Genomic DNA, 56,064 nt, shown 5'->3' on the forward strand with positions numbered 1-56,064 from the left:
TCTTTTCCTGGAACTGGGCGATGCGCACGTAGGCCACGCCGTTGTCCAGCATCTTGCTGCGCACGCTGCGCACCTTGATGATGTCGCGCACGATCTTGAGCACGATCGGCTGCGGCCGGTCGGCGCGCATGATGGTCAGCGTGATGGGCGACTTGGGCGCGCCGCGCATGAGCTTGACGGCGTCGTTCAGCGACATGCCCTTGGTGGGCGTGTCGTCGATCTTGATGATGAGGTCGCCGGCCATGACGCCCGCGCGCGCGGCGGGGGTGTCTTCGATGGGCGAAATGACCTTGACGAAGCCGTCTTCGGCGCCGACTTCGATGCCCAGGCCGCCGAACTCGCCCTGCGTGGCCGTCTGCATTTCGCGGAACGCGTCGGCATCCAGGTAGGCGGAGTGCGGGTCCAGGTTCGACACCATGCCGGAGATGGCGTTGTCGATCAGCGTCTTGTCGTCCACCGACTCGACGTAGTTGTTCTTGATGGCGGCGAAGACGTTGCTCAGTTGCCTGAGTTCATCCAGCGGCAAGGGGCTGCCGCGCTGGGCGACAGCCGTCACGCCCACGCTGAGCAAGACACCTGCCACCGCACCGATGGCAATCAGACCGAAACCGCGAAACTTGCGAGTGCTCATGCACACTTCCCGAATGGTTTTCGCCCTTGAGGGTTTTTGGCTTTACTGGGCCAGCCACTGGGCTGGATCCACAGGAGCGCCGCGATGGCGAATTTCAAAGTATAGGCCGGATTCCACTTGGCCGCCGGTTGCGCCTACCGTAGCAATAGTATCTCCCGTCGCGACGGAATCGCCCACCCGTTTGAGCAGACTTTGGTTGTAAGCATAGACGGTCAAATATTGCTGGCCATGATCCACAATGATGAGATTGCCAAAACCCCTCAGCCAATCGGCATAGACCACCGTGCCAGGGGCCACCACCTTCACCGGCGTGCCTTCGGCCGCGCGCAGCACCACGCCGCGCCAGACGCCGCCATCCGGGCGGTCGACCCCGAAGCGTCCCTGCACCTGGCCCCGCACCGGCGCGGCCAGGCCGTGACGCAGGCCGTTGCCGCCGCCCACCGGGGCGGCGCGCGGAGTCTGCTGGGTCGACGCACTACGGGTTGGAGCGGCTTCTTCCTCGACAGGTTCCGTCTTTTTGGGGGGATCCGCGGGTTTTGTCGCGGGCGGCGTCTCGGCCGGGCCGGTCAGGCGCGGATGGCGCGTGTCGGCCGGGCGCAGGCCGGCGGCGTCCGGATCGGCCACGACCACCGGGCCGCGGCCCTGGCGCGACGCGGCCTCGACCTGTTCGCGCGCCTCGGCGGCCTCGCGGGCCTCGCGCGCGTTGCGGTCGCGGCGGGCGTTGTCGGCCGTGGCCTTGTCGGCGGCCGCCTTGCGGTCGGCCTCGGCTTTCTTGCGGGCTTCCTCGGCGCGGCGATCGGCTTCGGCCTTCTTGCGCGCCTCTTCGGCGCGCCGGGCTTCCTCGGCCTTGCGCGCTTCCTCGGCGCGACGCCGCGCTTCCTCGGCCTTGCGGGCCTCTTCGGCCTGCTTGACGATGGCCGCGTCCAGGTCGGTGATCAGGCGCGACAGGCGCTGGTCGTCCCGCCCCAGTTTGTTGGCTTCGGCGCGCTGGGCGGCGATCTGGCCTTCCAGCTGCGCCAGCAGGGTGCCGCGCTCTTTCTGCTGGGCGACCAGGGCAGTCTTCTGCTCGGAGGTTTCGGCCACCAGCTTCTCGATCTCGGCGCGGCGGGCGTCGGCGCGGCCCTGCAGGGCCGCCAGGCGGTCGATGTCGGCGCGCAGCGCCTCGACGGCGCGGGCGCGGGCCTGGGACACGTAGTCGAGGTAGCCCAGGTTGCGGCCCAGCACCTGGGGATCGTCGCCGGACAGCAGCGCGGTCCAGGGCGACAGGCCGCTGGTGTACTGGGTGCGCAGCTGGTCGGCCAGCTCGACCCGGCGCTTGGCCAGCACGGCCTGCTGGGCCGTGATCTGCTTTTCCAGGCCGGACAGGTCGGTGGTCGCCTGACGGCTGGACTCGGCCAGTTCCTTCAGGCGCAGGTTGATTCGGGAAATCGCCGATTCCGACTGCTTCAAGGCGTCGGCGGCTTCCTTGCGGGCGGCCTCGCGCGTATCGATGTCCTTTTGCAGATTCTCGATACGGTCGCGCAGCTGCGCCTGCTGTTTCTCGGCTTCGGACTGGCGGCCGGCGAGATCGTTGGGCGCGGCGCCCGCCGGCAGCGCCCCGCCGGCCAGCATGACCGCCAACAACCACCCCGCCATGCGCACCATGGATATCAGTCCTTCTTAGCCTTGCCCTGGGCCGCGACCGCGGCCATGGCCGCCTCGATCTCGGCGGCATCGCCGAGATAATAGTGGCGGATCGGACGCAGGTCATCATCCAATTCATACACCAGCGGCTGGCCGGTGGGGATGTTCAGGTTGACGATGTCGTCGTCGGAGACGTTGTCCAGGTGCTTGATGAGGGCGCGCAGGCTGTTGCCGTGGGCGGCGATCAGCACCTTGCGGCCGGCGCGGATGGCCGGGGCGATGGACTCGTTCCAGAACGGCAGCACGCGCGCCACGGTGTCCTTCAGGCACTCGGTGGCCGGCAGCTGGTCGGCCGGGATCTTGGCGTAGCGGCTGTCGAAGCGCGGGTGACGCTCGTCGTCCAGCGCCAGGGGTTCCGGCGCGATGGCGTAGGCGCGGCGCCAGACCAGCACCTGCTCGTCGCCGTACTTGGCGGCGGTCTCGGCCTTGTTCAGGCCCTGCAGGGCGCCATAGTGGCGCTCGTTCAGGCGCCAGTTCACGCCCACCGGGGTGTACATGGCATCCATGGCGTCCAGGGCGATCCACAGGGTGCGGATGGCGCGCTTGAGCACCGACGAGTAGGCCAGATCGAAGGTGTAGCCTTCTTTCTTGAGCAATTCGCCCGCCTTGCGGGCCTGTTCACGGCCGGTTTCGGTCAGGTCGACGTCAGTCCAGCCGGTGAAACGGTTTTCCAGATTCCACTGGCTTTCGCCGTGGCGCATCAGAACGAGTTTATGCATGGTTTGGCACGCTTGTAACGCGGGTTAAAGTTGCGGAATGCGCTCATTTTATAATTGAGCGATTTTGCCCTTGATTTTGCCCCGGCGCACCCGTGAATTTGGCGGCGCGGCGCTTCAGGGTTCGCCCTTACCAGGCTAGACGCCGCCCTTCAGGATGCCCCGTGGACCTTCTGCAATTCTTGCTCGATAAAAACAACATCTTCATTGTCGCCGTAACCGTCGTTTCCGGCGTCATGCTGGCCATTCCCGCCCTGCGCAAGGGCCGCACCGGCTCGGCCGTCAGCACCACGGAAGCCATCCAGATGGTCAACCAGCGCCAGGCCGTGTGGGTCGACGTGCGCCCCGCCGAACAGTTCCAGGCCGGCCACATCGCCCAGGCCCGCAGCGTCCCGGCCGCCGACCTGGAGCAGAAGGCCGCCTCGCTGCCCAAGAACAAGCCGCTGGTCGTGGTTTGCGACAATGGCCGTGATTCCGCCCGCGCCGCCGCCAAGCTGCGCGCGCAGGGCTTCGCCGACGTCGTGCCGCTCGATGGCGGCATGCGCGCCTGGCTGGCCGCCAGCCTGCCGGTCACCCAGAAGGGTTGAACGCGGGCGACGCGCCCCCATCTTATCGACAGAATCCGCCTGGAGCGCCTATGAATAAAGTTGTCATGTACAGCAAGGACTATTGTCCCTATTGCGCCCGCGCCAAGGCGCTGCTGGAGCAGCGCGGCGTGACCGACCTGGAGATCATCCAGATCGACCGCGAGCCCGGCCAGCGCGATCGCATGATCGAACGCACCGGCCGGCGCACGGTACCGCAGATCTTCATCGGCGATACCCACGTCGGCGGTTGCGACGACCTGATGGCGCTGGACCGCTCGGGCGGCCTGACCCCATTGCTCAACGGCTAACGCCCCTTTTTGCCCCTCCCACCAACGGAAACACTCATGGCTGATCAAGACCAAAACACCCAGCAAGAAGGCGGCAACGACGCGCCCTCGTTCAATCTGCAGCGCGTCTACCTGAAAGACCTTTCGCTGGAAATGCCGAACGCGCCCCACGTCTTCCTGGAGCAAGAAGCGCCCCAGGTTGAAGTGAGCATCACCGTGGGCGGCCAGCGCCTGGCCGAAACCGTGTTCGAGACCACGGTCACCGTCACCGTCACCACCCGCATCAACGACAAGGTCGTGTACCTGGTCGAGGGCACCCAGGCCGGCATCTTCGAAGCCGCCAACATCCCCGAAGAGCAGCTCGATCCGCTGCTGGGCATTGTCTGCCCGACGATGCTGTACCCGTACCTGCGCGCCAACATCGCCGACGCGATCACCCGCACCTCGATGCCGCCGCTGCACCTGACGGAAGTCAACTTCCAGGCCCTGTACGAACAGCGCCTGGCGGAACTGCAACAACAGCAAAGCAACGCCAATGGCAACGGCAGCGACTCGGGCATCATCCTGCCCGCCAGCGCCACCCGCCAATAAGGCAGACCGCGGCGCCCCATGAACCAGCCCACTCCGCCCAGCCTGCGCGTCGCCGTCCTGGGCGCGGGCAGCTGGGGCACCGCGCTGGCGGCGGCCGCGAGCCGCCGCCACCCCACCGTACTCTGGGCGCGCGATCCGGCGCAGGCCGCCGACATGGCCGCCCGCCACGAAAACGCGCGCTACCTGCCTGGCATCGCCCTGCCCCAGGCATTGACGATTACTCCTGATCTCGACGCCACGCTGCGCAGCCTGCTACAGGACGGCGCGGCGGGGCTGATCATCCTGGGCGTCCCGGTGGCCGGCCTGGCCGCCACCTGCGCGGAGCTCGCGCGCCGCCTGCCCGCCCTGGGCCTGCAGGACACGCCCATCGTCTGGACCTGCAAGGGCTTTGAGGCCGACACCGCAAGGCTGCCCCACGAAATCGTGCGCGAGGCCCTGCCCGGCGCCGTCGGCGGCGTCCTGTCGGGTCCGTCCTTCGCCCGCGAAGTCGCCCAGGGCCTGCCCGTGGCCCTGACCGTCGCCAGCGACAACGCCGCCCTGCGCGCCGCCACCACCCAGGCCCTGCATGGCGCCGCGCTGCGCGTCTACGCCAGCGGCGACCTGGTCGGCGTGGAAATGGGCGGCGCCCTCAAGAACGTCATCGCCGTGGCCTGCGGCATCGGCGACGGCCTGGCGCTGGGCACCAATGCCCGCGCCGCGCTGATCACCCGCGGCCTGGCCGAAATGACGCGCTTCGGCGTCGCGCTGGGCGCGCAGCCCGAGACCTTCGCCGGCCTGACCGGCCTGGGCGACCTGGTCCTGACCGCCACCGGCGACCTGTCGCGCAACCGCCGCGTCGGCCTGGAAATCGGCGCCGGCCGCAAGCTGGCCGACATCCTGGCCAGCGGCATCACCGCCGAAGGCGTGCGCTGCGCGCGCGCCGCGCTGGAACGCGCCCGCGCCATCGGCGTCGAACTGCCCATCACCGAAGCCGTGTGCGCCGTGCTGTTCGACGGCGTCGCGCCCATGACGGCCGTATCCGCCCTGCTGGCGCGCAACGCCCGCGACGAACACGGCAACGCGGGCTGACACCGCCCGCGCCCCCGGACCCCATCCCCGTCCTCATAACAACACGACGCACGACACCCAGGAGACATCCTTCATGACGCAAACCCGCACGTTCCGGGTCGGCCCCCTGCTGCGCGGCCTCTGCCTGAGCCTGGCGGCCATCCTGCCCGCCGCCGCCCACGCCGATTGGCCCGACCGCCCCATCCACATGGTGGTGCCGTTCCCGCCCGGCTCGTCGCCCGACATCCTGGCGCGCACCATCTCGGAACCGCTGGCGCAGGCGCTGGGACAACCCATCGTCATCGACAACAAGCCCGGCGCCGGCGGCAACATCGGCACCCGCATCGTCGCCCAGGCCAAGCCCGACGGCTACACCCTGCTCTACACGATCAATGGCCCGCTGGTCACCGCGCCCACGCTCTACAAGAAGACGCTGGGCTACGACCCGCTGCAGGACCTGGCGCCCGTGACGCTGGTCGGCACCAGCCCCAACGTGCTGACCGTGCCCGGCAACCTGAAGAACGTCAATTCCGTGCAGGACTTCGTGCGCATGGTGAAGGAACACGGCAGCTCGCTGAACTACGGCTCCGTTGGCCCCGGCAGCTCGGCCCACCTGGCCATGGAAATGTTCAAGGAACGCGCCGGCATCGACATGGCGCACATCCCCTACGCCGGCTTCCCGCAGGTCATCAGCGCCATCATCGGCGGCGACATCCAGGCCGGCTTCATGGTCCCCGCCATCGCCGTGCCCCAGACCCGCGACGGCAAGGTCAAGATCCTCGCCGTCACCAGCCTGCAGCCCAGCGACACCCTGCCCGGCATCCCCACCATGGCCTCGCAGGGCTACCCCGACTTCGAAGCCATCTCCTGGAACGCCATCCTGGTCCCCGCCGAAACGCCGATGCCCATCATCGAGCGCCTGAACAGCGAACTGAACCGCATCATCAACAGCGACGCGGTCCGCAAGCAGATGGCCCTGCAATACTTCACCCCCGCCGCCTCCACCCCCGAGGCCCTGACCGTCCGCATCCAGGACGAAAAGGCCCGCTGGGACCAAGTCATCCAGAAGCTGAACCTGTCACTGGACTAAGCCCGCAAGCCCTCTCCCCCAAAGATTGCCGGCAAAAACGCCAAGCAAACAACTCGCCCCACCACCCGCGGTCAAGTCACGACGCGAGCGAGTGACGGGGCAGGCGGGGGATGGCGGGGCGTGTAGATGCGCCCGAGGGAATCTGAAGGAACAGCCGAAGGCTGTGACGAAGATGACGAAGGGGGGGGGCCGCCTAGGCAAGTCCGGAGCGAAGGCTCCGGACCGCAATCGTAGCCCCGCCATCCCCCGCCTGCCCCGTCACTCGCGCCTAAAGAACCTAAGTCCCCCCCTCATACCCCAACTGCCGCCAAGCCTCAAACACCGTAACCGCCACGGCATTGGACAAATTCAAGCTCCGCTGCCCCGCCCGCATCGGCAACCGCAACCGCTGCTGCGGCGCGAACATCGCATGATGCTCCGCCGACAACCCGGCGCTCTCCCGCCCGAACACGAACACATCCCCCTCCTCGAACCGCACATCCCCCACGCTGCGTTGCGCCTGCGTGGTCAAGGCATAGATGTGGGAAGCCGCCGCCCCCGTATCCGCCAGCGCCTCCTGCAGCGTGTCGTGCACGCGCACCGGCTGCCACTCGTGATAGTCCAGCCCCGCCCGCCGCATGCGCGCATCGTCCAGTTCGAAACCAAGCGGGCGCACCAGGTGCAATTGCGCGCCGGTATTGGCGCACAGGCGGATCGCATTGCCCGTGTTGGGCGGAATCTCGGGGCAGACGAGGATGACGTGGAACATGGCGGACGGATGCAAAGACGTTGAATGACGGGCGGCCGGCCTTGGCCGCGCAGCAGCGATTGTCGCCGATTTGGACGGCCGCCCCGGCCCGCGAGGCCGCATGGCGCGCAGCCCCCGCGCCGGCGCCGGGCCTCAGCCCGTGCGCGGCGTGCGCGCCGCGACCAGCACCGTCACGCTGGCCGCGCCCGCGGCCAGCAACGCGCGAGCAGCCGCATCCGCGGTACTGCCCGTGGTCATGACGTCATCCACCAAGCCGACATGGCGGCCTGAAAGGTCGCGCGGGCAATGGAACACGCCCCGGGCGCCGCTCAGCCTGGCGCGGCGCCCCAGGGCGGTCTGCCGGGGCGTTTCACGCCGCCGCCGCAAGGCCCCGCGCAGCAGCGGCCAGCCCAGCAGCGCCGCCAGGCCGCGGGCGATCTCGGCCGCCGGATTCATGCCGCGCCGACGCAGCGACGCGCGGCTGGACGGCACCGGCGCCAGCAGCAAGGCGTGCGGCGGCGGCTCGGACCACACCGCATGCGCCAGCAGCCGCGCCAATACCGGCGCCGCGCTGAGCCGCAGCTGGGTCTTGAGCTGGCGGATCAACACCTCGGCGGGCGGCTCGTAGTCGAAGGCGGCGATCGTGCCGGTGAAAGCCGGCGGCCGCGCCAGGCAGTCGGCACAATGCAGCGCGTCCGGCGCCAGCCGCTGGGCGCACCGCGGACAGCGCGGCGCCAGCGACGCTTCGGCCAGGTCGGTTTCGCAGCCCTCGCACAGGCGGGCGCCACCGACCCGCGCCCCGCACAGCGGGCAGTCGCAGGGCACCCGGGCCAGCAACCGCCGCCCCATGGCCTGTAGGGACAATCGGCCGCCGCGGCCGGGATGGGCAATAATGTGAGCCATCCCCCATGAAATCATGATCCGCCCGCGGCGCCGCCCCGGGCGCGACCAAAATGTCCCTGCCCGCACCCGCCACCCCGCCCTCGCTCCCGCTCGTCGCCGCCGACGTGCCGCGCCAATTCGCCCGCCGTGGCGACCTGTCGGACGCCCAGTTCCTGTACGGCGAAGTCGCCCGCCGCATGCTCGGCAGGCTGCAGTACATCCGCGTGCAGCCCCAGGCCATGCTCGACGCCGGCTGCGGCGCCGGCGACAACCTGGCGCTGCTGCGCGAACGCTATGCCGAAGCCGCCTACACCGGCCTGGACAACTGCGAGCCGCTGCTGGAGATCGCCCGCAAGCGCCACGCCCCGGCCGGCCTGTCGGCCTGGATCGGCAAGCTGGCGCGGCGCGGTCCGGCCAATGGCTTCGTCAACGCCGACCTGGCCGCCACCGGCCTGGCGCCGGAATCGCTGGAACTGGTGTGGTCCAACCTGGCCCTGCACTGGCACCGCGAACCGCATGCCGTGCTGGCCGAATGGCGCCGCATCCTCAAGGTCGGCGGGCTGGCGATGTTTTCCTGTCTGGGGCCGGCCACGCTGCGCGAATTGCGCCAGGCGCTGGACGACGCCGGACTGCGCACCGCCACCCCGGCCTTCGTCGACATGCATGACTTCGGCGACCTGCTGGTGGAAAACGGCTTCGCCGATCCGGTCATGGACCAGGAGATTCTGACGCTGACCTACCGCACCCCGGAAAAGCTGCTGCAGGACGTGCGCGCCCTGGGCGGCAACCCCGCCGCCGGCCGCCGCGGCGGCCTGGTCGGGCGCGACTGGCGGGCGCGCCTGTGCGCCGCGCTGGAGGCCCAGCGCCGCCCGGACGGCGTCGTCGCCCTGAGCATCGAAGTGGCCTACGGCCACGCCTGGCGCGCCGCCACCCACCGCGGCACCGCCGGCGAGACCCGGCTGTCGGTCAGCGCCATCGGCGGCCGCCAGCGCGGCACGCCCTGAAACAAGACGCCCCGGCGTGCCGCCCCCGAAACGGGACGGCCAGCCGGGGCGGATGGGCCCGGAAAGGCCTGGCGCCTAGTGCAGGCGTTCGGGCAGCGGCGCGGTGACGCCCGGTTCCGCCGGCGAGAGGGGCTGCATCGGCTCGGACGTGGCGCGGATCCGCCGCCGCAACACCGCGGTCGGCTCGGCCGGCGCGGCCTGGGCGGACTCGCCGCGCCAGGCCTGCGACATCGATTCCACCACCAGCGGCAGGTCGCGCAGGCGATGGAACTGGCTGCGCAGCCAGCGCGAATCATTGCCGCTGCGCATGGCCTCGTCGCGCAGCGACGCGATCATGTCGCCGGTCCCCAGCTCTTCGGCCACCGGCATCAGCCGCTGGAACAGCGCGCGCAGGTGATCCATCAGGCGCAGGCGCTGGCCGTCCGGCGTCACGTAGCTGCCCTGCAGGCCGAAACGGCAGGCCTGGAAGTGGTTGCTGCGGTAGGACAGCCAGGCCTTGTCGCTGGGATCGTCCTCCCGCATCAGCAGCACCGCCAGCGCCTGGGCGAAGGCCGCCATCTGGCAGGCGCGCTCGACGGTCAGCGGCGTATCGCAGACGCGGATTTCCACCGTGCCGAATTCGGGCTTGGGGCGGATGTCCCAGTACAGGTCCTTGATGCTCTCGGCCAGGCCATAGGCGCGCAGTTGCGCAATGTGGGCCTCGAACTGGTACCAGTCCTTGACCTCGGCCGGCATGTGGCCGGCCAGCGGGAAGCTGTTGACCGCGTTCAGGCGCGAACACGAGAACAGGGTATCGACGCCCTCGCAGTACGGCGACGAGGCCGACAGCGCGATAAAGTGCGGCACATAGGGCGACAGCCGGCGCAGCAGCTTGATGGCTTCGTCGCCGCTTTTCACGCCCAGGTGGATGTGCTGGCCGAACACCGTGAATTGACGCGCCAGGTAACCATACATTTCGGCCAGGTACTGGAAGCGCGGGGTATCCGAGATGGAGCGTTCCTGCCAGCGCATGAATGGGTGAGCGCCGCCGCCGGCCACCGAAACGCCCACGGCGTCGGCCGCTTCGACCAGGGCATCGCGCATTTCGCGCATTTCCGCCAGCAGGCCCATGGGGTGCTCGTGCACCGAGGAATTCAGTTCGATCATGGAGCGCGTGATTTCCGGTTTCACGCGATCGGCGATGGGGTGGTTGGCCATTTGGGCCAGCAGCTCGTCAGAGGCTGCGGTCAGGTCGAAACTGCGGGGGTCGATCAGTTGCAGCTCGAGTTCGATGCCCAGGGTGTTGGGGGCCGACGAAATGAACGGGATCTGTTCCATCTCGGACTCCTTCGGATGTTTGATGAGGGGGTGCGCCGTTCGACCTTGAAGCCCGGCAACTTCCCGGGGGGCGCTAGACGGCGGCTTGTGAACGCATAATAGCCGCATGTTTGTGGCAAAACGATTGAAAATCGTGACATTTGTGTGCAACATCACGATGCATTCGGTTTTGCCCTCTAGAACAAAGTGAGCGAGCACTCACAACGTAATGACGGCGCGGCTCGCCGGACCGGGCGGCCCGCGAGCGCAGTCTGGGCGCGGCTTTTCAGTGTGGGCGGGATAACCCGAATCAGGGTTATCCCTTATGAATTGGATCCGTCCCCGAGGGCCTGCGGCTCGACGTCCAAGGCCCCGGACATCCGGGCGACGCCGCCTACTTGCGCCAGAAGATCGGCGTGAACAGCACCAGCACGGTCAGCAGCTCCAGGCGGCCGATCAGCATGGCGAAGGTGCAGACCCAGATCTGGAAGTCCGACAGCACCGCGAAATTCCCCATGGGCCCGACCGGTCCCAGGCCGGGGCCGGTGTTGTTGACGCTGGCGAACACGGCCGAGAAGGCCGTGATCGGGTCCAGCCCGGACAGCAGCAGCAGGCTGGTGAAGACAGCGATGGACAGGCCGTAGAACAGCATGAAAGCCAGCACCGACGACATGGTGCGGGCCTCGACCGCGCGGCCGTTGACCCGCACGGGGCTGACGGCATGCGGATGCAACATGGTGACCAGCTCGTTGCGCGCCTGCTTGACCAGCAGGATGGCCCGGATCATCTTGATCCCGCCCCCCCCGTGGACCCCGCCGAGGTGGCGAACCCGGACAGCAGCAGCATGGTCAGGGGCGCGAACAGCGGCCACTGGGCGAAATCGGTATTGGCGTAGCCCGTGGTGGTGGCCATCGAAATGGTGTTGAACATGCCGTAGCGCAGGGCCTCCAGCGGCTCCTGGTAGACGCCCTTGACGTACAGGAACACCGAAATCACCAGCCCCACGCCCAGCACCACGACCAGGTACGGAATCGCCTCCGGGCAGCGCAGGTAGGCACGCCCGCTGCGCTGGCGGAAGGCATTGAAGTGCGTGGCGAAGTTGATGCCGGCGATCAGCATGAACACCATGGCCACCATCTCGACCGCCACCGAATCGAAGTGCGCGAAGCCGTCGTCCCAGGTCGAGAACCCGCCCAGCCCCATGGTCGTGGCCATGTGGCACCAGGCTTCGAACCAGGACAGGCCGACCGCGCGGTAGGCCAGAAAGCACAGGATGGAAAAGGCGAAGTACACCGCGTACAGCGCCTTGGCGGTGCTGGCGATGCGCGGCGTCAGGCGCTCGTCCTTCATCGGGCCGGGCGTCTCGGCCCGCACCACCTGGTGCCCGCCCACGCCCAGCAGCGGCAGGATCGCCACCGCCAGCACCAGGATCCCCATGCCGCCGACCCAGACCAGGGTGGCGCGCCACAGGTTGATCGACGGCGGCAAGGCATCCAGATTGGTCAGCACGGTCGCGCCGGTGGTCGTCAGTCCCGACATGGCCTCGAAATAGGCCCCGGTGAACGACAGCGGCAGGCCGGCGCGGTGGAAGTAGATCAGCAGCGGGATCGCCGCCAGCAGCGGCAGGCCGGCCCACACCGCCGACACCAGCACGAAGCCGTCGCGGGCGCGCAGCTCGCTGCGGGCCCGCCGCGTCAGCGCCGCCAGCGCGACGCCGATGCCGACGGAAATCAGGAAGCCATGCAGGAAGGCGTCGCGCGCCGCGTCGCCGCCGATGTAGGCCACCCCCAGCGGGATCAGCATGGTCAGGGCGAACATCACCATGGTCAGGCCGAGGATGTGCAGGGTCGCCAGGACGCGCCTCATGCGGCCTCCCCGGCCGCCGCCGGTCCGTCGGGAAACGGGACGCGCGGGCTCATCAGAAGAACGACGCCGAGACTTGGAACAGCTTTTCCACGCGCGGCATCTGCTTGCGCGAGGGCACGAAGACGATGACGTGGTCGTCGGTCTCGATCACGGTATCGGCATCCGGCAGGATGATCTCGTCCTCGCGCACCAGCGCGCCGATGCTGGCGCCCTTGGGCAGGCTGATCTCGCCCACCTTCCGCCCCACCACCTTGGAATTGGAGCGGTCGCCGTGGGCGATGGCTTCCAGCGCCTCGGCCACGCCCTGGCGCAGCCGATGGACCGCCGCCACGTCGCCGCGGCGCACGTGGCGCAGCAGCTCGCTCATGGTGGCCTGCGACGGCGACACGGCGATGTCGATATGGCTGCCCTGCATCAGCTCGCCATAGGCCTGGCGGTTGATCAGCGCGATCACCTTGCGCGCGCCCAGCCGCTTGGCCAGCAGCGACGACATGATGTTGTCCTCGTCGTCGCTGGTCAGCGCCAGCCAGGTGTCCATGTCCTCGATGTTCTCGCGCTCCAGCAGCGCCTCGTCGGTGCCGCTGCCGTGCAGCACCAGCACGCTGTCGGGCAGCTGCGTGGCCAGGTATTCGCAGCGCTTGAGGTCGCGCTCGATGATGCGCACGCTGTAGTTCTCTTCGGCCAGCGCGCGCGCCAGCCGCAGGCCGATATTGCCGCCGCCGGCGATCATCACGCGGCGCACGGCCTTTTCGGCTTCGCGCAGCTGCCGCACGGCGCGGCGGGCGTGGCGCGTGTCCACCACCAGCACCACCTCGTCGCCCGGGGCGATCACGGTGCCCGAGCCGGCCCGCAGCGGGCGGCCGCCGCGCAGCACGTCGATCACCCGCGCCGTGACGTCGGGCCAGACATCGCGCAGCTTGTCGACGGGATGATGCGCCATCGGGCTGCCATGGCTGACGCGCACGGTCACGACGCTGACGCGGCCCTCGGCGAACTCCACCACCTGCAACGCCTCGGGGAACTCGATCAGGCTGTGCAGATAGGTGGTGACGCTGCGCTCGGGGCTGATGATGGCGTCGATGCAGAAGCCCTCTTCGCTCATCAGCTCGGGATGTTCGGAGAATTCGCCCGAGCGGATGCGGGCGATGCGGCGGGGGATGTTGAACAGCTGGCGGGCGATCTTGCAGGCCACCATGTTGGCCGCGTCGGAGGCGGCGCAGGCGATCAGCAGGTCGGTATCGGCGGCGCCGGCGCCTTCCAGCACCGACACCTGCGAGCCGTCGCCATGGACGACGCGCAGGTCGAAGTGTTCTTGCAGGTATTGCAGCTGCGAGGGATCCGAATCGATCACCGTGATGTCGTTCTGCTCGGACACCAGGTTCTCAGCCACGCTGGTGCCTACGCGACCAGCGCCGATGATCAGGATCTTCATGCGCCCCGTTTGCGCGCCGACTCGATGCCCAATTGCTTGAGCTTGCGGTAGAGGTGGGTGCGCTCGAGGCCGGTGCGCTCGGAAACGCGGGTCATGCTGTGGCTTTCGCGGACCAGGTGGTATTCGAAGTAGATGCGCTCGAACTCATCGCGCGCCTCGCGCAGCGGCTGGTCCAGCGAGATGCTGCCCAGCTGGCCGTTGGCGGTGACCGGGACTTCGTTGGCCGGCGCCGTCGACAGGGCCGGCGGATCGAGCTCGTCTTCGAGGGCCACGGTGGCGCTGGCCGTCGCGGGCGCGGCCGCGGGCGCCGGATGCGGCACGCGGCCACGGGCCAGGCCGGCGGCCACGGTCTTGAGCAGACGCTGCAGCGTGATCGGCTTTTCGAGGAAATCCATGGCGCCGATGCGGGTGGCCTCGACCGCCGTGTCGATGGTGGCGTGGCCGCTCATCATGATGACGGGCATGTCCAGCAGGCCCTGCGAGCCCCATTCCTTGAGCAGGCTGACGCCATCGGTGTCCGGCATCCAGATGTCCAGCAGCACCAGATCGGGACGCATGCGAAGGCGCGCGGCGCGCGCTTGCGCCGCGTTTTCGGCCAATTCGACCGTGTGCCCTTCGTCGTAAAGGATTTCCGACAAAAGCTCGCGAATACCGACTTCGTCGTCAACCACCAGAATTCTGGCCATAAAGCATCCACCTATTGCGTAGCCGCATTATCCTTTTCTTGCGCGGTCGCGTCCATAGCATCTGCCCCGGGAGCAAGCCGGGTCAACAAGATGGAGATCCGCGCGCCTCCTTCCTTGCGATTCGCAAGGTCGATCCGCCCGCCATGCTCTTCAACAATCTTGCGTACGATTGCCAATCCTAACCCAGTCCCGTGGGACTTGGTGGTTACGTAGGGCTCGAAGGCCCGCTGCATGACCTGCGGCGGGAAGCCCGGCCCGGTGTCGGCCACCGTGAAACGCAGGGCCTGCTGGTCGGCGCGGTCGGGCTGCTCGCTGCGCATCAGCTGGGTGGTGACGCTGACCCGGCCTTCTCCGCCCTTCTCGGCGATGGCGTCGCGGGCGTTGGACAGCAGGTTGTGGATCACCTGGCGCAGCTGGGTCGGATCGCCCTCGATGGCCGGCAGGTCCGCGCCCAGGCTGACGTCCAGGTTCAGCGCCTTGCCGGAGGTCGAACGCACCGAGGCGGCGCCGTCCGGCTCCCAGCCGTACAGGGACAGCACGTCCGCCACCAGCGCGTTGAAGTCGATGCGCTGCATCACCGCCGGCGGCGTGCGGGCGTATTCGCGGAAATCATCCACCATCTGCTTGAGCGAGGCCACCTGGTTGACGATGGTGTTGGTGGAACGCTCGACGATCTGGGCCTCGGCCGGCGGCAGCTTGCCTTCCAGCTTCATCGCCAGGCGCTCGGCGGACAGCTGGATCGGCGTCAGCGGATTCTTGATTTCGTGGGCCAGGCGGCGCGCCACTTCGCCCCAGGCAACGGTGCGGTTGGCCGATATCACCTCGGTAATATCGTCGAACACCACCAGGTAACCGTTGCCGCGGCCGTCCACCCGCAGGTGGGTGCCGCGCGCCAGCAGCGTCAGCGCCTGCGGCCCGTTGGGGGTGTCGCCCTGCTTGGGCGCGATCTCGAACTGCTGCTGCCAGTGCTGGCGTTCGGAGCCCACGGCGGCGTGGGTGGAGAACGCCTGCCGCACGACATTCGCGAATTCGAGCATGCCGTCCACGGTTTCCAGCGGCCGCCCGATCACCGAGCGCAGGTCGGCCTGCAGGATGGTCTGGGCGCCCTGGTTGACGGTGGTGACGCGGAAGGACTCGTCGAACACCAGCACGCCCGAGGACAGATTCGACAGCACGCTTTCCAGGTAGACGTTGGACCGTTCGAGCTGCTGGCGGTTGCTCTCGACCATGCGGCGGGCCTCGTCGAGCTGGCGCGTCATGGCATTGAAGGAGCGGGTGAGCTGGCCGACCTCGTCGCGTTCGGGCGGTTCGGGCAGCGGCCGGTAGTCGCCCACGCCCACGGCCTGGGTGCCGCCCGCCAGGCTGAGCAGCGGCCGCACCAGCCGCTTGGACAGCGACAGCGCCACGGCGATGGCGCCAAAGGCGGCCAGCAGCAGCGCCAGGGTCAGCGTGATGCCATAGAGCTTGCGCAGGCCAAGCCGCGACAGGGCCAGTTCCTGGTAGTCGCGAAAGCCCTGCTGCACCAGGTTGGCGTTGTGCGCGATCTGCTCGGGCACCGGCTGCAGCAGCTGCAGCCAGCGCGGCTCCGAGGCGGCGCCCAGCAGGTTGTCGTAGCGGTCGGGGCCGGTCAGCGGAATCACCACGCGCAGGTGCAGCCCGCCGTCGGTGCCGGGCTTGACCGGATCGTCGGCCTCGGCCGCCGAATAGCCGCGCGACAGCCGCAGCTGGTTCATGACCGTGGATGGCGGCATCGCCGGCAGCAACTGGCCGTACTGGCTGGTGGAGAACGCCACCATGCGGCCGCTGCCGGTGAAGACCATGGCTTCCTGCACGCCGTTGGCTTCGCGCAGCCGGGTCAGGGCCAGCGTCACGCCGGTATCGGAATTGCGGTTCAGTTCGGCCGCCATCGAGCGGGCGCGGGCGTCCAGGTCGGCCAGCAGCGAGTCGAGCGCGGCGCGGCCCAGGTTCAGGCCGGCCTCCAGCGCGGTGTCGACCCGCACGTTGAACCAGGACTCGATGGAGCGCGACATGAACTGCACCGAGACCGTGTAGATCAGGGCGCCGGGCACCACGCCGATCAGGGCGAAGGCCAGCGAGAAGCGGGCCGTCAGCCGGGCGCCGAACTGCCGCCGCCGGATCTGCCGCGCCAGCCGCACCGTCAGCGCCACCACCCAGACGAACAGCGCCAGGGCGAAGATACCGTTGAGAATCAGCAGGGTGTCGTAATAACGGGCAAAGCGCGAGGCATTGCCCGTGGACCATGCCAGCAGGCCCAGCAACGCCAGGCCGCTCACCGCGCCGACCATCAGGGCCAGCCGAAGCAACAGCCTCATGAGGGGTCTTTCTCCTTGTCACCCAGCGAGAACGAGAAATCGGTCCACGGCGTGCCCTGGACCCAGGAGCTGCTGTTCAGGGCATTGACCTGGAACGGCCGGGGCAGCAGCGACGTGTCCAGCCGCAGCCGCAACTGGCCGCCATAGACCACGCCTTCGTCGAAATCGTCGGCATCGGCCACCTGCCAGTTGCGCACGTGGCGGATGACGCTCATGGCGTCGTCCAGCGACGCCACCGGGAAGGACAGCTCGCCGACCCCGGCGCGCCACTGGCGCGTCAGCGCGTTGTAGATCACGCGCCAGGTGCGCGAGGTGTCCACCAGGGATTTGTCGAACCACCACCAGCGCTCGCGCGTGATGGTCAGGTCGGCGGTGAAGTACAGGGGCACGCCGCGCTGGGCGGCGTCACGCAGTTGCTGGTTCAGTTCGAACTCGATGTCGGCGTCGATTTCAAGCTTGTCGCCCCGCACCACCGGTTCGACGCGCACCACCTTCGGTTCGGACCCGTGTGCCTGACCGGCCGGCGCCAACGACAGCGCGGCAGTTACGAACAACAACCCCAGAAATAAGCGTGAAATGATGGACATACGACACCGAAACCCCGTCATGCCCCCTATTCTTGGCGATTCAGGACTGCTTGGCAAACAAGGCGTAGAAAAATCCATCGCGTTGCGCCGCGGGTGTTGCATCGACCGCAACTGGCAGCAATTGGCCCGGCGCGTCCAGGCGCTGGGCCTCGGGGTGGCGCTGCAGGAACTCGAGTGCCTGGCGCGTGCCCTCGATCGGGAAGATCGAGCAGGTCACGTACAGCAGGCGGCCGCCGGGCGCCACGGTGCGCCAGAGCGCGTCCAGGATCCGCGCCTGCAGCGTGGCGGTGCGGCGCACGTCGTTTTCGCGGCGCAGCCAGCGGATATCGGGATGGCGCCGCACGATGCCCGAGGCGGTGCACGGCACGTCCGCCAGCACGGCGTCGAAGGGCTTGCCGTCCCACCAGGCGTCCAGGTCGGCGGCGTCGGCGGCCTGCAGCCGCGCCCGCTCGCTCGCCAGGCCCAGGCGGTCCAGGTTCTGGCCGACCCGCACCAGACGGTCGGCGTCGGCGTCCAGGGCCAGCAGGTCGATGTCGGCCAGCTCCAGCAGGTGGGCGGTCTTGCCGCCCGGCGCGGCGCAGGCGTCCAGCACCCGCATGCCGTCCTTGGGCGCCAGCAGTTCGGCGGCCAATTGGGCGCCGGCGTCCTGCACCGACCACCAGCCCTCGGCGAAACCGGGCAACTGGGTCACCGGGCGCGGCGTGGCCAGCACCAGGCCGGCCTGGCCCACCGGCTCGGCGGCCAGGCCCGCGTCCTGGAACGCGGCCAGCACCTGCTCGCGGCTGGCGCGGCGGCGGTTGACGCGCAGGGTCAGCGGCGCCGGCACGTTGGCCGCCCGCAGGATCTCCTGCCATTGCTGCGGATAGGCCACGCGCAATTGCTTGACCCACCAGCCCGGATGGTTCCATTCGGCCTCGGGGCTGTCGGCCACCGCGGCCTCCAGCGCCGCGCGCTCGCGCAGGAAGCGGCGCAGGCAGGCGTTGAGCAGGCCCTTGAACGAGGCCAGGGAACGGGTCGAGGCCGCGGCCGTGACGGCCTGGTCCACCACCGTGTGGGGCGCGTAGACCGGCATGCCCGGCAGCGCGGCCGCGGCCTCGCCCTCGGCCTTGAGCAGCGTCAGCGACACCAGCAGCAGCGACTCGAACAGCACGTTGGGGTAGCGCTGCACCAGTTCGCGGCCGACCGCGTCGGCCCAGCCCAGGTAGCGCATCGCGTGGAACGACACCGCCTGCGCCGCGGGGCGCAGGGCGCCGTCGACCTCGGCCAGGGCATCGGTCAACGAGCGGCCTTCCAGGACGTCCTCCACCACGCGCGCGCTGGAAAGCAGGACGGCGGAAAGCGGGGGAGCCAGATGGGGGGTATCGGAACGCGTGGACATGGCAGCAAATCAAAGGACAAGACCGCTATGGTAGCCCGGCGCGGGCCGTCGCCCCCGCCGACGGCCTCATGGCGGGCGCTGGACGAACCGCGCCGGGCGCGTCACACTGGCCGCTTGCCTCGGAGCCCGCCATGTCCACCGCCACGCTGCTGCTGTTCATCCTGGCCTCGGCCGTCGCCATCGTGACGCCCGGCCCGACCGTCCTGCTCGCCATGAGCAACGGTTCGCGCCACGGCGTGCGCACCGCCTGCTGGGGCATGGGCGGCGCGGTGCTGGCCGACTTCATTCTGGTGGGCGCGGTGGCTTCCGGCCTGGGCGTGGTGCTGGCCGCTTCCGAGGTCGCCTTCCATGCCATCAAATGGGCGGGCGCGGCCTATCTGGCCTACCTGGGCTGGAAGATGCTGCGTTCGGACGCCGCGCTGGTGCTGCCGGCCGCCGAACCCGGCGCCGCCCGGCCCGTGGGCCTCAAACTGGGCCTGCGCAGCTTCGTGGTGGCGCTGACCAACCCGAAGGCGCTGCTGTTCATGTCCGCCTTCCTGCCGCAGTTCATCAACACCCAGGCGCCCCCTGCTGCCCCAATACGCCACCGTGGCCGCCGTGCTGGCGCTGATGAACATCCTGACCATGCTGGCCTACGCCACCCTGGGCGCGCAGCTGGTGCGGGCCTTCCGCGGCTCGGGCCTGCGCTGGCTGAACCGGGTCTGCGGCTCGCTCATGATCGGGCTGGCCGGCACCCTGGCGCTGTATCGCCGCAGCGGCGCGTGACGCCCGGCGGCGCCCCTCTGGATATTGGGGACGCACTTCAACCGCTGGCGCGCCCGGCAACCCGCTAAAATAACGGCCCCCCCCGCCCTGCCGCGCTAAAATTGCGCAGTATTTGATCATTGGCGCCGGCTCGCGCCCACCGAGGTATTCCATGTCTTCCCCCAAAGTCGGCTTTGTCAGCCTGGGCTGTCCCAAAGCCCTGGTCGACTCCGAACGCATCCTGACCCAACTGCGCACCGAAGGCTACCAAGTCACGCCCGAGTACAACGACGCGGACGTCGTGGTGGTCAACACCTGTGGTTTCATCGACAGCGCCAAGGCCGAGTCGCTGGAAGCCATCGGCGAGGCGCTGGCCGAGAACGGCAAGGTCATCGTCACCGGCTGCATGGGCGTCGAGGAATCGGTGATCCGCAACGTGCACCCCAGCGTGCTGGCCGTGACCGGCCCGCAGCAGTACGAGGAAGTGGTGCGCGCCGTGCACAACGCCGCGCCGCCCAAGAAGGACCACAACCCCTACCTGGACCTGGTGCCGCCGCAGGGCGTCAAGCTGACCCCGCGCCACTACGCCTACCTGAAGATCTCGGAAGGCTGTAATCACCGCTGCAGCTTCTGCATCATCCCGTCGATGCGCGGCGACCTGGTCAGCCGCCCGGTGGGCGACGTGCTCAGCGAGGCCGAGCGCCTGGTCAAGGCCGGCGTCAAGGAACTGCTGGTGATCTCGCAGGACACCAGCGCCTACGGCGTCGACGTCAAGTTCCGCAGCGGCTTCTGGAACGGCCGCCCGGTGCGCACCCGCATGACCGAGCTCTGTACGGCCTTGTCCGAAATGGGCGTCTGGACGCGCCTGCATTACGTGTATCCGTATCCGCACGTGGACGAAGTGATTCCGCTGATGGCCGAGGGCAAGATCCTGCCCTACCTGGACATCCCGTTCCAGCACGCCAGCCCGCGCATCCTCAAGGCCATGAAGCGTCCGGCATTCGAGGACAAGACGCTGGCGCGCATCAAGAAGTGGCGCGAGATCTGCCCCGACCTGACCATCCGCTCGACCTTCATCGTCGGCTTCCCCGGCGAGACCGAGGAAGACTTCCAGTACCTGCTGGACTGGATGCAGGAAGCCCAGCTCGACCGCGTCGGCTGTTTCCAGTATTCGCCGGTGGAAGGCGCGCCCGCCAACCTGCTCGACAATCCGGTGCCGGACGAGGTCAAGCAGGAACGCTGGGAACGCTTCATGGAACTGCAGCAGTCGATTTCCACCGCGCGCCTGGCGCGCAAGGTCGGCCGCGAGATCGACGTGCTGATCGACGAAGTGGATGAAGATGGCGCCGTGGGCCGCAGCGCCGGCGACGCGCCGGAAATCGACGGTTGCGTCTACGTCAGTTCGGACCGCGCCCTCAAGGCCGGTGACATGGTGCGCGTGCGCGTCACCGACTCCGACGAATACGACCTCTGGGCCGACACGATCTAACTGTCCTGCCTGCCGGCGGCGTCCGCCGCCGGCTGCCTTCAGGCTTCCAGCAGTTTCAATCCCGCCACGCCGCCCACGATCAGCGCGATGCACGCCAGGCGCGCAACCGACGGCGAATCCCCGAACAGCGCGATCCCCAGCACCGTGATGCCCACGGAACCGATGCCGGTCCACACCGCGTAGGCGGTGCCAGCGGGCAGATGCCGCATCGCCAGCGTCAGCAGGAAGATGCTGCCCAGGGCCGCGGCGATGCCGATGGCGCTGGGCCAGAACCGCGTCCAGCCGTCGGCGTACTTCAACGCCAGCGCCATCACGATTTCCACCGCGCTCGCGGCCAACAGGATCCACCAGGCCATCGCGGCCTCCCTTCGAGATTGGAATGCGGCCAGCTTAGGGCCTATAGTTACCCAGGCACAAGTACGCACCTTTTGGTAACCATGAAGGGCCCGACATGGCTGTCTCTCCCGCTTCCTCCGGCGACGTCTTCGACGCCGCCTGCCCGTCGCGCCGCGCGCTCGAGCTGATCTCCGGCAAGTGGGTGCCGCTGGTCCTGCCGGCGCTGGCGCGCGGCCCGCTGCGCAACAACGAACTGCTGCGCAAGCTCGACGGCATTTCACAGAAGATGATGACGCAGACGCTGCGCGACCTGGAACGCCACGGGCTGGTGCGGCGCGAGGACATGCGCACCGTGCCGCCGCACGTGCGCTACCACCTGACCGACCTGGGGAAATCGTTGAACGTGGCGCTGGTGGCGCTGGACCGCTGGGCTGAAAGGCACCATGCGCAACTGGATGCGGCGGCGCGCCGCCACGATGCGGCCGCCGGCGCTCCGTAAAGGCCGGCACGGGCCGGCAACACCTCAGTGCTTGGCCAGGAAATCGGACATGTCGTCCGCGTGCTCTTCCTCGACCGCCAGGATCTCTTCGAGCAGGCGGCGCGTGGTCGAATCCTGTTCGCCGATGTAGTCGATCATCTGCCGGTAGCTGTCGATGGCGATGCGCTCGGCGATCAGGTTTTCCTTGATCATCTCCTCAAGCGTGGCGCCCTCGATGTACTCGGAGTGGCTGCGCTCGAGCAGGCCCTTGGGCGACAGGTTGGGCTCGCCGCCCAGCTGCACGATGCGTTCGGCCAGCCTGTCGGCGTGGTCCTGTTCCTGGGTGGCGTGCTCGGCGAATTCCGCCGCCACCGGCTCGGCGTTCAGGCCGCGGGCCATGAAGAAGTGGCGCTTGTAGCGCAGCACACAGACGATCTCGGTGGCCAGCGCTTCGTTCAGCAGCTTGAGCACGGTCTTGCGGTCCGCGCGGTAGGTGTCGGTGACGGCGCCGGACTCGATGTCCTGGCGCGCCTTGGCGCGGATCGCCTTCACATCCATGTCGAAGGGGCGGCTCGCCTTGTCGTGGTTACGGGTCGTGTTTTCCATATCGTTAGCTCCTTGTGGGGTTGGCAATACGACGCTGGACTTCCAGTCGTTCCGAACAACCCAGTCTACCGGCCATGCGAAAAGATGCTGTGTCCAAACATTGCCCATGGCCCCATATCGGGCTTTCGCGCGCCGCGCAAAAACGCGTCCGGCGCTTCTCGTAAACTATCGGCTCCCCGGACGGCCCGTGACGCAATCTGTAACGGGCCCGGCAATTAGTAGCTTCATATGACCCTGAAGAACATCTGCGTGTATTGCGGCTCCAATCCCGGCGCGCGCCCCGAATACCTGGAACAGGCCCGCGTGCTGGCCCGTGAACTGGTCAAGCGCGACCTCGGCCTGGTCTACGGCGGCTCGGTCGTCGGCATCATGGGCGTGATCGCCAACGAGGTGCTGGCCGGCGGCGGCCGCGTGATCGGCGTGATCCCGGAACTGCTGCAGAAGAAGGAACAGGCCCATCGCGGCCTGACCGAACTGCATCTGGTGCAGAGCATGCACGAGCGCAAGGCCATGATGATGGACAAGGCCGACGGCTTCATCGCGCTGCCCGGCGGCGCCGGCACGCTCGAGGAATTCTTCGAGGTCTGGACCTGGGCCCAGCTCAGCATGCACAGCAAGCCCTGCGGCCTGCTCAACATCGCCGGCTACTACGACGCGCTGATGCAGTTCGTCGACCATGCCGTCGACGAAGCCTTCATGCGCCCGCAGCATCGCGACATGCTGGTGGTGGAAAGCGATCCGGCGACGCTGCTGGACCGCTACGCCATCTACGAGCCGCCCAACGTTTCCAAGTGGTTCGAGCCGGTCAAGCCCGAGCATCGCGCCCCCCTAAACCGCCCCCAAGGAAAACCCGCAATGTCCACCGGTTCGTCGTCTCCCGCCAGCACCGAGTCCGTATTGCGCGATTACTTCCACGCCAAGGACGAAAACCGCCCGCACTACATGGCGCGCGCCTTCGCGCCGCAGGCGGTGCTGAAGATGGCGCTGCGCACGCAGGCCATCGCCTTTCCGCCCGAATCCCACGGCCTGGCCGCGATCACCGACACGCTGGTGCGCAAGTTCGGCCAGACCTACGACAACGTCTACACCTTCTACCTGGCGCGGCCCGAGGCGGACGTGCGTCTGTCCGATTATTCCTGTGACTGGATCGTCGGCATGACCGAGAAGGCCACCGGCAACGTGCGCGTGGGCTGCGGCCGCTACGCCTGGACCTTCCAGCCGGAGCCGTACCGCGCCACCCACCTGACCATTACGATCGAGACCATGGTGACGCTGCCGCCCGCCGACGCCGAAGCGGTATTCGGCTGGCTGCTGGCGCTGGACTACCCCTGGACCAACGCCCAGCGCGTCGTCGCGGGCGCACCGCCGCTTGAAGACCTGGCGCCGGTGGTGCAGTATCTGCTTCACCCCATGTAGATCGGCATCGGATTTTTTCTTGAAATACGACATCGCAGCTTTTGATTTCGACGGAACCCTGGCGGACACCATGCCCTGGTTCAATTCCATCCTCAACACGGTGGCCGACAAGTACGGCTTCCGCAAGATCGACGCCGCCGAGCGCGACCAGCTGCGCCACCGCGATGCCGGCGAGATCCTGAAGTTCCTCGGCATCCCGCTGTGGAAACTGCCCGCCATCATGGCGCACGTGCGCACCCTGATGCAGGAGATCGATCCCAGCGTGCACCTGTTCGACGGCATCCCCGACGCGCTGGCCCGCCTGAAGGCGGGCGGGCTGCGGCTGGCGGTGGTCAGCTCGAACTCGCTCGAAAATGTGCAGCGCGTGCTCGGCCCCGACACCGCGGCGCTGTTCGACGACTACGAATGCGGCACCGACCTGTTCGGCAAGGCCGCCAAGATCGACCGCCTGCTGCAGCGCCACGGCACCGCGCCGGAACGTTTCCTGCTGGTGGGCGACGAAATGCGCGACATCGACGCGGCCCGCAAGGCCGGCGTGCGCGTGGGATCGGTGGCCTGGGGCTACAACCACGTCGACGCGCTGCGCGACCGCGGCCCCGACGAATTGTTCATGCAGGTCGCCGAACTGCCGGCCGCGCTGGCCTGACGCGGCGCCCCGACAAGGACACGCTGATGGCGCGCAACGTCGAAATCAAGGCCAGGGTCGCCAGCCTGGCGGCCCTCGAACCGCTGGCGGCGGCGTTGTCCGGCAAGGCGCCGGTCGCCATCGCGCAGGACGACACCTTCTTCGCCTGCCCCGACGGCCGGCTCAAGCTGCGCGTGTTCGCCGATGGCAAGGGCGAACTGATCTTCTACCGCCGCGCCGACGCCGCCGGCCCCAAGGAAAGCTTCTACGTCATTTCGCCGACCGCCTCGCCCGACACCCTGCGCGATGCGCTGGGGCTGGCCTATGGCGTGATCGGGCGCGTGCGCAAGCAGCGCCTGCTGTTCATGGCCGGCCGCACCCGCATCCACCTGGATCGGGTCGAGGGGCTGGGGGAATTCCTGGAACTGGAAGTGGTGCTGCGCGACGGCGAAAGCGTCGAGGACGGCATGGCCGAGGCCCATGAACTGCTGGCCAGCCTGCAGATCGCGCCGGAGCAACTGCTGTCGGGCGCCTATCTGGACCTGCTGGCCCGGCGTCCCTGAAAACGGTCCGCCCGCCCCACGGCGGCCGGACCCTGGCGGCGACGGCCGGCCTCAGGCCGGCTGCCAGCCCCGCACGAACACGTCCACCGGCTGGCGCTTGCCGCCGGCCTTCTGCAACTCCAGCAAGCGCAATACGCCCTCGCCGGTCGCGATGTCGATGCCCTCGGCGTCCGCGCGCAGCACGCTGCCGGGCGCGGCCGTGGCGGGCTGCGGCAAGGCCTGGGCGCGCCACACCTTCACCGGATCGGCCAGGCCTGGCAGGCGGATGCTGGCGCCCGGCACCGGGTTGAAGGCGCGCACGCGGCGCGCCAGCAGTTCCGCCGCCTGGCTGCAATCGAGCGCGGCCTCGGCCTTGTCCAGCTTGGCGGCGTAGGTCACGCCTTCCTCGGGCTGCGGGGTCGGCGTCAAACCGCCCTGGCCCAGCGCGGCCAGGGCCGCCACGATCGCCTCGCCGCCGGCCAGCGCCAGCGCGTCGTGCAATTGCGCGGCATTGGTGTCGGCGCCGATCGGCACGATGCGTTCCAGCAGCATGTCGCCGGTGTCCAGGCCCGCGTCCATCTGCATGATGGTGACCCCGGTGCGGTCATCGCCGGCCTCGATGGCGCGCTGGATCGGCGCCGCGCCGCGCCAGCGCGGCAACAGGCTGGCGTGGATGTTCAGGCAACCCAGGCGCGGCAGGTCCAGCACCCACTGCGGCAGGATCAGGCCATAGGCCGCGACCACCATGACGTCGGGCGCGATGCGCTCGAGCAGGGCGCGGGCCTCGGCGGCTTCCTCGGGGTAGCGGCCATCGAGCCGCAGGCTGCGCGGCTGGGCGACCTCGATGCCGGCATCGAGCGCGGCCTGCTTGACCGGGCTCGGGGTCAGCTTGAGTCCGCGACCCGCGGGACGGTCGGGCTGGGTCATGACCAACGGGATGTCGTGGCCGGCGGCCCGCAGGGCGTCGAAGGCGATACGGGCGAATTCCGGCGTGCCGGCGAAAACTAGGCGCATGGGGATCGGACCGGGAAGGAGGAAACGGGCGTCAGGCGCGCAGCGCTTCGCGCTCGGCCTTTTTCAGCTTGGTCTTGATGCGGTTCTGCTTCAGGTTGGACAGGTATTCGACGAACACCTTGCCTTCCAGGTGGTCGAGCTCGTGCTGCACGCACACGGCCAGCAGGCCGTCGGCCTCGAACTCGAACGGCTTGCCGTCGATGTCCAGCGCCTTGCAGCGGATGCGCGAGGCGCGCTCGACTTCGTCATATATGCCCGGGACCGACAGGCAGCCTTCTTCGTAGATCTTGTAATCGTCGCTGTGCCAGGTGATCTCGGGATTGATCAACACCAGCAGCTGATTGCTTTCTTCGGAGACGTCGATGACGACGACGCGCTCGTGCACGTCAACCTGCGTCGCGGCCAGGCCCACGCCCGGCGCGTCGTACATGGTGTCGGCCATGTCGCGCACCAGTTGGCGGATGCGGTCATCGACCTCGGCGACCGGCTTGGCCTTCTTGTGCAAGCGCGGATCCGGGTAGCGAAGAATAGGGAGTAATGCCATTGAAAAGGAATCGTCGGTAAGAGTGCCTGACCAACAGTTTAATTCATTAGATTCTTGATTTCTAATAGTTTTCGGCTAAGCCGAGGATTATCCGGCCCCACCCGCCCCCGATTTACGGGCCGGTCCGGCCGGGACCATTCGATCCCCCTTGCCGGGACCGCCGTGGCCGCCATGCGACACTCTCGAACATGCCGCTCACCCACACCCCCGCTGAACTGTCCGCCTGGTTGCGCCTGTCCCTGGAACCCGGTATCGGCTCGGCCACCGCCTGCACCCTGCTGGGCGCGCTGGGCCTGCCGGAACAGATCTACGCGCAGCGCGCCTCGGCCCTGGCGCGCCAATTGCCCGATGCGCTGGCCCGCCAGCTGGCCGCCCCCATGCCGGCCGAGATGGCCGCGCAGGTCGACAGCGCGCTGCAGTGGGTCGAGGCGCCCGGCCGCCATATCCTGACGCTGGCCGATCCCGCCTATCCGCAAAGCCTGCTGACCATCGCCGACCCGCCCATCCTGCTCTACGTGAACGGCGACCCGGCCTATCTGCAGGGACCGTCGCTGGCGGTCGTGGGCGCCCGCAACGCGACCCCCGGCGGCCAGGAAAACGCCCGCGCCTTCGCCCGCCACCTGGCCGGCAACGGCTGGCGCGTGGTCAGCGGGCCGGCGCTGGGCATCGACGCGGCGGCCCATGAAGGCGCCCTGGAAGCCGGCCCCGGCGGCGCCGGCACGGTCGCCGTGATGGGCACCGGCATCGACCGAATCTACCCGGCGCGGCACCGCGACCTGGCGCATCGCATCGCCGCGCACGGCGCGCTGGTGTCCGAACTGCCGATGGGGACCGGCGCCCTGCCGCAGCACTTTCCCAAGCGCAACCGCATCGTGGCAGGCCTGGCGCGCGGCGTGCTGGTGGTCGAGGCCGCGAAACAGAGCGGCTCGCTCATCACTGCGCGGCTGGCGGGCGAAAGCGGGCGCGAAGTGTTCGCCATTCCCGGCTCGATCCACTCGCCGCTGTCGCGCGGTTGCCATGCGCTGATCCGCCAGGGCGCCAAGCTGGTGGAGACCGCGGCCGACATCACCGACGAACTCGGCGGCGGCCCGCAGCCCGGCGCCCGCCCGGCCGCGCCGGCCGAGAGCGCCGCCCCCCACCCTGTGCTGGAGGCCCTGGGCTTCGACCCGTTGCACCTGGACGCGATCCAGGCCCGCTGCGGCCTGGAGACCGCCGACCTGCAGGCCCAGTTGCTGGAGCTGGAACTGGCCGCGCGCGTGGCGCGCCTGGACGACGGACGCTTCCAACGCCTGAAATAAGGGGCCGCGCCAAGACCCAGGGCGGAGGCCGGCCAGCGCCTGGACAGCCCTTGGGCGGCGCGCGAGCGGGGCCGGATGCGATGGCGCTAATATTGGCGTTGGCGCCGTGCCGCCGCCGCGGCCGCCCCCCCCGATACCGATACAGGAAGAGACATGGCATTGCCCACACGCGTCAAGATCGTCGAGGTTTCGCCCCGCGACGGCCTGCAGAATGAAAAGGAATTCGTCCCCACCGACATCAAGGTGGAACTGATCGACCGCCTCGCGGCCGCCGGCTTTCCCAACGTCGAGGCGGCCTCGTTCGTGTCGCCCAAGTGGGTGCCGCAGATGGCCGACGGCGCCGACGTCGTGGCGCGGATCCAGCGCCGTCCCGGCACGATCTACTCGGTGCTCACGCCCAACATGAAGGGCTTCGAAGGCGCGCTGGCGGCCGGCGCGGACGAAATCGTCATCTTCGGCGCGGCCAGCGAGGCCTTCTCGCAAAAGAACATCAACTGCTCGATCGCCGAATCCATCGCGCGCTTCGAACCCGTGGTGCAGGCCGCCCGCGAAGCCGGCATCCGCGTGCGCGGCAGCATCAGCTGCGCGCTGGGCTGTCCCTACCAGGGCGAAGTGCCGATCGAATCCGTGGTCGACGTGGCCCAGCGCTACCTGGCCATGCAGGTCGACGAGATCGACGTGGCCGACACCATCGGCGTGGGCACGCCGCAACGCGTGCGCGACGTGATGACCGCGGTCACCCGCGTGGTGGACCCGGCGCGCGTCTCGGGCCACTTCCACGACACCTACGGCCAGGCGCTGGCCAACATCCTGGCGTCGCTGGAGACCGGCATCTCGATCTTCCACGCCTCGGTGGCCGGCCTGGGCGGTTGCCCCTACGCCAAGGGCGCGACCGGCAACGTCGCCACCGAAGACGTGCTGTACATGCTGCGCGGCCTGGACATCGATACCGGCGTCGACTTCGACGCGGTGGTGGACATCGGCCAATGGATGTCGGCCAACCTCAATCGCAAGGGCTCCAGCCGGGCCGGCAACGCCATTGCCGCCAAGCGGGCCGCCTGACGCGAATCGCCGTAGAATGGCTGCGCGCGTTTCGCGTGAGCGTCCGGGTCAACCGGCGCAAGTCTTTCCGCAACGCTACCGGAACTCCGCAGCCGCATGACGTCCCCCGCCTCGCCCCCCTCGCCCGAGGAACACGCCGCCCTGCTCCGCGCCATCGGTCCGCTGCCGCTGTCGGGGCAGGCGTGGCCCGACTGGGTGCGCATCCTGACCTGGGTGATCCTGGCGGTGCTGGGCGTGCAGGTGGTCACGACCGCCATCCGCGCGCCGGGCCAGCCGCTCGAGAGCTCGATGGCGCTGGTGGTGGGGCTGTGCTTCATCGGCCTGCTGTTCGTGTCCTGGCACATGCAGACGTCCATCACCACCATCGGCGAACGCGGACTGCGCCAGACTTGGTTCTCGCGCCGCGAGGTGGCCTGGGAAGACGTGCGCGAAGCGCGCTTCGTGCCGATGATCTTTTCCAAGCGCCTGGTGGTGTTCACGCACCGCGGCCGGCCCGTGATCTTCCAGGGCGGCACGCGCGAACTGCGCAACGCCTTCACCCGGATCGCGCAGGTCTACCGGCGCGGCTGACGGCCCGCGACGCAATACGCGCCCAATAAAAAACCGATGCCGCAGCATCGGTTTTTTGTTGGCGAATCCGGCCGGCGCGCCGGATCACGCCGCGCTCAGCGGATCGGCAGCGCGTACATCAGGCCGCCTTGCGTCCACTGCGCATTCAGGCCGCGCTTGATCTTCAGCGGGCTGCCCTCGCCGACGTTGCGCTCGAAGCTCTCGCCGTAGTTGCCGACCTGCTTGACGATGTTGTAGGCCCACTTCTCGTCCAGCCCCAGATTGGCGCCGCCGCCGGGCGTCACGCCCAGGATGCGCTTGATATTGGGGCTGTCGCTCTTGGCCTGTTCGTCGACGTTCTTGGAGGTCACGCCGTATTCCTCGGCCTCGATCATGGCCGAGAGCGACCAGCGCACGATGTTCAGCCACGCGTCGTCGCCCTGGCGCACGAACGGACCCAGCGGTTCCTTCGAGATGATCTCGGGCAGCACCACGTAGTCGTCGGGCTTCTGCAGCTTGGAGATGCGGATCGAGGCCAGGCCCGAGGCGTCGGTCGAGAACACGTCGCAACGGCCCGCGGCAAAGGCGTTGACCACTTCGTTGAAGGTCTCGATCACCACCGGCTTGTAGGTGACCTTGTTGGCGCGCGCCCAGTCGGCAAGCGTGTTCTCGTTCGAGGTGCCGGTCTGCAGGCAGATGGTCGCGCCGTTGATTTCCTTGGCGCTCTTGACGCCCAGCGACTTGGGCACCAGGAAGCCCTGGCCGTCGTAGAAGTTGATGCCGGCGTGGATGATGCCCAGCGCGGTGTCGCGCTGCTGCGTCACGGTGGTGTTGCGGGTCAGCACGTCGACTTCACCCGACTGCAGCGCGGTGAAGCGCTGCTGCGAGTTGAGCGGCACGACCTTGATCTTGTCGGCGTCGCCGAACACCGCCGCGGCGATGGCGCGGCACAGGTCCACGTCCAGACCCTGCCACTTGCCCTGCGCGTCAGGGGCGGAGAAGCCCGCGAAGCCCGTGGTGGTGCCGCAGGTGACCGCCCCGCGCTGGCGCACGACGTCCAGCGTCGCCGCTTGTGCCCCTTGTGCCGCGGCAAACAACAACGCCGCACCCGCCAACCCTTTTGCAATGTTCATGACTTGTTTTCCTGTTGTACCGGGACGCGCAAGCGCCCTGTTGTAGCAGGGCGCGCAAGCGCGCCGAGGCGAGAAGCTTATCGACATGAAGCGCCCGCGCCAAATAACAAGCGCTTATTTGGGTATATCACGCCGCCAGCGAAATCGACACCGGCTGGTTGGCCTCGCAGGCGTCCAGCGCGCGGCTGAGCCGCTGCATGCCCTGCGCGATCTGGCTTTCGTTCATGGTGGCGAACGACATGCGCATGGCGTGCAGGTCGGCCTGGGCCGCGTCGGCGTAAAACGCCTTGCCCGGCACGTAGACCACTTCGTGCTCGATGGCATAGGGCAGCAGGCGGGTCGCGTCGACCTCGCCGTTCAGGCGCGCCCAGAAGAACATGCCGCCTTCGGGCTTGCTGAAGGTGATGCGGCCGGCCAGTTCGCGCTCCAGGCCGGCGGCCATGGCGTCGCAACGCAGGCCGTAGGCGGCGCGGATGCGCGGCACGTGTTCTTCATAGCGGCCGTTGGCCAGGTACTGCGCCACCACTTCCTGGATCCACGCGGACGAGGCCATGTCGTCGGCGGCCTTGGCGCCGACGCAGCGGCGGCGGATCTCGGGCGGGGCCACCAGCCAGCCGATGCGCAGCGCGGGCGCCATGGTCTTGGACATGCTGGCCAGGTACACGGCCCAGTTGCGGGCTTCGCCCTCGGCCAGCGCCATGATGGGCGGCACGGCTTCGCCGGCGAAGCGCAGTTCACTGTAGGGATCGTCCTCGACGATCAGGAAGCGGTGCTTGACCGCCAGCTCCAGCAGCCGCAGGCGGCGCTGGCGCGAGATGGTGGCGCCACAGGGATTGGAGAACGAGGCCACCACGCAGACGATCTTGGGCTTGATGCGCGCGGCCAGTTCATCGAGCGCATCGATGTCGACGCCATCCGGGCCGGACGGCACGGTGTGCACGGTGGCGCCGGTGTAGCGCAGCGCCTGCACGGAATTGGGGAACGCGGGCGATTCGATGATGGCGTGGTCGCCCGGCTGCAGCATCACGCGCGACAGCAAGGCCATGGCCTGCTGCGAACCGCCGGTGACGGCCAGTTCGGTGTCCGGATTGCAGTGCAGGCCGCGCGCCGCCGACAGGCGCGCCAGTTCGTTGCGCAGGCTGGCCTGGCCATCGATGTTGGAGTACTGCAGGCAGGCGCCCAGGCGAGCCAGCACCTGGGTCGACGCGATCGTCAGGCCGTCCACGTCGAACAGTTCCTGCGCGGGATAGCCGCCCGCCAGCGAAATGGTGCCGGGGCGCATCGCGTAAGGCATGAGCGAACGGATCGGGGAAGCGGGGGGATTCAGGAAAGGCGTGGCAAAAGCGTACTCGGGCGCGGCGCTGGACATGGCGGAAGGGACGACGAGGAGAAAGGAAGGACCCGCGCCGTTCAACGACGGCGCTGGCGGGTTTAGAACATTGAAATCTAAACAAATATCGACAAATTCTAAGCCTGCCGCTCAGACAGGGTCAACGAACACGCGCCCCTGCGCGGCGCGGTGTGGCGAAACGGTGCACGCGCGTCCTACACTATGGGACATTCCGTTCCCAAGAGACCCCGCATGACCGATGTAGACACCATGGCCACCCGCCTGGCCCGGATCCGGCAACGCATCGCCCAGGCCTGCGAACGCGCCGGCCGGGAGCCGGACAGCGTGACGCTGCTGCCCGTCAGCAAGACGTTCGAGGTGGATGCCGTGCGCGAGGCCATGGCCCTGGGCCTGACCCGTTTTGGCGAGAACAAGACCCAGGAACTGCGCCAGAAGGCGGCCGCGCTGGCCGGCCAGGGCCTGCAATGGGTCCTGATCGGTCACTTGCAGACCAACAAGGCCAAGGACGCGGCGCGCGACGCCACCGAGCTGCAGTCGCTCGACCGGCTCGATCTGGCCGAGGCCCTGCACCGCCGCCTGGTCAATGAGGGCCGGACCCTGGACGTGCTGGTGCAGGTCAAAACCTCCAGCGAACCCAGCAAGTACGGCATGGCCCCCGCCGACGTGGCGGCGTTCCTGCGCCGCATCACGGCGGACTTCCCCACCCTGCGGGTGCAGGGCCTGATGACCATGGCGGCCAATTCGCCCGACCCGCTGGAAGTGCGCGCCTGCCTCCGCGCCCTGCGCGAGCTGCGCGACCAGTTGCGCCAGGAAAGCATCGCCGGGGTGTCGCTGGAGCGCCTGTCCATGGGCATGAGCGGCGATTTCGAGCTGGCGATCGAGGAAGGCTCGACCGAAGTGCGCATCGGCACCGCCATCTTCGGCGCCCGCAGCTACCCCGATCCGCAATAAGCCGCTGATTCCGGGGCCGCAAACGAGCGCATATTGCCGGGCGGCCGGGGCATAATACCCTCGCAAAAAAACGAGGAGACACCCCATGCACAAACACGCCCGGCGCCTGTTGGCGCTTGCCGCCCTGTCGCTGGCCGCCACCGCGGCCTCGGCCCAATCCTGGCCCGCCCAACCCGTCCGCTGGATCGTGCCCTACCCGGCCGGCGGCGGCGCCGACGTGGTCGCGCGCACCGTCGCCAGCGGCATCGAGAAGCCGCTCGGCCAGACCATCGTGGTCGAGAACCGCCCCGGCGCCGCCACCATCATCGGCGCCACCGCGATCTCGCAGGCCGAACCCAGCGGCTACGTCATCGGCACCGCCGATTCCGGCACGCTGGCGTACAACCCCACGCTCTACGCCAAGCTGGCCTACGACCCGTCCAAGTTCACCTACATCGGCGGCATCGCCAAGTTCCCGCTGCTGCTGGCGGTGAACGTCAACTCGCCCTACAAGACGGTCGACGACGTGATCCAGGCCGCCAAGAAGGAACCCGGCAAGCTGACCGCCGCCTCGGCCGGCGCCGGCTCGCCGCACCACCTGGCGCTGGAACTGTTCAAGCAGCGCACCGGCGCCAACCTGCTGCACGTGCCCTACAAGGGCGCGGCGCCCGCCATCCAGGATCTGCTGGGCGGACAGGTGGATGTGATGTTCATCGACCTGGCCGCGGGCCTGCCCAACGTCAAGGCCGGCAAGCTGCGCGTGCTGGCCGCGGCCACGCCCGAGCGCGTCGCCGTGCTGCCGGACACGCCCACCATGGCCGAGCAAGGCGTGTCGGACTTCACCGCCTACGCCTGGCAAGGCCTGGTCGCGCCCGGCGGCCTGCCCGAGCCCGTGGTCAAGAAGCTGTCCGCCGAACTCGACGCCGCGCTGAAGTCGCCCGCCGTGTCGCAGAAGATGCTGGACATGGGCGTCATCCCGATGCCGCTGTCGGCGCAGGAATTCAAGGCCTATGCCGACAAGGAACGCACCGCCTGGGCGGAAGTGATCAAGAAGGCCAACATCAAGCTCGAATGAGCGCGACCTGCCTGATATGAAAAACGCGGCCCTCCGGCCGCGTTTTTCCTGGGTGGCGCTGCCGCGTCCAGCGCTCACTTGCGCGGCAGCGTCACCACCATGCGCAATGCCTCGACGCATTGCCGGCCCTGCTCGATCGCCTGCCCGAACGCCTCCGAGCCGATCTCGTCATGGCTGAACCAGCTGACCTTCCTGGCGCTGCGGTAGCGGTACTGGTAGCCCGCCTTGGCCGGCTTGCCGTCCAGGTCCACGTCGATCCACGGCGACCGGACCTGGCAATGCAGCGGCGGCGCGTCGACCTTGCCGCCGGCCAGCGTCACGTCATAGGAGGTGGTTTCCGGCGTGCCGAGGTAGATGTCGGCCAGCTGGCCCGCCTGGCGGTAGCGCGCGAAGAACTCCCAGTCATCGCTCAATTCGGTGTGCGTGTAGACCTGCTGGCGGCCGACCCGTTCCAGCGCCCGCAGGTCCACCAGCGTGGCGTCGATGCGGTAGGCCGCCGGCACCACGAAATCGCTGGCGGCGCGCCGCAGCCGGCAGTCGCGGTTCTCGGCGGCGAAGCTGCGGCACAGCGCCTGGTCCATGGCCGTCGCGCCGTTCTGCTGATCGCCCACGCTGACTTCCGCCGCCACCATGCGGCTGACCTCGACAGAGGCGCGCACGCTGGCCTGCCCGTCCTTGTCGAACTGTTCATGGCGCGTCACCACGACGCTGGGCGCGGGGCGTTCGAGCGGAATGTCCTCGCGCCGCACATTGCCCTGATCGTCCATGACGAAGGCCCAGCGCTGCTGGATGTCGGGCATGGTGAAGCCCGGCACGAACACCGGATTGGTGGGGTCCAGCCACCAGGTCTGGCCCTGCACCTGGGCGCGCACGATGGCGTGGTTGGGCGCCGACAGCCCTGGCAGCAGCACCGCCGGCGCCACCGTGCCGCGCGTCACCAGCGCGGGTTCGGCGGCGATGCCGGCCGCGCGCAGCATGGCCGTCAGCAGCACCGACAGGTCCTTGCAGTCGCCATAGCCGCGCCGCTCGATCTCATCGAGCGCGAAGGGAATCTGGCCGCGTTCGCTGTTGCGCCAGTCACCCAGGTAGCGATAGCGCTCATGGATGTGGCGCATCAGCGCGGCCACGATCTGCGCCGGGGCCTTGCCCCGCTGGGCCGCGACGGCCGCGGCCGCGCCTTCGGGCAAGGCCGCCGCCAGGATGGCGTTGTAGCGCGCCGCGAATGGGCCGAAATGGTCCTGCAAGGCGGCCGAACTGCCGATCTCCAGGCGCGGCGACTGGCGCAGATAGCCCTTGTCCGACTCGTTGACGTAGGCGTAGTAGTAAGGCGTGGCCTTTAGCTCCACCGTGATGCGGCGCGCATCGGGCGAGGCCTCGACGCGATAGGCGTCCATCGCCTCGGTCCGCCAGACCATCGGGCGCTCGGCGCTGAACTCGGCGCGAAAGCGCTCCTGGCGCACCGCCCGCGGCTGCAAGCCCAGCACGTAGTGGAATTGCGTGGCCGACGGGATGCCGGCGTAACGCTCGCGCAGCGTGTAGACGATGGTGCTGCCCACCCGCAGATTGGGAAAGGCCAGCGAGGTCTGCTTGTTGCGCAGGAAACCCTGGTCCGGATTCGGCGCCATGCGGGTATCGATCTGGTCGGCCGTCAGGGGCACGGGCTTTTCGCCGGGCTGGATCAGCTCGGCGCGCTCGACCTCGACGCTGTCGTTCTCGGCATAACTGCGGTCGATGCGCGAGACCAGCTCGCGCCCGGCCAGCGTCAGGATGGTGTAGCGGTAGGTGCTCACGCACTCGGTGCTGTTGTCCTGGCCGAAGCGGCAGTGGAATTCGGTGTCGCCGGACAGCGGCGCTTCGGCGACGGGTTGCAGGGCGCCCTGGGCGGGCAGGCTGGCCACGGTCGCGAGGACGGCGGCAAGGAGCGGGGTTCGGGGGAAAACGGGCATGGAAACTGCTGACACCTCACATTACAATTGAGACGCAATGTTATTTGCAATGAAATAGCAGCACAAGTCGCCGCGGCCATGGCCCGCCTGCGCTATCGCGCGAAAAACAAAACGCCCGGCGAATCCGCCGGGCGTTGCGAGACGCGGCGCGCCGGCCACTGGCCGGCGACGCGCTACACCAGCACGCGCTCGATGCCGTCCGCGTTGGCGCGGCGCACGTACTCTTCCATCCAGCCTTCGCCGAGGATGTGGCGCGCCATCTCGACCACGATGTAGTCGGCGTCCATGCCGGTGTCGCCCTGGTAGCGCGACAGGCCTTGCAGGCACGACGGGCACGAGGTCAGCACCTTGACGTCACCCGTGAAGCCGTCGGTGCGCAGCGCGGCGTCGCCCTTGAGCAGCTCTTCCTGCTTGCGGAAGCGCACCTGGGTCGAGATGTCCGGCCGGCTGACCGCCAGCGTGCCCGACTCGCCGCAGCAGCGGTCGCTCTTGACGGCGCCGTCGCCCACCAGCGAACGCACGGTCTTCATCGGATCCTGCAGCTTCATCGGCGTGTGGCAGGGGTCGTGGTACATGTAGCGCACGCCCTTGGCGCCTTCCAGCTTGATGCCCTTTTCCAGCAGGTATTCGTGGATGTCGATCAGGCGGCAGCCCGGGAAGATCTTCTCGAACTCGTAGCCGGCCAGTTGGTCGTAGCAAGTGCCGCAGCTGACCACCACGGTCTTGATGTCCAGGTAGTTGAGCGTGTTGGCGACGCGGTGGAACAGCACCCGGTTGTCGGTGATGATCTGCTCGGCCTTGTCGGTCATGCCGTTGCCGCGCTGCGGATAGCCGCAGCACAGGTAGCCCGGCGGCAGCACGGTCTGCACGCCGGCATGCCGCAGCATCGCCTGCGTGGCCAGGCCGACCTGCGAGAACAGGCGTTCCGAACCGCAGCCCGGGAAGTAGAACACCGCTTCCGTGTCGGCCGTGGTGGTCTTCGGATCGCGGATGATCGGCACGTAGTTCGCGTCCTCGATGTCCAGCAGCTTGCGCGCGGCCTGCTTGGGCAGCCCGCCCGGCATCTTCTTGTTGACGAAGCGCACCACCTGCTCGCGCAGCGGCGGCTTGCCGACGGTCGCCGGCGGCGCCGAGGTCTGCTTCTTCACCAGGCCCGACAGCAGGTCATGCGCGGCGCGCTGAACCTTGTAGCCCACGCCCGCCATCGCCTTGCGGGTGGCGTTGATGGTGGCCGGATCCTTGGCGTTCAGGAAGAACATGGCGCTGGCCGTGCCCGGATTGAACGACTTGCGGCCCATGCGCCGCAGCACGGCGCGCATGTTCATCGACACGTCGCCGAAGTCGATGTCGACCGGACAGGGGTTGTAGCACTTGTGGCAGACGGTGCAGTGGTCGGCCACGTCCTCGAATTCTTCCCAGTGCTTCAGGCTGACGCCGCGGCGGGTCTGCTCTTCGTACAGGAAGGCCTCGACCAGCAGCGAGGTCGCCAGGATCTTGTTGCGCGGCGAATACAGCAGGTTGGCGCGCGGCACGTGGGTGGCGCACACCGGCTTGCACTTGCCGCAGCGCAGGCAGTCCTTGATCGAATCCGAGATGGCGCCGATGTCGCTCTGCTGCATGATCAGCGACTCGTGGCCCATCAGGTTGAAGCTGGGCGTCCAGGCGTGGCGCAGGTCGGCGCCGGGCATGAGCTTGCCGGCGTTGAAGTGGCCATTGGGATCGACGCGGCGCTTGTAGTCCTGGAACGGCGCCAGCTCGGCTTCCGTCAGGAACTCGTACTTGGTCAGGCCGATGCCGTGCTCGCCCGAGATCACGCCGTCCAGGTCGCGCGCGATCTGCATGATGCGCTCCACGGCCTGGTGGGCCTCCTGCAGCATGCCGTAGTCGTCCGAGTTGACCGGGATGTTGGTGTGCACGTTGCCGTCGCCCGCGTGCATGTGCAGCGCCACGAACACGCGGCTCTTGAGCACGCGGCCGTGGATCGCCACCAGCTCGTCCAGGATGGGCTTGCGCGCCGCGCCCGAGAATGCGGCCTGCAGGCCGGCCAGCACTTCGGTCTTCCACGACACGCGGATGGTGCGGTCCTGCACCACGTCGAACACACGCGCCTGCGGCTGCGCCGCCAGGCGCTCGGCCAGCGCGGCGCTCAAGTGCGCCATGCCCAGGCCGTCCAGCTGCGGCATGGCCTCGGCCAGCGGCAGGTCCAGGTTGTCCAGCAGCCACTGCCAGCGCTGGCGCGCCGCGGCCAGCAGCTCGATGGCCTGGCGCGTGCGCTCGGCCAGCACCTCGGCGCGGGTTTCATCGTCGTCGGCGGCGTCTTCGGCCTTGCCGACCGGCAAGGGCGTACAGAGGTAGTCGTCCAGCGCGCCCAGCAGGCGCAGCTTGTTGCGGGTCGACAGCTCGATGTTGATGCGTTCGATATGGTCGGTGTACTCGCCCATGCGCGGCAGCGGGATCACCACGTCTTCGTTGATCTTGAAGGCGTTGGTGTGGCGCGCGATCGCGGCGGTGCGCGAGCGGTCGAGCCAGAACTTCTTGCGGGCCTCGGCGCTGACCGCCACGAAGCCTTCGCCGTGGCGCGTATTGGCCAGGCGCACCACTTCGCTGGCGGCCGCGGCCACGGCATCTTCGTCGTCGCCGACGATGTCGCCGATCAGCACCATCTTGGGCAGCGAGCCGCGCTTGCTCTTGGTGGCGTAGCCGACCGCGCGCAGGTAGCGCTCGTCCAGATGCTCCAGGCCGGCCAGGATGGCGCCACGGGCGCGGCCCTCGCCGTCCAGGTAGCCCTTGACCTCGACGATCGACGGAATCGCGTCGCGCGCCTGGCCGAAGAATTCCATGCAGACGGTGCGGGTGTGCTTGGGCATGCGGTGCAGCACCCAGCGCGCCGACGTGATCAGGCCGTCGCAGCCTTCCTTCTGGATGCCCGGCAGGCCGGCCAGGAACTTGTCGGTGACGTCCTTGCCCAGGCCTTCCTTGCGGAACACGCGGCCCGCGATCTCCAGGGTCTCGGTCTTGAGCAGGCGCTCGCCCGGCTTGCCGCGGCCATCGAACCACTTGAGTTCGAAGCGGGCCACGTCCACGTCATGGATCTTGCCCATGTTGTGCGCCAGGCGCGTCACTTCGAGCCAGTTGCCGTCCGGATCGACCATGCGCCACCAGGCCAGGTTGTCGAGCGCGGTGCCCCACAGCACGGCTTTCTTGCCGCCGGCGTTCATGGCGATGTTGCCGCCCACGCACGAGGCCTCGGCCGAGGTCGGGTCCACGGCGAAGACGAAACCGGCCGCCTCGGCCGCTTCCGACACCCGCTTGGTCACCACGCCGGCGCCGGCATGGATGACGGCCACGGGCTCGGTGAGCCCGGGCAGGATACAGGACTCGACCTTGCCCAGCTTGTCGAATTTCTCGGTGTTGATGACGGCCGACTTCCAGGTCAGCGGAATCGCGCCGCCGGTGTAGCCGGTGCCGCCGCCGCGCGGCACGATGGTCAGGCCCAGCTCGATACAGGCGGTGACCAGCGCGGCGATCTCGTCTTCCGTATCCGGCGTCAGCACCACGAACGGGTACTCCACGCGCCAGTCGGTGGCGTCGGTCACGTGCGAGACGCGCGACAGGCCGTCGAACTTGATGTTGTCGCGCGCGGTGATGCGGCCCAGCACCTTCTGCGCCTGCTTGCGCAGCATGGCGGTCTGGTCGAACTCGCCCTCGAAGGCGGCGATGGCCGAACGCGCCCGGCCCAGCAGGCCCAGCACTTTCTCGTCGCGGTGCGGATCGTGGCCGACCTCGGCCGGCGCGCCGGGTTCGCGGCGGCGGTCGATCTCGCCCAGCCGATGGTGCAGCGCATCGATCAGCTGCTTGCGGCGCTTGGGGTTGTCCAGCAGGTCGTCCTGCAGGTAGGGATTGCGGCGCACCACCCAGATGTCGCCGAGCACCTCGTACAGCATGCGGGCGGACCGCCCGGTGCGGCGCTCGCCGCGCAGATCGGTCAACAGGCTCCAGGCGTCATCGCCCAGCAGCCGGCCGACGATCTCGCGATCGGAGAACGACGTGTAGTTGTAGGGGATTTCGCGCAGTCGCGCGGGTGCTGCGGGCGGCGTCGCCCCGTTCAAGATGTGGCTGGCGAGTGGGGCGTTCATGGCGGCAAGAGGGGGCCCTTAAAAAATTATTTTATGCCATTGGCCGGAACTGCCCCCGAATACCCCCAGGGAAATGCTCAAAACCCGCAAAATATCGCCGCAATATGTCCCTTATTAAGCGCGACGTCAGCGCTATACCTGACCCGGGAACAGCCACAGCAGACTGGCCGTCATCGCCAGGTAGCGCAGGAACTTGCCGATGGCCATATAGGCCACGCAGGGCCAGAACGGCAGCCGCAGCCAGCCGGCCACGGCGCACAGCGGATCGCCCACCCCCGGCAGCCAGGACAGCAGCAGGGCCGGCGGCCCCAGGCGATGGATCCAGGCATGCGCCCGTTCGTTCCAGCGGCCCCGCATGCGATGTTCGTCCGCCGCATGGGGATGGCGTTCCTTCCAGCGCTGGAAGGCCTTTTCCGCGCCCAGGCCCATGGCGTAGCTGATGGCGCCGCCGATGGTGTTGCCGGCGGTCGCCACCAGGATGGCGGGCCAGAACATGTCGGGCGACAGCTTGATGTAGCCGAACACCGCCGGCTCCGAGCCGAGCGGCAGCAACGTCGCCGAGATCAGCGAAACGATGAAGATGGCGGGCAGGCCTACCGAGGGCAGGGCCAACAGGTTCAGTAGCCAATGAATGGCCGATAGCAGGCTTTCTTCCATGATGCCAGCGAGTGTAGCCGCGCGCGGGCCGGCGGCCGGCCGGGCCCGTCCGGTCCATGATGAAACTGGCGGAAAACCGTCGGGCGACCCGGCTTTCCCTGCAATAATCCCGCTCACGCCATCGGGCCCGCGAGCCTGGCGCTCCATTTTTCCGCCCCTACCCCAAGCGCAGTCCATGTCCACCGATTATCTGAAACGCATCCTGACCTCCAAGGTCTACGACGTCGCGGTCGAATCGCCGCTCGAAGCCGCGCCCCTGCTGTCGCAGCGCATGGCGAATACGATCCTGCTCAAGCGCGAGGACACCCAGGCGGTATTCAGCTTCAAGCTGCGCGGGACGTACAACAAGATGGCCAACCTCGCGCCGGCGGCGCGCAACCGCGGCGTGATCGCGGCCTCGGCCGGCAACCACGCCCAGGGCGTGGCGCTGGCCGCGTCGCGGCTCGGCTGCCGCGCGGTCATCGTCATGCCCACCACCAGCCCGCAGGTCAAGATCGACGCGGTGCGCCGGCTGGGCGGCGAAGTGGTGCTGGCCGGCGAGAGCTTCTCCGACGCCTACGCCCACGCGCAGACGCTGGAAAAGAAAGAGAAACTGACCTTCGTGCATCCGTTCGACGATCCCGACGTGATCGCCGGCCAGGGCACGGTGGGCATGGAGATCCTGCGCCAGCACCCCGGCCCGATCGACGCCATCTTCGTGGCCATCGGCGGCGGCGGCCTGATCGCCGGCGTGGCCGCCTACATCAAGCAGTTGCGCCCCGAGATCAAGATCATCGGCGTGCAGACCGAAGACTCCGACGCCATGCTGCGCAGCGTGCGCGCCGGCCGCCGGGTGCAATTGAACGATGTCGGGCTGTTCTCGGACGGCACCGCCGTCAAGCTGGTGGGCGCCGAGACCTTCAAGCTGACGCGCAAGTACGTCGATGATTTCGTGGTGGTGGACACCGACTCGATCTGCGCCGCCATCAAGGATGTGTTCCAGGACACGCGCAGCGTGCTGGAACCGGCCGGCGCCATGGCCGTGGCCGGCGCCAAGCAGTACGCCGCCGAGCACAAGCTCAAGGACAAGACGCTGGTCGCCATCGCCTGCGGCGCCAACATGAACTTCGACCGCCTGCGCTTCGTGGCCGAACGCGCCGAGGTCGGCGAAATGCGCGAGGCCGTCTTCGCCGTCACCATGCCGGAACAGCGCGGCAGCTTCCGCCGCTTCTGCGAACTGGTCGGCGAACGCAGCGTCACCGAGTTCAACTACCGCATTTCCGATTCCGACCGCGCCCACGTGTTCGTCGGCCTGCAGGTCTCGTCGCCGGCCGAACCCGACAAGATCGCCAGCCACTTCCGCCGCCATGGCTTCGATACGCTCGACCTGACGCACGACGAAATGGCCAAGACCCACTTGCGCCACATGGTCGGCGGCCGGTCCGCGCAGGCGCGCGACGAACTGCTCTATCGCTTCGAATTCCCGGAACGCCCGGGCGCGCTGATGCGTTTCCTGAACGCCATGAACCCCGACTGGAACATCAGCCTGTTCCATTACCGCAACCAGGGCGCCGACTACGGCCGCATCCTGATCGGCATCCAGGTGCCGGCGGCGGACAAGAAGCAATTCCGCGGCTTCGTGGCGGAGCTCGGCTACCCCCACTGGAACGAGACCGACAACCCGGCCTACAAGCTGTTCCTGTAAGCCTCGAAAAAGCAGGCGCCCAAAAACGAGAGGGCCTCCACATGGAGGCCCTTCCCTTCTCTGCTCAGGACTCGCCCGGCCGCAACCTGAAGGGGGGGTTCGCTGTCACTCGGCGGCTCACGGAGATGTGCCGCGCATTCAGCAAGGTGCGGTCGGGCCGATACCCTCGCTTAGAAACGGTGACGCAGACCCACCGCGAACGCGGTGTCGCGCGCATCGTGCTGGAACGCGTAGTTGTCGCCGTAGGAGGCGTACGCGTACAGGTTGGTGCGCTTGGTGAAGTCGTACGTGTAGCCCAGGCTGTAGACGTTGAACGTCGCGTCGTCGCCGGTCAGCTTGTCGTTGTTCGGCGTGGCGCGCTGCCAGGAACCGAAGATGGCGTGGCGGCCCAGGGGCACGGTGGCGCCGATCATGTAGGAATTGGCGCGGAAACCGTCAGCCAGCTTGAACGAGCCCAGCTTCTGCATGCCGTCCGGCGTCGTGCCCATGTTCTGGCCGATGAACCAGCCGTCGCGGGTCTGGCTGAACGCCGCCGCCAGCTTCACCACTTCGAAGTCGTAGGTGCCGCCGATGATGTATTCCTGGACGCGCGAGCTGGACTTGCCGCCGATGCTGTCATTGGACGGATTGAAGCGGTCGTAGGCCGCGGCCAGGTTCAGCGGACCGTTCAGGTATTGGGCGCCCACGGTCAGGACACGGTTGTTGTTGCCCGTGGCGAAGCCGGTCTGGTGCTTTTCCTTGACGCCGTCTTCGACGGTGTCATCGGCGCTGAACGAATAGCCCACGCCCAGCTTGAAGCCGTCCATGCTGGGGGTTTGGTACAGGACCATGTTGTCCAGGCGCATGGTGTTGGCGCTGCTGAACGTCGTACCCAGGTTGGCGGTGTTGTAGCTGATGGCGAACGGATCGATCGAACCGAAGTACTTCGAGGCCAGGTTGGTCTGGCGGCCGAATTCCAGGCGGCCCCACGAATCACTGTCCAGGCCCACGGTGGCCTGGCGGCCCCACAGGCGACCGTTCTGCAGCGATTGGCCGTTCATCGGGCCGAAACCGCCTTCCAGGTTGAACACGGCGCGCAGGCCGTCACCCAGGTCTTCCGTGCCGCGCAGGCCGAAGCGCGAGCCGCTGCTCACGCCTTGCACGGCGCCGATGCGGCTTTGCGACTGGCCCTTGAACTTCACTTGCTCGTAGCCGACACCGGCGTCGATCAAACCGTACAGCGTCACGGAATCAGCGGCATGCGCGGCGCCGGCGAAACCGGCCAGCAACGCGACTGCCAATAGCGTCTTCTTCATAAAAGTCCCCAAAATGGCGAGAGATAAAGGCATCCCGCAACCACGCGGCGGCATCGCCGCGGCCTGCGTGCCGCTACGAAAAAAAGCGAGCGGCGTCTGCACTGAATCTAGTGTCTGCCCTGGAACAATTTGAAGTAACCCGGATTTCGAAGAACTACTCTCCATGGGCGGGATAATGCCCGCCGCATGCCGCGCCACGGTTCCGGAAGATGCGCATTAAGGCCTTGATATCAAATGTGAATTCTTGCTCACAATTCGTGTTTTCAGGACTGCCGCGAGTCGCCGTGCCCGAGGGAAATCGACATCACATGTTGTGTGGGTGGCACAGTCGATGCGGCATAAACACGACAACGGCGGCGATGGCGAGCCCCGGACCGAGAGATAAAAAACCCCTTGGCGGGCAAGGGGTTTTCCGATTCGGCGTCGTGGCGGACAGTCTCGGATCAACGACCCTTGGGCGGGTAGTCCAGTTCACCGAAGGTGTATTCGCCGCGGGCCTTGGCCTGGGCCAGTTCTTCGCGCACCTGTTCGCGGGTCTTGCCGACCGTCTGCGTGGCGGCGGCGCGCGGCGGGTAGTCCAGCTCGCCGCTGGTGACCTGGCCGGCGGCCTTGGCGCTTTGCAGTTCCTGTTGGACCTGTTCGCGCGTCATGCCCGTCTGCTGGGCGATGGCGGGCGGATAGTCCAGTTCGCCGAACGTGACCTGGCCGGCGGCCTTGGCGGCCTGCAGTTCCTGCTGGACCTGTTCACGCGTCTTGCCATCGGCGTGGGCGGCGGACATGCCCGCCAGCGTTGCGGTAACCATGAGTGCGGTAGCTAGGGCTTTCATTGTGATGACTCCATCCTAAACCTGGCACACCGTCCGCCACCAGGGCGGCGGCGGCAATGTGACAATTCGATTGCTGGGATGCAGTATCTGGCGATCAGGCCCTAGTAAAAACCCTTATTTTGGTGAACATATTTGCATGTACGGGACAATTGCAAAGCGTATCCCGCCGGAACGGGCCTCGCGCCGCGCAACAACGGGTCGCGTCCTATGGCGCAAGGCCACACGGGCATTCAGCCGCGCGCCAGCCTGGTAACGGAACGTACGTTTCCCATCTGACGGAATAGTCATTCATGTTGGCTAAATAGACATTTCCACTGGCGGGACAATATTTCCACTTATCATATGAACCTGCCAGAAATGGAATTTGGAGTTTGAGGGCACCATGGATATTCAGCTTAACGACATCGCGCTTTTCGTCGAGGTCGCCAAGCGCAAGAACTTCAGCCACGCCGCCGAAGCCTTGAATATTCCAACGTCCACGCTCTCGCGGCGCGTCAGTGAACTTGAGCGCAGCGTCGGCATGCGCCTGCTGAACCGCAGCACGCGCAAGATCGACCTGACCGAAGCCGGCGCCATCTATTTCGAGCGCTGCCGGCATATCGTCGAAGAAGCCCGCATCGCCCACGACCAGCTGCTAGACATGGCGGTACAGCCCAAGGGCCGCCTGCGCATCTCGCTGCCCACCAGCCTGGCGCAGCTGTTCCTTCCCGCCGTGATCCGCGAGTTCCGCGAACAGCACCCCGATATCGAATGTGATTTCGACCTGAGCATGCGGCCGATCGACCCGATCAGCAATCCGTTCGACCTGATCCTGCGCTTCGGGCAACAGCCCGATTCCAGCCTCATCTCGCGCAAGATCGTGCTGATGGCGCACCAGCTGTATGCCTCGCCCGACTATCTGGCGCGCCATGGCGAGCCGCGGGTGCCGGCGGACCTGAGCCACCACGAGTGCCTGCGCCCGACGATGCGCGACGAGTCATCCTTCTGGATGCTGCATTCGGGTGACAAGGTGGAGCGCGTGCAGGTGTCGGGCCGGCTGTCGGCCAACAATGTCGGCATGCTGGGACGCCTGGCCGGACAGGGCCTGGGCATCACGCCGCTGCTGGTGTTCGATGCAATGGAGCGGGCCATCAAGCAGGCCGGCCTGGTGCGCGTGCTGCCCGACTGGAGCCTGACGCCCCTGCCCCTGTTCGCCCTGCTGCCGTCGCGCATGCTGCCGGCCAAGACCAAGGCCTTCCTGGACTTCATCCAGCCGCGGCTCTCGGACGCGTGACGCGGATGCCTGAGACGGACGCCTGAGGCGTCCGCCCGCGCCGGCCTCAGACCGACGCGCTATCGTATTGACAGACGGTATAGAGCGGCGTGCCGGTGGCCGCGATCTTGGTCGACCCGCCGAGTTCGGGCAGGTCGATGATGGCGGCGGCCTCGACCACGTTCGCGCCCAGGCGCTGCAGCAGCTTGATGGCCGCCAGCATCGTGCCGCCCGTGGCGATCAGGTCATCCACCAGCAGGACGCGCTGGCCGGTGCGCACGGAATCAGTGTGCATCTCGACGGCCGCGTTGCCGTATTCGAGCGAGTATTCCTCGGCCACGGTGCGGTACGGCAGCTTGCCCTTCTTGCGCACCGGCACGAAACCCAGGTTGAGTTCATAGGCCAGCACGCTGCCGATGATGAAGCCGCGCGCGTCCACGCCCGCCACCAGATCCAGGCGCTGGCGCATGTAGCGGTAGACGAAAAGGTCGATCAGCACCCGGAACGCACGCGGATCCTGCAGCACTGGCGTGATGTCGCGAAAAATGACACCAGGTTGGGGCCAGTCAGGCACGCTGCGGATGGTGCGCCGGATGTACTCGGCGTTGTCGGTCTGCATGGAAGCTGGCCCAGGAGAATTGAAGCAAGGCGAACTATAACCGCGCAACCGCGCTTAAGCCAGGACCGCCACCGGTGTTGACATGTCATGCAACTGTCCGCCGCGCAAGGTACAACAGCGGTCGACGGCGCCGGGCGGCAGAACGGCATGCGTGGCCAGCACGACGGTGCGTCCCCGCACCGCGTGTTCCAGGTCGGCAAAGAACGCCGCCTCGGCCGCCGCATCCAGTCCGGCCGTCGGTTCATCCAGCACGATGACGTCGGCCGGCGACAACAACGCCCGCGCCAGGCACAGGCGCCGCGCCTGCCCGGCGGACAGCAACGAGCCGGTTTCACCGGCCCAGGTATCCAGCCCGTCGGGCAAGCCGCGCACGAACTCCCCCAGGCGGGCGGCGTCCAGCGCGCGCCACAGCTCGGCGTCGCCGGCCTGCGGATCGCCAATCAGCAGATTGGTGCGCAGGGTGCCGAGAAACACCGGCGCGTCCTGCGACAGCAACGCGATGCGCCGATGCCAGTCCGCCTGCGCACAGGCGCGGGCATCGACACCGGCATAGCGCACCTGGCCGGCCAGCGGATCCTCCAGGCGCAGCAGCAGATGCAGCAGCGTGGACTTGCCCGCGCCACTCTCTCCCAGGATGGCGACCCGTTCACCCGGCTCGACCCGCAGTTGCACGTTGCGCAGCAGCGGCGCCGGCGTCTCGCCGGCCCGCGCCGGATAGGCGAACGACACATCGACCAGTTCCAGCGCGCCGCGCGTCGGCAGCGGGCTAGGCGCGGCGGGGTCGCGCATGTCGGGCTCGCGCTGCGCCACGTCGCGGATGCGCGCGGCGGCCGACAGCGCCGACCCCATGCGCGAAGCGCCGCGCATGATCGGGCCGGCCACCTCGAAGATGCCGATCACGGCCAGCAGCAGCCCCACCAGCAACGGCCCCTGCAGCGCGCCCGCTTCGTAACGCGCGAGGCCGAACCACAACAGCGCCAGCACCGACAGCCCGGCCGCCGCCTGCAGGAACCATTGCCCGCGCGCCGCGACCCGGGCCTGGCTGCCGCGCGCCCGCGCGCTGGCTTCGCACAATTGTTCGAAATGCGCCTGGGTCTGCGACTGCGCGTGCAGCGCGACCATATCGGCATGGCCATCGACCGCGTCGAGCACGGCGGCGCGCAGTCCGGCGGCGCTCTCCTGCGCGGCCTCGCCGGGCTTGCGCGCGGCGCGCAGCAGCCACAGTGGCACCACGGCACAAACCACCAGCAGCGCCAGGGCGAACACCAAGGCCGCGGCCGGCACCCAATACCCCAGCACCGCGGTCAACGCCGCGCCGGCCAGGATGGCCGTCGCCAGCGGCGCCAGCACGAACAGGAACACGGTATCGAGCGCGTCGACGTCGCCCGTCATGCGCGCCACCAGGTCGCCGCTGCGGTAACGCGCCAGCTGGCGCGGCGTCAGGCGGATCAGCGCCGTGAAGACCGCCGCGCGCAGGTCGGCCAGCAGGCGCAGCGTGGCGGCATGCCCGACCACCCGGTCGGCATAACGCGACACGATGCGCAGGAACGACAGGCCCCGCACCAGCGCGGACGGCGCGAACAGGTTGAAGGCGCCGCCGGCGCCGGCCAATGCGGCGCCGGTCAGGAACCAGCCCGACACGCCCAGCAGGCCGACGCCCGCGGCCACCGTCGCCAGCGCACAGAACAGCGCAAGCAACAGGCCGGCCTTGCGGCGTACGTACAGGGGCAGAAGCAGCAACAGGTTCTTCATGCGTCTTTCACTTTGGCATCGGCCACGCGCAGCACGCGCGCGAAACGCGCCGCCACCGCGGGCGAGTGGGTGGCGAGCAGCAGCGTGCGGCCCGCGGCGAATGCCAGGATCTCGTCCAGCACCCGCGCCTGCGTGGCCTCGTCCAGATGCGCCGTGGGCTCGTCCAGCAGGATCAGCCCGGGATCGCGCAGGAACAGGCGCGCCAGCGCGACGCGTTGCGCCTGGCCGCCCGACAGGCCATGGCCGCGGCTGCCCAGCGGCGTGTCCAGCCCTTGCGGCAACGCGGCGGCGAATTCGAGCACACAGGCGCGGCGCGCCGCGTCATGCACCATGGCATCGGACGCATCGGGACGTCCCAGGCGGATGTTGTCCGCGATCGACCCCGCCAGCAGCTGCGGCTTCTGCCCGATCAGCGCCACGCGCGCGCGCAGGTCGGCCTCGCCCCACTGGCCCAGCGGCACGCCATCGAGACGGATGTCGCCGTCGCCCGGGCGCAGACGCGCGATGGCCTCGATCAGGGTGGACTTGCCGATGCCGCTCGGGCCCATCAAGGCCGCGTGCTCGCCCGGGGCCAGCGTCAACGCCGCCGCGGACAACACCGGCACGGGCCGGCCAGGCGCCGTCATGGTCAAGCCCGTCACCGTCAACCCGGCGGCGCCCGATACCAGCGCCATCGACGCATCCGGGCGCGGTTCGACGGCGCCCTCTTGCGGCAGGCCATCGAACAACGTGGCGATCTGCGACACCGCCGCCAGCGCCGTGGCGCGGTCGTGGTAGTGCGCGGCGAACTGGCGCAACGGCGCATAGACCTCCGGCGCCATCAGCAGACAGAACAGGCCGGCCTGCAACGTGAACGGCGACCAGCGCAGGTCCAGGAACCCCAGGTAGCTCAGGCCGATGTAGACGGCCACGCCCGCCACGCCCAACGCGGCGAAGAATTCCAGCACCGCCGACGACAGGAAGGCGATCCGCAGCACGGACATGGTGCGCTGGCGCAGCGCATCGCTGGCGGCGGCGACGGAAGCCGCCTCGGCTTCGGCGCGGCCATACAGCTTCAGGGTGGAGAGGCCGCGCAGGCGGTCGGCGAAGAATCCCGACAACCGCGCGAAGGCCCGCAGGTGACGCCGGCTGGCGCCTTGCGCGCCCCAGCCGACCAGCGCCATGAACAGCGGAATCAGCGGCGCGGTGATCAACAGCACCAGCCCCGCGATCACATCCACCGGCAGCAACAGGACCGCAAACGCCACCGGCAGCAGCGCCGCCGCGGCCATGGCCGGCAGATACTTGGAGAAGAAACCGTCGAGCGCCTCGACCTGGTCCACCAGCGCGCTGGCGATCTCGCCCGAGGCCTGCCGGCGGCTCCAGTCAGGCCCCTTGCGCAGCAGGCGCGCGAACAGCGCCTGGCGCACGTGGCGCTTGATGCGCTCGGCGGCGTCGGCCCCGGCGCGCTCGCCCGCCCAGGTGATGCAGGCGCGCGCCAGCATCAACGCGGCGATGGCCAGGATCTGGCCAAGCAGTTCCAGGCGCGGCGCCTGCCGCACGATGGCGGCGTCCAGCACGCTGGCCAGCAGCCAGGCCTGGACCACCAACAACGCGCCCGACGCCAGCGGCGCCGCGCCCGCCAGGATGAGCGGCAGCCGGGCCGCCCCGGCCAGCGCCATCAGCCAGCGCGATTGCTCGCGCGGCGGCTTGCGCAGGGTGGCCGAGGGGTCATGCTCGAGGCTGCTGGCGCGGCCGCTCACTCGTCGTTACGGCTGGCGCGCGGGTCATGCGAGTGACCTTCGCGCAGCTCGAACCACATTGCGTTGAGGATGGCGAACGCACACGCCAATCCCAGACCGAGTACCCATGAGAAATACCACATGGTGAAGGCTCCTTAGATCAGTACGAGTTGGGCGTGTCGCCCACGGATTCGTGCGTCACCTTGCCGCGCATGACGCGGTACACCCAGGCGGTGTAGAGCGTCACGATCGGCAGGAAGATGACCACGGCGATCACCATGATCCACAGCGTCATGTGGCTGGACGAGGCGTCCCAGACCGTCAGGCCGGCCTTGGGATTGGTCGACGACGGCATCAGGAACGGGAACAGCGAGAAGCCGACCGTCAGGATGACACCGGCGATCGACACCGCCGAGGCCAGGAACGACAGCACGTTGGCGCGCAGCGTCAACAGCAGCAGCACCAGCACGGCGCCCGCCACGCCCAGCGCGGGCGCGATCCACATCAGCGGCCACTTGGCGTAGTTGGCCATCCAGGCGCCGGCCTGCACCGCGACCGTCTTGAGCATGGGATCCGACGGTCCCTGCATGTCGACGGCGCTGGTGATGGCGTGACCGCCAAGCGCCTTCACCCAGAACCCGCCCGCGACGAACAGCACCAGCGTCAGCAGCGCCAACAGACGCCCCCAGTTGCGGGCCCGCGACGAGATCGGATCCTCGGTGCGCCAGGCCAGCAGCACCGCGCCATGCATCGCCAGCATCACCACGCTCAGCACGCCGCACAGCAGCGCGAACGGCGTGAACAGCTGGTAGAAGTGGCCCTGGTACACCATGCGCAGCGCGTTCTCGTCGAACGTGAACGGCACGCCGAGGATGATGTTGCCCACGGCCACGCCGAACACCAGCGAGGCCACCACGCCCGAGAAGCACAGCACGCCGTCCCAGCTGTTGCGCCAGCGCGTGCCTTCCATCTTGCTGCGGTACTTGAAGCCGACCGGACGCAGGATCAGCGCGATCAGCGCCAGCATCATCGCCAGGTAGAAGCCCGAGAACGACGCGGCATACAACAGCGGCCAGGCGGCGAAAATGGCGCCACCCGCGGTGATCAGCCACACCTGGTTGCCTTCCCACACGGGGCCGACCACATTGATCACCACGCGGCGTTCGGCGTCGGTCTTGGCGACCACCGGCAGCAGCGCGGCCACGCCCAGATCGAAGCCGTCCATGACGGCAAAGCCGATCAGCAGCGCGCCCAGCAGCACCCACCAGACCACCCGCAAGGTGGCGTAGTCAAAAGGAATAAGGGTATCCATGGCTTCTCTCCCTTAAGCGCGCACGGCGGCGTGGACGGGATCGGCGGCGGCGCTGGCCGGGGCCGGCGCGTCGGACTTCGGGCCCTTGCGCACGGCGTGCAGCATGACCTTGACGCCAATGATCAACAGCGCGGTGTACAGCACCAGGAAGATCGTCAGGCTGATGGCCAGGTCGGCGATGGTCAGGCCGGACGCCGCGTAGTACGTCGGCAGCACGCCTTCGATCACCCACGGCTGGCGGCCATACTCGGCCACGAACCAGCCGCTCTCGATGGCGATCCAGGGCATCGGCAGGCTCCACAGCGCCACCTTCAGCAGGCCGCGGCGGCTGTCGAGGCGGCCACGCGAGGCCAGCCAGAACGCCACGCCGAAGAACAGGATCAGGTACATGCCCACGGCCACCATGACGCGGAACGCCCAGAACAGCGGCGCCACGTTCGGCACGGTATCCACCGCGGCCTTCTTGATGTCTTCCTCGGTGACCTTGCTCATGTCGGTCTGGTAGCGCTTGACCAGCAGCGCGTAGCCGAGATCGGGCCAGGTGCGGTCGAACACCATGCGCGCATCGACATCCTTGGGATTGGCGCGGATCTTCTGCAGGGCGTCGTACGCCACCATGCCGTCGCGGATGCGGTTTTCGGCGCGCAGGATCAGGTCGTTGATGCCCAGCAGCGGCGTCGTCAGCGAACGCGTGCCGATGAGGCCCATGACGTAGGGAATCTCGATGGCGAAGTCGTTCTTGCGTTCGGCCTGGTTGGGCAGCGCGATCAGGTTGAAGGACGCGGGCGCCGGCTCGGTGTGCCACATGGATTCCATGGCCGCGATCTTCATCTTCTGGTGTTCGGTGGTGAGATAACCGCTTTCGTCACCCAGCACGACGACCGACAGCGCCGACGCCAGGCCGAAGCTGGCGGCGACCGCCATCGAGCGCTTGGCCAGGTCGGTGTGGCGGCCCTTGAGCAGGTACCAGGCGCTGATCGACATGACGAACATGGCGCCGGCCACGTAGCCCGCGCTGACCGTATGCACGAACTTGGCCTGCGCCACCGGGTTGAAGATCACCGCGGCGAAGTCGGTCATTTCCATGCGCATGGTGTCGGGGTTGAACACCGCGCCCACCGGGTTCTGCATCCAGCCGTTGGCGATCAGGATCCACAGCGCCGAGAAGTTGGTGCCGAACGCCACCAGCCAGGTCACCACCAGGTGGCTGACCTTGGACATGCGGTTCCAGCCGAAGAAGAACAGGCCGACGAAGGTGGCTTCCAGGAAGAAGGCCATCAGCCCTTCGAGCGCCAGCGGCGCGCCGAAGATGTCGCCCACGTAGTGGCTGTAGTACGACCAGTTCATGCCGAACTGGAACTCCATGACCACGCCCGTGGCCACGCCCAGCGCGAAGTTGATGCCGAACAGGGTGCCCCAGAACATCGTCATCCGCTTCCAGATGGGGCGGCCAGTCATGACGTACACGCTTTCCATGATGGCCAGGATGAACGACAGGCCGAGCGTGAGAGGGACGAAGAGGAAGTGGTACAGCGCGGTCGCGGCAAACTGGAATCGCGACAGGTTGACGACGTCGAGATCAATCATTGGGGCGCTCCCATGCAGGTGAGTAGCCACAGCAACCGGCATGGTTCCCAGGCCGTCTCTCGCGCCATGATAAGGGCGTTGTATACAGCTTCATAGAGGTTTCCTGAAAAAATCGGGGCGGATCAGCGATCAGCCTTTGCCCCGCAACTTGCCGGCGAAGCCCAGCACTTTCTGCACTTTCGAACCCAGCTTCATCAGGTTCTGCAGCGTCTCCGGCGGCAGACGTTGAACCTCATCGAACCATCCGGTGGACAGTTCGATGAGCTCCAGCATTTCGGTCATGCGTTGCTGCGCGTAGGCGCCATCGGGCCCCGTGGGAGGCTCGAGCAGGGTGTCTCGCAGCAAGGTCAGGGTGGGATCGATTTCGCGCTTGCGCTTCTCTTCCATCAGGATGCGGAAGATCTCCCAGACGTCCTTGGGCGTCTCGAAGTAGTCGCGGCGGTCGCCGACCTGGTGCACCAGCTTCACCAGGCGCCAGGACTGCAGCTCCTTCAGGCCCAGGCTGACGTTCGAACGGGAAAAGCCCAGCGTTTCGGCGATGTCATCGGCATGCAGGGGCTGGGGCGCCAGGAACAGCAAGGCGTAGATCTGGCCGACGGTGCGATTCACGCCCCAACGGCTGCCCATTTCGCCGAAGTGCAGGACGAAACGTTCGTTTTGAGGGGTAAGCACCATGATCCATCCAGGCCAGCAAATGCAACGGCGGCAAACATAAATAGTTACGCCGTTTTCAGAAATTCCTGAAATTATCGAACAAACTGTGCGAAAACACAAACCACACCGATGGCAGGGGCATAGCCGCAAGGGATGACAATTCTGTCGCTCCGCCCCCGAAATCAGTCGCAATCTGTTGTGGGCGCACGACGAAAAAAAGCCACCCGCCTGTCGGCGGGTGGCTGGGAAGCAACGGGAAATCCGGGGCGCCGCGGCTGGCGCGCCCGGGGGCTGACCAACGGGTCAGCCAGCCTTGACGGTCACGGCGGCGGAGACGCGCTTGGCCTTGGCGCGCGCGGCGGCCACGTCCTCGGCGACCGCCAGGCCCACGCCCATGCGGCGCTTGACGAAGGATTCGGGCTTGCCGAACAGGCGGATGTCGGTGCCGGGCTCGACCAGCGCCTGGGCGACGTTGTGGAACGACACGGCCTTGGCCTCGACCCCGCCATAGATGACGCTGCTGGCGCCGGGCTGGCGCAGCGAGGTGTCCACCGGCAGGCCCAGCAGGGCGCGAGCGTGCAGCTCGAATTCGTTCTGGGCCTGGGTGATCATGGTGACCATGCCGGTATCGTGCGGGCGCGGGCTGACCTCGGAGAACCAGACCTGGTCGCCGGCCACGAACAGCTCGACGCCGAAAATGCCCAGGCCGCCCAGCTCGGCCGTCACGGCCAGGGCGATCTCGCGGGCGCGCTCCAGGGCGGCGGGCGACATGGGATGGGGCTGCCAGCTCTCGACGTAGTCGCCGTCGACCTGCTTGTGGCCGATCGGCTCACAGTAGCGGGTCTCGACCTGGCCGTCGGCGCCGCGGGCGCGCACGGTCAGCAGCGTGATTTCGTAGTCGAAGCGGATGAAACCCTCGACGATGGCGCGGCCGCCGCCCACCCGGCCGCCCTCCTGGGCGTAGCGCCAGGCCGAGGCCAGGTCGTCCGCGCCCTTGATGACGGACTGGCCCTTGCCCGACGAGGACATGACCGGCTTGATGACGCAGGGATAGCCGATGCCGCCGTCGATGGCCTGGCGCAATTCGTCTTCGGTATCGACGAAGGCGTAGGGCGAGGTGGGCAGGCCCAGGGTCTCGGCGGCCAGGCGGCGGATGCCCTCGCGGTTCATGGTCAGCTGGGCCGCCCGGGCGGTCGGGGTGACCCGCGCCACGCCGGCGGCTTCCAGGTCCACCAGCAAATTGGTGGCAATGGCCTCGATTTCGGGGACAATAACGTGCGGCTGCTCCTGCCGGATGATTTTTTCCAGGGCTTCCGGGTCCGTCATCGACACCACGTGGGCGCGATGCGCCACCTGGTGGCCAGGCGCGTCGGCATACCGGTCCACCGCAATGACTTCCACGCCCAGCCGCTGCAGGGCGATGATGACCTCTTTGCCCAATTCGCCCGATCCGAGCAGCATGACTCGGGTGGCCAGGGGGGACAGGGGCGTGCCAAGGACGGGACTGGGAATGCTGGACATGAGCGGGCCTGGAAAGGAAAGATTGATAGCCGGATAAAAGAGTCGCCAGGATGCCATACCCCCCTCCCAGGGGCAAACCCGCAACCTGATATTAAAATCCCCTGATGACCGACCATCCCACCACAACGTCCGAGACCGCGCTGGCATCTGCGCGCCGGACGCTGCAAATCGAAAGCCAGGGCATCCTGGACCTGTCCGCGCGGCTGGACGACAGCTTCGCGCGGGTCGTCGAGATGCTGCTGGCCTGCCGTGGGCGCGTGGTCGTCAGCGGCATCGGCAAGACCGGCCACATCGCCCGCAAGATCGCCGCCACGCTGGCCTCGACCGGCACGCCCGCCTTCTTCGTGCATGCCGCCGAGGCCGTGCACGGCGACCTGGGCATGATCACCCGCGACGACGTCCTGATCGCCATTTCGTACTCCGGCACCGGCCAGGAACTGCTGACCATCCTGCCGGTGGCCCGCCGCATGGGCGCCGGCCTGGTCGCCATCACCGGCAATCCGCAATCCGAACTGGCCCTGCTGGCCGACGTCCACCTGGACGCCAGCGTGTCCCAGGAAGCCTGCCCGCTGAACCTGGCGCCCACCGCCAGCACCACCACGGCCCTGGCCCTGGGCGATGCGCTGGCCGTGGCCTGTCTCGAGGCGCGCGGGTTCGGGCCGCAGGATTTCGCCCGCTCGCACCCGGGCGGCGCGCTTGGCCGCCGCCTGCTGACCCACGTGCGCAACGTCATGCGCCAGGGCGACGCCCTGCCCGTCGTGGCGCAGGGCACGCCGGTCTCGCAGGCGCTCGAGGTCATGTCCGCCAAGGGCATGGGCATGACCGTGGTGAGCGATGCCCAGCACCGCCCGGTGGGCATCTTCACCGACGGCGACCTGCGCCGCCTGATCGCGCGCCACGGCGACATCCGCAGCCTCACGGTCGAGGCCGGCATGACGCGCTCGCCGCGCAGCATCAACCCGGACGCGCTCGCCGTCGAGGCCGCGCGCCAGATGGACGAACTGCGGCTCAATCACATGCTGGTGCTGGACGCCGATGGCGCCCTGCTCGGCGCCTTGCACATGCACGACCTGATGGCCGCCAAAG

The 56,064-nt window shown here is 68.0% G+C and carries 49 protein-coding genes and 3 pseudogenes (1 of these 52 running past the window's edge); 21 read left to right on the forward strand and 31 right to left on the reverse strand.

Annotation, left to right across the window (positions count from 1 at the left end):
* From AOZ49_RS08510 to gpmA, 3 genes are all read right to left on the reverse strand, one after another.
* On the reverse strand, positions 1–631 hold a 631-nt coding region (locus AOZ49_RS08510), incomplete at its 3' end, for a S41 family peptidase (protein ID WP_156355618.1).
* 42 nt (positions 632–673) lie between these two features.
* Positions 674–2,275: a murein hydrolase activator EnvC family protein gene (locus tag AOZ49_RS08515; protein WP_082380366.1), complete on the reverse strand. Its 1,602-nt coding sequence runs from the start codon at positions 2,273–2,275 to the stop codon at positions 674–676.
* 5 nt (positions 2,276–2,280) lie between these two features.
* Entirely contained in the window at positions 2,281–3,033 is a 753-nt protein-coding gene (gene gpmA, locus AOZ49_RS08520) for a 2,3-diphosphoglycerate-dependent phosphoglycerate mutase (protein WP_035359662.1), read from the reverse strand.
* 161 nt (positions 3,034–3,194) lie between these two features.
* On the opposite strand from gpmA, the gene AOZ49_RS08525 reads away from it, so the two are divergent.
* The 5 genes from AOZ49_RS08525 (at position 3,195) to AOZ49_RS08545 (ending at position 6,632) form a co-directional block, all read left to right on the forward strand.
* On the forward strand, positions 3,195–3,617 hold the full coding sequence (locus AOZ49_RS08525) for a rhodanese-like domain-containing protein (protein WP_006391754.1): 423 nt from the start codon (positions 3,195–3,197) through the stop codon (positions 3,615–3,617).
* 50 nt (positions 3,618–3,667) lie between these two features.
* Positions 3,668–3,925, forward strand: a complete 258-nt coding sequence (gene grxC, locus AOZ49_RS08530; RefSeq protein ID WP_006391755.1) for a glutaredoxin 3 — start codon at positions 3,668–3,670, stop codon at positions 3,923–3,925.
* 36 nt (positions 3,926–3,961) lie between these two features.
* Positions 3,962–4,495, forward strand: coding sequence for a protein-export chaperone SecB (gene secB / locus AOZ49_RS08535; RefSeq protein ID WP_006391756.1), 534 nt, complete (start codon positions 3,962–3,964; stop codon positions 4,493–4,495).
* A gap of 18 nt (positions 4,496–4,513) precedes the next feature.
* Positions 4,514–5,563, forward strand: coding sequence for an NAD(P)H-dependent glycerol-3-phosphate dehydrogenase (locus AOZ49_RS08540; RefSeq protein WP_054474870.1), 1,050 nt, complete (start codon positions 4,514–4,516; stop codon positions 5,561–5,563).
* 73 nt (positions 5,564–5,636) lie between these two features.
* Entirely contained in the window at positions 5,637–6,632 is a 996-nt protein-coding gene (locus AOZ49_RS08545) for a Bug family tripartite tricarboxylate transporter substrate binding protein (RefSeq protein WP_054474871.1), read from the forward strand.
* A 277-nt stretch (positions 6,633–6,909) separates the two neighbouring features.
* Here the strand turns inward: AOZ49_RS08545 and AOZ49_RS08550 are convergent, their stop codons facing one another.
* Complete coding sequence (locus AOZ49_RS08550; RefSeq protein WP_054429327.1) at positions 6,910–7,380, reverse strand: tRNA (cytidine(34)-2'-O)-methyltransferase; 471 nt, start codon at positions 7,378–7,380, stop codon at positions 6,910–6,912.
* 132 nt (positions 7,381–7,512) lie between these two features.
* A complete protein-coding gene (locus AOZ49_RS08555; protein WP_353739088.1) occupies positions 7,513–8,262 on the reverse strand; it encodes a ComF family protein in 750 nt (249 codons plus the stop codon).
* A 50-nt stretch (positions 8,263–8,312) separates the two neighbouring features.
* On the opposite strand from AOZ49_RS08555, the gene AOZ49_RS08560 reads away from it, so the two are divergent.
* Positions 8,313–9,245, forward strand: coding sequence for a methyltransferase domain-containing protein (locus AOZ49_RS08560; RefSeq protein WP_054474872.1), 933 nt, complete (start codon positions 8,313–8,315; stop codon positions 9,243–9,245).
* 75 nt (positions 9,246–9,320) lie between these two features.
* Here the strand turns inward: AOZ49_RS08560 and AOZ49_RS08565 are convergent, their stop codons facing one another.
* The 7 genes and pseudogenes from AOZ49_RS08565 to rsmB form a co-directional block, all read right to left on the reverse strand.
* Positions 9,321–10,562 (reverse strand): YbdK family carboxylate-amine ligase, encoded by a 1,242-nt coding sequence (locus AOZ49_RS08565; protein ID WP_054474873.1) that lies wholly within the window; start codon positions 10,560–10,562, stop codon positions 9,321–9,323.
* A gap of 373 nt (positions 10,563–10,935) precedes the next feature.
* Positions 10,936–12,407: pseudogene (locus tag AOZ49_RS08570) on the reverse strand (TrkH family potassium uptake protein).
* A 52-nt stretch (positions 12,408–12,459) separates the two neighbouring features.
* Positions 12,460–13,839: a Trk system potassium transporter TrkA gene (gene trkA / locus AOZ49_RS08575; protein WP_054429323.1), complete on the reverse strand. Its 1,380-nt coding sequence runs from the start codon at positions 13,837–13,839 to the stop codon at positions 12,460–12,462.
* Positions 13,836–14,525, reverse strand: a complete 690-nt coding sequence (locus AOZ49_RS08580) for a response regulator (RefSeq protein WP_054429322.1) — start codon at positions 14,523–14,525, stop codon at positions 13,836–13,838. The genes trkA and AOZ49_RS08580 overlap by 4 nt, the downstream gene beginning before the upstream one ends.
* Before the next feature lie 11 nt (positions 14,526–14,536).
* Positions 14,537–16,858, reverse strand: a complete 2,322-nt coding sequence (locus AOZ49_RS08585; RefSeq protein WP_054474874.1) for a sensor histidine kinase — start codon at positions 16,856–16,858, stop codon at positions 14,537–14,539.
* Positions 16,855–17,445, reverse strand: coding sequence for a DUF4390 domain-containing protein (locus AOZ49_RS08590; protein WP_156333358.1), 591 nt, complete (start codon positions 17,443–17,445; stop codon positions 16,855–16,857). Before AOZ49_RS08590 ends, AOZ49_RS08585 begins: the two co-directional genes overlap by 4 nt.
* A gap of 40 nt (positions 17,446–17,485) precedes the next feature.
* Positions 17,486–18,823, reverse strand: coding sequence for a 16S rRNA (cytosine(967)-C(5))-methyltransferase RsmB (gene rsmB / locus AOZ49_RS08595; protein ID WP_054429319.1), 1,338 nt, complete (start codon positions 18,821–18,823; stop codon positions 17,486–17,488).
* A 131-nt stretch (positions 18,824–18,954) separates the two neighbouring features.
* Between rsmB and AOZ49_RS08600 the strand changes: the two are divergent.
* Positions 18,955–19,588, forward strand: a pseudogene (locus AOZ49_RS08600) (LysE family translocator).
* A 151-nt stretch (positions 19,589–19,739) separates the two neighbouring features.
* On the forward strand, positions 19,740–21,056 hold the full coding sequence (rimO, locus tag AOZ49_RS08605; protein ID WP_054429317.1) for a 30S ribosomal protein S12 methylthiotransferase RimO: 1,317 nt from the start codon (positions 19,740–19,742) through the stop codon (positions 21,054–21,056).
* Positions 21,057–21,094: 38 nt separating this feature from the next.
* Here the strand turns inward: rimO and AOZ49_RS08610 are convergent, their stop codons facing one another.
* A complete protein-coding gene (locus AOZ49_RS08610; RefSeq protein WP_054474875.1) occupies positions 21,095–21,412 on the reverse strand; it encodes a DMT family transporter in 318 nt (105 codons plus the stop codon).
* A gap of 95 nt (positions 21,413–21,507) precedes the next feature.
* On the opposite strand from AOZ49_RS08610, the gene AOZ49_RS08615 reads away from it, so the two are divergent.
* Entirely contained in the window at positions 21,508–21,891 is a 384-nt protein-coding gene (locus AOZ49_RS08615; protein WP_054429315.1) for a winged helix-turn-helix transcriptional regulator, read from the forward strand.
* Between the two features lie 24 nt (positions 21,892–21,915).
* Here AOZ49_RS08615 and AOZ49_RS08620 read toward each other — a convergent pair whose 3' ends face one another.
* The gene (locus AOZ49_RS08620; protein WP_054429314.1) at positions 21,916–22,476 is read right to left on the reverse strand and encodes a ferritin-like domain-containing protein; all 561 of its coding nucleotides are present in this window, start codon (positions 22,474–22,476) and stop codon (positions 21,916–21,918) included.
* A 228-nt stretch (positions 22,477–22,704) separates the two neighbouring features.
* Here AOZ49_RS08620 and AOZ49_RS08625 point away from each other — a divergent pair.
* The 4 genes and pseudogenes from AOZ49_RS08625 to AOZ49_RS08640 all read left to right on the forward strand — a co-directional run.
* A pseudogene (locus AOZ49_RS08625) lies at positions 22,705–23,280 on the forward strand (TIGR00730 family Rossman fold protein); the annotation flags it as partial.
* A 51-nt stretch (positions 23,281–23,331) separates the two neighbouring features.
* Positions 23,332–23,892: a hypothetical protein gene (locus AOZ49_RS08630; RefSeq protein ID WP_054429312.1), complete on the forward strand. Its 561-nt coding sequence runs from the start codon at positions 23,332–23,334 to the stop codon at positions 23,890–23,892.
* 19 nt (positions 23,893–23,911) lie between these two features.
* Positions 23,912–24,538: an HAD hydrolase-like protein gene (locus tag AOZ49_RS08635; protein WP_054429311.1), complete on the forward strand. Its 627-nt coding sequence runs from the start codon at positions 23,912–23,914 to the stop codon at positions 24,536–24,538.
* Between the two features lie 26 nt (positions 24,539–24,564).
* Complete coding sequence (locus AOZ49_RS08640; protein WP_054429310.1) at positions 24,565–25,080, forward strand: class IV adenylate cyclase; 516 nt, start codon at positions 24,565–24,567, stop codon at positions 25,078–25,080.
* A gap of 51 nt (positions 25,081–25,131) precedes the next feature.
* Here AOZ49_RS08640 and fmt read toward each other — a convergent pair whose 3' ends face one another.
* Both fmt and def read right to left on the reverse strand, forming a co-directional pair.
* Positions 25,132–26,073 (reverse strand): methionyl-tRNA formyltransferase, encoded by a 942-nt coding sequence (gene fmt, locus AOZ49_RS08645; RefSeq protein WP_054429309.1) that lies wholly within the window; start codon positions 26,071–26,073, stop codon positions 25,132–25,134.
* Between the two features lie 31 nt (positions 26,074–26,104).
* Positions 26,105–26,617 (reverse strand): peptide deformylase, encoded by a 513-nt coding sequence (gene def / locus AOZ49_RS08650; protein WP_006391779.1) that lies wholly within the window; start codon positions 26,615–26,617, stop codon positions 26,105–26,107.
* A 188-nt stretch (positions 26,618–26,805) separates the two neighbouring features.
* Between def and dprA the strand changes: the two genes are divergently transcribed.
* The 3 genes from dprA to AOZ49_RS08665 all read left to right on the forward strand — a co-directional run bounded on the left by dprA (position 26,806) and on the right by AOZ49_RS08665 (position 29,547).
* Entirely contained in the window at positions 26,806–27,915 is a 1,110-nt protein-coding gene (gene dprA / locus AOZ49_RS08655; RefSeq protein WP_054474876.1) for a DNA-processing protein DprA, read from the forward strand.
* A 153-nt stretch (positions 27,916–28,068) separates the two neighbouring features.
* The gene (locus AOZ49_RS08660) at positions 28,069–28,977 is read left to right on the forward strand and encodes a hydroxymethylglutaryl-CoA lyase (protein WP_054474877.1); all 909 of its coding nucleotides are present in this window, start codon (positions 28,069–28,071) and stop codon (positions 28,975–28,977) included.
* Between the two features lie 96 nt (positions 28,978–29,073).
* Positions 29,074–29,547, forward strand: a complete 474-nt coding sequence (locus AOZ49_RS08665; protein ID WP_054474878.1) for a hypothetical protein — start codon at positions 29,074–29,076, stop codon at positions 29,545–29,547.
* Positions 29,548–29,642: 95 nt separating this feature from the next.
* Here AOZ49_RS08665 and AOZ49_RS08670 read toward each other — a convergent pair whose 3' ends face one another.
* Together AOZ49_RS08670 and AOZ49_RS08675 are read right to left on the reverse strand one after the other, a co-directional pair.
* On the reverse strand, positions 29,643–30,659 hold the full coding sequence (locus tag AOZ49_RS08670; RefSeq protein WP_054474879.1) for an amino acid ABC transporter substrate-binding protein: 1,017 nt from the start codon (positions 30,657–30,659) through the stop codon (positions 29,643–29,645).
* A 127-nt stretch (positions 30,660–30,786) separates the two neighbouring features.
* On the reverse strand, positions 30,787–32,028 hold the full coding sequence (locus tag AOZ49_RS08675) for an aminotransferase-like domain-containing protein (protein ID WP_054429306.1): 1,242 nt from the start codon (positions 32,026–32,028) through the stop codon (positions 30,787–30,789).
* A 213-nt stretch (positions 32,029–32,241) separates the two neighbouring features.
* On the opposite strand from AOZ49_RS08675, the gene AOZ49_RS08680 reads away from it, so the two are divergent.
* Together AOZ49_RS08680 and AOZ49_RS08685 are read left to right on the forward strand one after the other, a co-directional pair.
* Positions 32,242–32,961: a YggS family pyridoxal phosphate-dependent enzyme gene (locus AOZ49_RS08680; protein ID WP_054474880.1), complete on the forward strand. Its 720-nt coding sequence runs from the start codon at positions 32,242–32,244 to the stop codon at positions 32,959–32,961.
* Between the two features lie 85 nt (positions 32,962–33,046).
* On the forward strand, positions 33,047–34,015 hold the full coding sequence (locus tag AOZ49_RS08685) for a Bug family tripartite tricarboxylate transporter substrate binding protein (RefSeq protein ID WP_054474881.1): 969 nt from the start codon (positions 33,047–33,049) through the stop codon (positions 34,013–34,015).
* A gap of 74 nt (positions 34,016–34,089) precedes the next feature.
* On the opposite strand, the gene AOZ49_RS08690 is transcribed toward AOZ49_RS08685, so the two are convergent.
* From AOZ49_RS08690 to AOZ49_RS08700, 3 genes are all read right to left on the reverse strand, one after another.
* On the reverse strand, positions 34,090–35,961 hold the full coding sequence (locus AOZ49_RS08690) for a DUF3857 domain-containing transglutaminase family protein (protein ID WP_054474882.1): 1,872 nt from the start codon (positions 35,959–35,961) through the stop codon (positions 34,090–34,092).
* A 173-nt stretch (positions 35,962–36,134) separates the two neighbouring features.
* Positions 36,135–40,097, reverse strand: coding sequence for a DUF3683 domain-containing protein (locus AOZ49_RS08695; protein ID WP_054474883.1), 3,963 nt, complete (start codon positions 40,095–40,097; stop codon positions 36,135–36,137).
* 132 nt (positions 40,098–40,229) lie between these two features.
* Positions 40,230–40,754 (reverse strand): YqaA family protein, encoded by a 525-nt coding sequence (locus AOZ49_RS08700; protein WP_054429301.1) that lies wholly within the window; start codon positions 40,752–40,754, stop codon positions 40,230–40,232.
* A 175-nt stretch (positions 40,755–40,929) separates the two neighbouring features.
* Between AOZ49_RS08700 and ilvA the strand changes: the two genes are divergently transcribed.
* Positions 40,930–42,438 (forward strand): threonine ammonia-lyase, biosynthetic, encoded by a 1,509-nt coding sequence (gene ilvA, locus AOZ49_RS08705; protein WP_054474884.1) that lies wholly within the window; start codon positions 40,930–40,932, stop codon positions 42,436–42,438.
* 170 nt (positions 42,439–42,608) lie between these two features.
* Here the strand turns inward: ilvA and AOZ49_RS08710 are convergent, their stop codons facing one another.
* Positions 42,609–43,733, reverse strand: a complete 1,125-nt coding sequence (locus AOZ49_RS08710; protein ID WP_054429299.1) for a porin — start codon at positions 43,731–43,733, stop codon at positions 42,609–42,611.
* A gap of 443 nt (positions 43,734–44,176) precedes the next feature.
* The gene (locus AOZ49_RS08715; protein ID WP_054429298.1) at positions 44,177–44,560 is read right to left on the reverse strand and encodes a DUF4148 domain-containing protein; all 384 of its coding nucleotides are present in this window, start codon (positions 44,558–44,560) and stop codon (positions 44,177–44,179) included.
* A 382-nt stretch (positions 44,561–44,942) separates the two neighbouring features.
* Between AOZ49_RS08715 and AOZ49_RS08720 the strand changes: the two genes are divergently transcribed.
* Positions 44,943–45,833, forward strand: coding sequence for a LysR family transcriptional regulator (locus AOZ49_RS08720; RefSeq protein ID WP_006391793.1), 891 nt, complete (start codon positions 44,943–44,945; stop codon positions 45,831–45,833).
* Between the two features lie 46 nt (positions 45,834–45,879).
* On the opposite strand, the gene AOZ49_RS08725 is transcribed toward AOZ49_RS08720, so the two are convergent.
* From AOZ49_RS08725 to purT, 8 genes are all read right to left on the reverse strand, one after another.
* Positions 45,880–46,431, reverse strand: a complete 552-nt coding sequence (locus AOZ49_RS08725; protein WP_054429297.1) for an adenine phosphoribosyltransferase — start codon at positions 46,429–46,431, stop codon at positions 45,880–45,882.
* A gap of 54 nt (positions 46,432–46,485) precedes the next feature.
* Complete coding sequence (gene cydC / locus AOZ49_RS08730; RefSeq protein WP_054474885.1) at positions 46,486–48,183, reverse strand: thiol reductant ABC exporter subunit CydC; 1,698 nt, start codon at positions 48,181–48,183, stop codon at positions 46,486–46,488.
* Positions 48,180–49,925, reverse strand: coding sequence for a thiol reductant ABC exporter subunit CydD (gene cydD / locus AOZ49_RS08735; RefSeq protein WP_054474886.1), 1,746 nt, complete (start codon positions 49,923–49,925; stop codon positions 48,180–48,182). The genes cydC and cydD overlap by 4 nt, the downstream gene beginning before the upstream one ends.
* The gene (gene cydX, locus AOZ49_RS08740) at positions 49,922–50,047 is read right to left on the reverse strand and encodes a cytochrome bd-I oxidase subunit CydX (RefSeq protein WP_054474887.1); all 126 of its coding nucleotides are present in this window, start codon (positions 50,045–50,047) and stop codon (positions 49,922–49,924) included. Before cydX ends, cydD begins: the two co-directional genes overlap by 4 nt.
* Positions 50,048–50,064: 17 nt before the next feature.
* Positions 50,065–51,216, reverse strand: coding sequence for a cytochrome d ubiquinol oxidase subunit II (gene cydB / locus AOZ49_RS08745; RefSeq protein ID WP_054429294.1), 1,152 nt, complete (start codon positions 51,214–51,216; stop codon positions 50,065–50,067).
* A gap of 12 nt (positions 51,217–51,228) precedes the next feature.
* Positions 51,229–52,803, reverse strand: coding sequence for a cytochrome ubiquinol oxidase subunit I (locus AOZ49_RS08750; RefSeq protein ID WP_054429293.1), 1,575 nt, complete (start codon positions 52,801–52,803; stop codon positions 51,229–51,231).
* A 129-nt stretch (positions 52,804–52,932) separates the two neighbouring features.
* The gene (locus tag AOZ49_RS08755) at positions 52,933–53,478 is read right to left on the reverse strand and encodes a GbsR/MarR family transcriptional regulator (protein ID WP_049076860.1); all 546 of its coding nucleotides are present in this window, start codon (positions 53,476–53,478) and stop codon (positions 52,933–52,935) included.
* Positions 53,479–53,760: 282 nt separating this feature from the next.
* Positions 53,761–54,978, reverse strand: a complete 1,218-nt coding sequence (gene purT, locus AOZ49_RS08760; protein WP_054429292.1) for a formate-dependent phosphoribosylglycinamide formyltransferase — start codon at positions 54,976–54,978, stop codon at positions 53,761–53,763.
* Between the two features lie 104 nt (positions 54,979–55,082).
* Between purT and AOZ49_RS08765 the strand changes: the two genes are divergently transcribed.
* On the forward strand, positions 55,083–56,064 hold the 5' portion of the coding sequence (locus AOZ49_RS08765) for a KpsF/GutQ family sugar-phosphate isomerase (protein WP_054429291.1). 8 nt of this gene lie beyond the right edge of the window; 982 of the gene's 990 nt are visible here — the first part of the coding sequence; it begins with the start codon at positions 55,083–55,085; its stop codon lies beyond the right edge, outside the window.

This window comes from Achromobacter sp. 2789STDY5608615 (assembly GCF_001298995.1).
In the GTDB taxonomy this organism is placed as follows: Bacteria; Pseudomonadota; Gammaproteobacteria; order Burkholderiales; family Burkholderiaceae_B; genus Achromobacter; species Achromobacter insuavis.

What these genes read in the sequence shown, in the direction of transcription:
- AOZ49_RS08515 (WP_082380366.1), bottom strand. Translation starts at nt 2,275, where the DNA reads ATGGTGCGCATGGCGGGGTGGTTGTTGGCGGTCATGCTGGCCGGCGGG.
- gpmA (WP_035359662.1), bottom strand. Translation starts at nt 3,033, where the DNA reads ATGCATAAACTCGTTCTGATGCGCCACGGCGAAAGCCAGTGGAATCTG.
- grxC (WP_006391755.1), top strand. Translation starts at nt 3,668, where the DNA reads ATGAATAAAGTTGTCATGTACAGCAAGGACTATTGTCCCTATTGCGCC.
- secB (WP_006391756.1), top strand. Translation starts at nt 3,962, where the DNA reads ATGGCTGATCAAGACCAAAACACCCAGCAAGAAGGCGGCAACGACGCG.
- AOZ49_RS08540 (WP_054474870.1), top strand. Translation starts at nt 4,514, where the DNA reads ATGAACCAGCCCACTCCGCCCAGCCTGCGCGTCGCCGTCCTGGGCGCG.
- AOZ49_RS08545 (WP_054474871.1), top strand. Translation starts at nt 5,637, where the DNA reads ATGACGCAAACCCGCACGTTCCGGGTCGGCCCCCTGCTGCGCGGCCTC.
- AOZ49_RS08550 (WP_054429327.1), bottom strand. Translation starts at nt 7,380, where the DNA reads ATGTTCCACGTCATCCTCGTCTGCCCCGAGATTCCGCCCAACACGGGC.
- AOZ49_RS08555 (WP_353739088.1), bottom strand. Translation starts at nt 8,262, where the DNA reads ATGGCTCACATTATTGCCCATCCCGGCCGCGGCGGCCGATTGTCCCTA.
- AOZ49_RS08560 (WP_054474872.1), top strand. Translation starts at nt 8,313, where the DNA reads ATGTCCCTGCCCGCACCCGCCACCCCGCCCTCGCTCCCGCTCGTCGCC.
- AOZ49_RS08565 (WP_054474873.1), bottom strand. Translation starts at nt 10,562, where the DNA reads ATGGAACAGATCCCGTTCATTTCGTCGGCCCCCAACACCCTGGGCATC.
- trkA (WP_054429323.1), bottom strand. Translation starts at nt 13,839, where the DNA reads ATGAAGATCCTGATCATCGGCGCTGGTCGCGTAGGCACCAGCGTGGCT.
- AOZ49_RS08580 (WP_054429322.1), bottom strand. Translation starts at nt 14,525, where the DNA reads ATGGCCAGAATTCTGGTGGTTGACGACGAAGTCGGTATTCGCGAGCTT.
- AOZ49_RS08585 (WP_054474874.1), bottom strand. Translation starts at nt 16,858, where the DNA reads ATGAGGCTGTTGCTTCGGCTGGCCCTGATGGTCGGCGCGGTGAGCGGC.
- AOZ49_RS08590 (WP_156333358.1), bottom strand. Translation starts at nt 17,445, where the DNA reads ATGTCCATCATTTCACGCTTATTTCTGGGGTTGTTGTTCGTAACTGCC.
- rsmB (WP_054429319.1), bottom strand. Translation starts at nt 18,823, where the DNA reads ATGTCCACGCGTTCCGATACCCCCCATCTGGCTCCCCCGCTTTCCGCC.
- rimO (WP_054429317.1), top strand. Translation starts at nt 19,740, where the DNA reads ATGTCTTCCCCCAAAGTCGGCTTTGTCAGCCTGGGCTGTCCCAAAGCC.
- AOZ49_RS08610 (WP_054474875.1), bottom strand. Translation starts at nt 21,412, where the DNA reads ATGGCCTGGTGGATCCTGTTGGCCGCGAGCGCGGTGGAAATCGTGATG.
- AOZ49_RS08615 (WP_054429315.1), top strand. Translation starts at nt 21,508, where the DNA reads ATGGCTGTCTCTCCCGCTTCCTCCGGCGACGTCTTCGACGCCGCCTGC.
- AOZ49_RS08620 (WP_054429314.1), bottom strand. Translation starts at nt 22,476, where the DNA reads ATGGAAAACACGACCCGTAACCACGACAAGGCGAGCCGCCCCTTCGAC.
- AOZ49_RS08630 (WP_054429312.1), top strand. Translation starts at nt 23,332, where the DNA reads ATGTCCACCGGTTCGTCGTCTCCCGCCAGCACCGAGTCCGTATTGCGC.
- AOZ49_RS08640 (WP_054429310.1), top strand. Translation starts at nt 24,565, where the DNA reads ATGGCGCGCAACGTCGAAATCAAGGCCAGGGTCGCCAGCCTGGCGGCC.
- fmt (WP_054429309.1), bottom strand. Translation starts at nt 26,073, where the DNA reads ATGCGCCTAGTTTTCGCCGGCACGCCGGAATTCGCCCGTATCGCCTTC.
- def (WP_006391779.1), bottom strand. Translation starts at nt 26,617, where the DNA reads ATGGCATTACTCCCTATTCTTCGCTACCCGGATCCGCGCTTGCACAAG.
- dprA (WP_054474876.1), top strand. Translation starts at nt 26,806, where the DNA reads ATGCCGCTCACCCACACCCCCGCTGAACTGTCCGCCTGGTTGCGCCTG.
- AOZ49_RS08660 (WP_054474877.1), top strand. Translation starts at nt 28,069, where the DNA reads ATGGCATTGCCCACACGCGTCAAGATCGTCGAGGTTTCGCCCCGCGAC.
- AOZ49_RS08665 (WP_054474878.1), top strand. Translation starts at nt 29,074, where the DNA reads ATGACGTCCCCCGCCTCGCCCCCCTCGCCCGAGGAACACGCCGCCCTG.
- AOZ49_RS08670 (WP_054474879.1), bottom strand. Translation starts at nt 30,659, where the DNA reads ATGAACATTGCAAAAGGGTTGGCGGGTGCGGCGTTGTTGTTTGCCGCG.
- AOZ49_RS08675 (WP_054429306.1), bottom strand. Translation starts at nt 32,028, where the DNA reads ATGTCCAGCGCCGCGCCCGAGTACGCTTTTGCCACGCCTTTCCTGAAT.
- AOZ49_RS08680 (WP_054474880.1), top strand. Translation starts at nt 32,242, where the DNA reads ATGACCGATGTAGACACCATGGCCACCCGCCTGGCCCGGATCCGGCAA.
- AOZ49_RS08685 (WP_054474881.1), top strand. Translation starts at nt 33,047, where the DNA reads ATGCACAAACACGCCCGGCGCCTGTTGGCGCTTGCCGCCCTGTCGCTG.
- AOZ49_RS08690 (WP_054474882.1), bottom strand. Translation starts at nt 35,961, where the DNA reads ATGCCCGTTTTCCCCCGAACCCCGCTCCTTGCCGCCGTCCTCGCGACC.
- AOZ49_RS08695 (WP_054474883.1), bottom strand. Translation starts at nt 40,097, where the DNA reads ATGAACGCCCCACTCGCCAGCCACATCTTGAACGGGGCGACGCCGCCC.
- AOZ49_RS08700 (WP_054429301.1), bottom strand. Translation starts at nt 40,754, where the DNA reads ATGGAAGAAAGCCTGCTATCGGCCATTCATTGGCTACTGAACCTGTTG.
- ilvA (WP_054474884.1), top strand. Translation starts at nt 40,930, where the DNA reads ATGTCCACCGATTATCTGAAACGCATCCTGACCTCCAAGGTCTACGAC.
- AOZ49_RS08710 (WP_054429299.1), bottom strand. Translation starts at nt 43,733, where the DNA reads ATGAAGAAGACGCTATTGGCAGTCGCGTTGCTGGCCGGTTTCGCCGGC.
- AOZ49_RS08715 (WP_054429298.1), bottom strand. Translation starts at nt 44,560, where the DNA reads ATGAAAGCCCTAGCTACCGCACTCATGGTTACCGCAACGCTGGCGGGC.
- AOZ49_RS08720 (WP_006391793.1), top strand. Translation starts at nt 44,943, where the DNA reads ATGGATATTCAGCTTAACGACATCGCGCTTTTCGTCGAGGTCGCCAAG.
- AOZ49_RS08725 (WP_054429297.1), bottom strand. Translation starts at nt 46,431, where the DNA reads ATGCAGACCGACAACGCCGAGTACATCCGGCGCACCATCCGCAGCGTG.
- cydC (WP_054474885.1), bottom strand. Translation starts at nt 48,183, where the DNA reads ATGAAGAACCTGTTGCTGCTTCTGCCCCTGTACGTACGCCGCAAGGCC.
- cydX (WP_054474887.1), bottom strand. Translation starts at nt 50,047, where the DNA reads ATGTGGTATTTCTCATGGGTACTCGGTCTGGGATTGGCGTGTGCGTTC.
- cydB (WP_054429294.1), bottom strand. Translation starts at nt 51,216, where the DNA reads ATGGATACCCTTATTCCTTTTGACTACGCCACCTTGCGGGTGGTCTGG.
- AOZ49_RS08750 (WP_054429293.1), bottom strand. Translation starts at nt 52,803, where the DNA reads ATGATTGATCTCGACGTCGTCAACCTGTCGCGATTCCAGTTTGCCGCG.
- AOZ49_RS08755 (WP_049076860.1), bottom strand. Translation starts at nt 53,478, where the DNA reads ATGGTGCTTACCCCTCAAAACGAACGTTTCGTCCTGCACTTCGGCGAA.
- purT (WP_054429292.1), bottom strand. Translation starts at nt 54,978, where the DNA reads ATGTCCAGCATTCCCAGTCCCGTCCTTGGCACGCCCCTGTCCCCCCTG.